Here is a 57,671-nt window from a genome sequence, read left to right on the forward strand (position 1 = left end):
CAGGCGCGCTCCATCGTGCACAGCAGCGGATGTTGATTCATCCGCGAGAACTCGTTGACCTGGGCCACCTTGGTCTCGGCCACCTCGCGGGAATACACGCCGCAGACGCCGCGGCCGCGGGTATGGACGTGCAACATCACCTGGGTGGCCTGGTCCAGGTCCATCGAGAAGAAGCTCTGCAGCACGGTCACCACGAAATCCATCGGGGTGTAGTCGTCGTTGAGCAGCATTACCTGGTACTGCGGCGGCGGCGCGACTTCGGGCTTGCTGGGAGCGACCAGCAGGCCGTGATCGTTCTCGTGTTGGGTCTTATGGGGCATCGGGCAATTATAACGGCTCCGTGCCGATGGGCTTGCCGCCATTGGACGTCAGACCCCCTGGCCCCGCACAATTTGCAGGTAAACCAAACCAATAGATGGGGATTGCATGAAGAAGTTCGCAGCAGGGATCGTCGCGGCCAGCCTGATGGGCGTAGTGATGGGGAGCGCCGTGGCCGCTGAACCGGACCGGGCTACCGGCCGCCTGCTTGATACGCTGGAATACAAGTACGAGATCGACGAGGACGGTGATTACCGCCTGGTTTTCGATATGGATAACGAGCGCACCCAGCTGGTGTTCGTACGCTCCAATGTGGAGACCTACGGCAGCAATCATGTGCGTGAGATCTGGTCGCCGGGCTACAAGTCCGCCAGCCCGCAGTTCCCGGCGCAGGTTGCCAACCGCCTGCTGGAAGATTCCAACGACGCCAAGCTCGGCAGCTGGGTCAAGCAGGGCGACCTGGCCATGTTCGTGGTCAAGATCGATGCCGATGCCAGCGCCGATGTGCTGTCCGACGCCATCGATGCGGCCGCCAAGAGCGCCGATGAGATCGAACTGGAACTGACGTCCAAGGACGAGTACTGAGCGTGAACACCCCGCAGACCCAGCGCTGGGCGCCACACGTCACCGTGGCCACCGTGGTGTCCCGCGCCGGGCAACTGCTGTTGGTGGAAGAAGACAAGGAAGGCCGGCGGGTGCTGAACCAGCCGGCCGGCCATCTGGAGCCGGGCGAAAGCCTGCTTGAAGCGGCCGTGCGCGAGACCCGTGAGGAAACCGGTTGGGACGTGCGCCTGACCGGTTTCATCGGTACATACCAGTGGAGCGCGCCCGATGGCTCGCCGTTCCTGCGCTTCGCCTTTGCCGCCGAACCGGTCAACCACCATCCGCAGCAGCCGCTGGATGAGGGCATCGTGCAGGCGTTGTGGCTGTCACCGACCGCGCTGCAGGCCGATATGGCGCGGCTGCGCAGCCCGCTGGTCTGGCAGACCGTTTCCGACTGGCTTGCCGGCCAGCGTTTTCCGTTGTCGATGGTGAGGCAGGTGCAGTGAGCAAGCCCGGAGTTGTCGTTGGTGTTTCCGGTGGCGTGGATTCTTCCGTTGCCGCCCTCACCCTGGTGCAGCAGGGCCATGACGTGGCCGGGCTGTTCATGCAGAACTGGGCCGACGACGGCAGCGGCCATTGCCGTGCCGAGGATGACCGCCGCGATGCGGTGGCCGTCTGCGGGCGGCTGGGCATCCCCTTCCATTTCCGTGATTTCTCCAACGAGTACTGGCAGGGCGTTTTCGAACATTTCCTGGCCGAATACGCGGCCGGCCGCACGCCCAACCCGGACGTGTTGTGCAACCGCGAGGTCAAGTTCAAGCACTTCCTCGACGCGGCCCGCGAACTGGGCGCCGAGCGCATCGCCACTGGCCACTACGCCCAGGTGGTTGAGTCCAGTGGCCGTTGGCGCCTGCTGCGCGGTGCCGACCGCGGCAAGGACCAGAGTTACTTCCTGCACCAGTTGGGCCAGGCCCAACTGGCGGCCACTTTGTTCCCGATCGGGCACATGGAAAAGAGCGACCTGAGGCGCATCGCCCGCGAGGCCGCCCTGCCCACTCACGCCAAGAAGGATTCCACCGGCATCTGCTTCATTGGCGAGCGGGATTTCCGTGAATTCCTCGGCCAGTACCTGCCGGCCCGCGAGGGCGAGATCCACGACCCGGACGGCCAGGTCATTGCCCGGCACCCCGGCGTTTTCTATTTCACACTGGGCCAACGCGAAGGCCTGAACATCGGTGGTGTGCGTGGCCGCCCTGCCGCGCCGTGGTTCGTGGTCGGCAAGGACGTGGCACGCAACATCCTGTACGTTGACCAGGGCCATGACAGCCCCTGGCTGCAATCGAACTGGCTGCGCAGCGAGGCCATGCACTGGATTGCCGGGGCGCCGCCAGCCGCACGTTTCGATTGCACCGCACAGACCCGCTACCGCCAGCCCGATGAACCCTGCACCGTGCAGGTACGCGAGGATGGCACGCTGGATGTGCATTTTGCCCGGCCGCAACGGGCGGTAACCCCCGGCCAGTCGCTGGTTCTGTACGACGGCCCCGAATGCCTGGGTGGCGCGGTGATCGCCGCCACCGACGCCCCCTTGGAGCGCCGGCTTGGCGCCCCCGTTTCCCCTTGAGAGGTAACCATGAGTTTTTCCATCGATGACCGCGTACTTGCCCTTGCCGGCATTGCCCAGGCGCTGCAGCAGGTGCGTCGTATCGCCGAAACCGGCCATTCGGAGAACGCCATCGTGCGGACCGCAATGGACAGCGTGATGCGCATCGACGCGGCCTCCCCGGCCGCCGTGTACGGCAGCACCACGCAGCTGGAACCGGGCCTGCGGCTGGTGCGCGACTACTTCCGCAACCAGGGCAAGGACGACCTGCTGCCGCGCCTGACCCTGTCGGTGATGCAGCTCGAGCGCCGCTTCGTGCGTGAAGACGCCACCGTGGACAAGGTGACGGCCGGCGTCGCACGAGCCGCCCGCCAGGCACAGGAGCTGGGCGACAGCAGCCACCCGGATGTACTGGCGGCAATGGGCAGCCTGTACGCGGACACCATCAGCCAGCTCAAGCCGCGCATCATGGTGCAGGGCAACCCGCATTATCTGGGCCAGGCGGCGGTGGTATCTGAGATCCGCGCACTGTTGCTCGCCGCGGTCCGTTCGGCTGTGTTGTGGCGGCAGCTGGGCGGCACCTACTGGGACTTCCTGTTCTCGCGCAAGACCATGGTCGAAGCCATCGAGCGCCAGCTGCGCTGAGTTCAGCCGACCTGGAAGCGCCGCCGCAGGGTCTGCAACTGCGGGCTGGTTGACGGCGGCGGCCACGGATCTTCTTCAGACGTGAGCGTTCCCGGGGAGGCGACGCTCACCCGGGGAATGAATGGTCGAACCGGCATACCTGCAATTGCAGGCATTTTCCTGACAGGAACCTTTATCGGCCTCGCAACTCGCATCGTTCCCGCACGGCCTGACCAACATCCGGCCCTTGCCGGAATTGGCAACCGGACCAGTCACCGGGACGAACATAGGACAGTGCCCAGCCAAGGCTAAAGACAACTTGGCTGCGGCCGATACTGCAATCGTGACTCTCCCGAGAACGTCCATGTATTCACGTATTGCTATCCGCCTGGCTGCACCGCTGGCCCTGACCTTCCTGCTGCCACTGGCAGCTGCCCTGTCCTGGCCCTCCGCCGCGGTGTGGGCAATCCTGACCACGCTGGTGTTGAGCTGGCTCGTGTTTGCCTGGTGGAGCGTCAATTCGCAGGCACAACGCTCGCCCGAACACGCCAAGGTACTCAAGGAGCAGGACCAGTTGCTCAACGAGCTGCGCAGCTTCGTCGGCAATGAAATCGATGGTTCGCGCAGCGAGATCGAACGCGCCCGTGAACTGATCCGCCAGGCCGTGGCCGGCCTGGGCGGCAGCTTCGACGCGATGAACCGCAAGTCGCGCCAGCAAAGCCAGGCTCTGGCCCGCATCATCGACCGCGCCGGCGAAGACGGCAGTTCGGGATTGGACGTGGCCCGTTTTGCCCAACACGCCAGCCACCAGATGGAACAGCTGGTCGAAGCGCTGGAACAGGTCAGCGGCCAGAGCAACACCACGGTGCAGCACATCGACCAGATGGCGCAGCACCTGGACGGCATCTTCGCCCTGCTCGAAGACGTCAAATCCATCGCTGACCAGACCAACCTGCTGGCGCTCAACGCGGCCATCGAAGCAGCTCGCGCAGGCGAAGCCGGCCGTGGCTTTGCGGTGGTCGCCGACGAAGTGCGCAACCTCTCCGAGCGTTCGACCACGTTCAACGAACAGATCCGCAAGCTGGCGCACAGCTCCAAGGACGCCATTGCCAAGGTGCGCGAGACCGTATCGCACATGGCCTCGCGCGACATGGACCGCTCCCGCGACGCGCGCCAGGAAGCAGCGGCGATGCTGGAGAACGTTGCGGCAATCAACAATTCGCTCGGCGATGGCATGCGCGAGATTTCCGAATGCGGCCGTTCCATCGATGGCAGCGTTGCCGAAGCCGTGCGCGCCCTGCAGTTCGAGGACATCGCCACCCAGGCACTGGGCGGCGTGCATACCCACCTGGATCGACTCGGCGCGATCAACCGCGAAGCGGTTGCGCTGCAGGAACTGCTGCATCGCAATGGCGGCGTGTTCGACGGCGAGCTGGTCACCGCACTGCAACGCACCGGCAGCCGTCTGCGCGAGATGCGCAACGAGTGGGAACGTCCGCCGCACAAGCCGGTCACCCAGCAGAGCATGGGTGCCGGCACGGTGGAGCTGTTCTGAGCTTCGTCGTGATCGAAGGCCTTCAAGCCCCGGCCCATGGCCGGGGCTTTTCCGTGCCCGGACCTGTCGAATGAGCACCACGTCCAAACCCGTTGCGGCATCACAACACAGCAGCATGGCCATCAGCCCACGCATGCAACAGCTGTCGTTGCTTGAACTCAGCGCACAACAGGAACTGGCGAAGCTGCGCGTGATCGATGACGCCCCGGCACCTGAGAGCAACTGGCTTGAAGCCTGCATCGACTGGGATCTATTGAAGTAGCGCCGCGGCGAGAACGCGCATGCGATGCAGACGCGATGGCTGATGTGTGGGCCGGAAACACATCACGACCCACGCGAGCGTCCGTATTTTGTCGCAATCACAGGAGCGGCTTCAGCCGCGAAGCTGGCGGTGTTGGAGGCCTTCGTGGAAAGCAGCTTTGGCGGTGCCCGGTGGTGAACGTGCTTCGGAGAGCTCACCGATTTCGCGGCTGACGCCGCTCCTACAACGACGCCAGCGATGTGTCAGGATCCCTGAAGACTTGGCGCCCTGACTGGTGACACTGCGGTTGCATCCCAACCTACGACGCGCCTTCATGGTGCCGCTGTTGTAGGAGCGGCGTCAGCCGCGAAGCTGGCGGTGTTGGAGGCCTTCGTGGAAAGCAGCTTCGGCGATGCACAGTGGTGAACGTGCTTCGGAGAGCTCATCGGTTTCGCGGCTGACGCCGCTCCTACAACGGCGCCGGCGATGTGTCAGGATCCCTGAAGGCCTGGCGCCCTGGCTGGTGACACTTCGGCTTCATCCCGACCTACGACGCACCTTCATCGTGCCGCTGTTGTAGGAGCGGCTTTAGCCGCGAAGCTGGCGGTGTTGGAGACCTTCGTGGAAAGCAGCTTTGGCGGGGCACGGTGGTGAACGTGCTTCGGAGAGCTCATCGGTTTCGCGACTGACACCGCTCCTACAACGACGCCAGCGATGTGTCAGGATCCCTGAAGACTTGGCGCCCTGGCTGGTGACACTGCGGTTGCATCCCGACCTACGACGCACCTTCATCGTGCCGCTGTTGTAGGAGCGGCGTCAGCCGCGAAGCTGGCGGTGTTGGAGGCCTTCGTGGCGAACAGCTTCGATGAAGCACGGTGGTGAACGTGCGCCGGAAAGCTCACCGGTTTCGCGGCTGAAGCCGCTCCTACGAGGAGCAGGAATCTCGGGATGCGGCTTTCAGGTCGATCAACCCGAAAGCGGCGGCGCGCTGCTCGGACGAAACGATCAGAGCGCGGCGCTGATCTGAGTGGGGATGACCATGGACGGGATGCTGGGAGCTTCCATCAGCCGGTGACGCAGCCACTGCACCATCTCGCGCGGGCGCAGTGGCTGTGAGAACAGGTAGCCCTGCAGCTCGTCACAACCCTGCCGTTGCAGCATCGCAGCCTCTGCAGCGGTTTCCACGCCTTCGGCAACCACACGCATGCCCAGGGCGTGACCCAGCTGCACGATCGCCTGGGTGACTTCGGCAGTTCCGGCGTCATGCAACATGCCCTGGACGAAACTGCGATCGATCTTCAAGCGCTGCACCGGAAACCGGTTGAGGTAGTGAAGGTTGGAGAAGCCGGTACCGAAGTCGTCCACCGCCAACGGCACGCCATGCCGTTCGAACACGTCGAAGCACTGCCGCAGCGCATCGGTGTCACGGATCAATGCCGACTCGGTCAGTTCAAGCTCAAGTCGTGACGGCGACCAACCATATCGATTGCAGATGGCGACAACGCGCTCGGCAAAACCCCGCTCCCGGAGTTGCAGTGCCGAAACATTCACCGCGATGCGGTCGAACTGCAATCCGCCCTGCTGCCATGCAACCGCCTGCCGGCACGCCTCCTCCAGCACCCAGTCACCAATGCGGATGATCTCCCCGCACTTTTCAGCGACCGGGATGAATTCGCCCGGGCTGCAAGGACCGAGCCTGTCGCTGTTCCAGCGCAGCAGCGCTTCGATCGAAGGCAATTGCCCGCCATGCGCGTGCACCAGTGGCTGGTAGACCAAGCTGAACTCGTCGCGCTCCACGGCACCGCCCAGCGCATGTTCGATCTCCAGCCGCCGTTGCGTGCGCGCCAGCGCATCCTGGCTGTAGTACTGGTACGTGTTGCGCCCGGCCTCCTTGGCCGCATGCATCGCCGCATCGGCGGCGCGCAACAGGCTGTCAAATTCGGTGTGGGTGTCATCCAGCAACGCGATACCCACGCTGGCGCCCACCTTGAGGGTGACGTCTTCGCGGTACAGCGGCTCGGCCAGCGAGGCGATCAACTTGCGTGCCACGTGCCCTGCGTCTTCGGCCTCGGCCAGGTTGCGCAGGATGACCACGAACTCATCGCCGTTGAAACGTCCGAACAGGTCGGCGTTGCGCAGGTTCTGGTGCAGCCGCGAGGCGGCCGACTTCAGCAGGATGTCGCCGCAGGCGTGACCAAAGGTGTCATTGATGGCCTTGAAACCATCCAGGTCGATGAACAGCATTGCGAGGATTGCGCCACGCTCGCGCGCCTCGATGATCGCTTCCGACGCCTGCTCGCGCAGCAGCATGCGGTTGGGCAAGCCGGTGAGCAGGTCGTAATGGGCAAGCAGTTCAAGCCGTTCGTCGGCCTCACGCTCGCGGGTGATGTCACGAAACAGCACCACATGGCGTTCCGGAAGCCCTTCGCGGGTGTCCAGTTCAATCAACACCTGCACCCATACGCGCTGCCCGGAAGGGCGATAGAAGCACAGGTCCAGCTGTTCGGGCAGCCCGCCATCGGCGATGCGCGCCAATGCCGCCTCGAAGCTGTCACGCGAGTCCGGCGTGTACAGTGCCAGCGCCTGGTCCAGCGTGAGCGGCGCCTTGCGCAGGCCATGGATGCGATAGCACTCCTCGGTCCACTGCATCAGCCGGGTATCGACTTCGATTTCGCAACCACCGATGCGGCCCAACGCGGAAACCCGATTGAGTAGTTCCGTGCGCCAACGAATCAGGGCATCGGTCCGACGCTGGCCACTGATGTCCTGCGCCTGGCCGATCACCCGCCGCAACCTGCCGGCGCTGTCGCATTCGGGCTCAAGCCATATCTGCAATTGTTGCTGAAGGGCGCCCTGCCCCCAGCTCAGCTCGAAGGCAGCCGGTTGCGGATCGTCAAGCAGGCGTCGCCAGATGCTCAGCAGCTGACGACGTGCGTCGCCGGCCAGCAGTCGCAACCAGCGCCAGTCCGTTGGCAAGGCGCTGCCGTCCCAACCGATCGCCGCCGCGAACTCGGCCGACCAATGCATGCGCCGCTGCGTGCAATCCCAGGCCCAGTCGCCCATGCCGGCAACCTGTTGCGCGCGGCGCAACAGCGCCTGTTGTGAATGCAGCTCCTGTTCCAGCGACTTCAACCACTGCATGTCGGTACTGGTTCCCACCAGACGCAGTGGCTGGCCGTCAGCGCTGCGGCTGACCACGCAGCCCCGATCCAGCACCCACCGCCAATGGCCCAGCGCATCACGCAGCCGGAACTGGCAGCAGTATGGCGTCTTCGGCTCGCGCAGGTGGGTGGCGATGGCCTGCCGCAGCCGGGATTGATCGTCCGGGTGAACCTGGTCCAGCAGGCCCTGGCTGCCTGTCGCCGACGAAGTCGTATCAAGCCGATTCCGGGTCAGGATGTCGGCCACCACATCCCATTCCCAGGTGTCATGGCCAGCGGCCTGCGATGCCTCTACAACGAGCGCGTCCCGGTCCCGGGCAAGGCTGGCAATGGTGAAAAGATAACCAAGCACGTCGCCCGACGGCTGCTGGATCGCACTGAGCCAACCGTCCAGGCGCTGGCCTTGGCCGGGCAAGGGGCAGTTCACCGGACCCTGCTGCTGGGCCAGGCGGCACATGCCCTCCAGTTGTGCGTGATAACGCGACAGGCGACCCGGCAACCCCAGTTCCCGGGCCGTCGCGTTGACTGCCAAAGGCAGGCCCGCCGTATCCAGCAGCACAACGGCTGCGTTCAACGGGTGGCGGAGCAGGCTTGCAATTACGCCGCGGTCCACGCGCTCTATCTCCATGCCCGGCAATCCGGGGACCTAACCGATAACGGCAACATCCCGGCAGAATTGAGCATTACGTCGTGCGGGCCGGCTGCGAGCCGTTAAGATGGCGCGTCGTTGCCTCGAAACTCCTTTGCCTTCATGGATGCCGGCCCGGCCTCACCCGCTCCCGCCCCCGTTTCCGCCTTGTCCCAGCGCAGGCTGCGGCGCCAAGCCGTGGCGTTGATCATTGCCGGGCTGGTATTGGCTGGCGCTGCCGGGATGTCACTGTTCAATGCGGGAAACGGTACCGAATGGGTGTCGTGGAGTGTGATGTTCGTCGCACTGTTTGCCACCTTCCCCCTGCTTCTGGGCCTTCGTTCGTCCACGCCGGCAGTAACCATCGTTCAACCGAAGGCTGACGGGGACGGCAAGGACGCCTTGCTGCACCAGCTGGGAACGGCCCTGCACGACGGCGTGGTGATCATCTGCGACGAGCACGTGCGTTACACCAACCCGGCCGCGACTGCCCTGCTCGGCCTCCAGCCCGGCCAGTGCGCCAGTGACGGTTTGCTGCAAGCCCTGCCCGTCGCCGAGACCAACCCCGGCGACGTATCAACCACCCAGAGCCTGCTGCTGCGTGCTGACGGCCAGTCGTTCCGTGCCGAACTCGCCCTCCAGCGTGTCCAGTATCAAGGCGCGGTCTGTCGCCTGGTGGTGGTCCGCGACCTGAGCGAGCTGGAAAGCGGACGCACCGCCCTGGCCACCAGCAATGCCGAACTGCAGGCCATGGCCGGGCGCCTGTTCTCGGTGCAGGAAGACGAGCGACGCTCGATTTCGCGTGACCTGCACGATGACATCGGCCAGGCCATCACCGCGATGAAGCTGGCCGCCTGCGCCGCCCGCGATGAGGAGGACACCCCGCGCCGTCAGGAGGATATCGACCAGATCATCGAACTGGCCGACAGCACCGTCACCAAGCTGCGCAACCTGTCGATGCTGCTGCGCCCACCCCAACTCGATGCCCTGGGCCTGGAAGCTGCACTGCGTTGGCAGGCCGGCATGCTGTTCCGCGCCACCCCGGTGGAACTGCTGCTGCACGTGGACACCTTGTCGCACCGGCCCAGCAATGAGGTGGAGCAGGCCTGCTTCCGCATCGCCCAGGAAAGCCTGACCAATGCGCTGCGCCACGCCCGCGCCAGCCAGGTCTCGCTGCTGCTGCGCGACGGCGGCGACGGCGAGCTGCACCTGCAGGTGATCGATGACGGCGAAGGTTTCGACCTGGCTGCGCCGCGTGGCCTGGGCATGATCGTAATGCGCGAGCGTGCGCAGAGTGCCGGCGGCAGCCTGCACATTGAAACCGCACCGGGTGAAGGCACCTGCATCAATCTGCGCCTGCCCTGCTCATCTGCCGCCTGCTGACCCGCCGTATCAGGACACAGTTCATATGTGGAATTACAACCCGCCCTCCAGTGTTGATCGCAATGACGCGCGGGCCGCCCGCCTGGGAGCGGGCAACCCCGAACTGACCGCGCTGGTCGAAGCGGCAAACCGCAACGGCCCGCCATTGATCCTGCTGCACCTGGACATCGACCACTTCGCCTCGGTCAACGAGAACATGAGCGCTGAAGTGGGCGACCAGGCGCTGGTGCTGATCGCCGAACGGCTGCGCGCCTTCCTGGACGGGCGCGGACGCCTGTGGCGGCATGGCAGTGACGAGTTCCTGCTGGCGGTGGAGCGCACCAGTGACGTGCCCGCGCCGGAAGAGTTTGCCGAGCAGATCCGCCAGCAGATGGAACTGCCGCTCTCCGTACTGCCCTACACGCTGTTCCTGACCGGCAAGATCGGCGTGAGCCTGTGCCCGGAACACGCCCGCAACGCCAACGCACTGCTCGACCTGGCCGAAGATGCCCTGCACCAGGCCAGCCGCGAAGGCGGCAATGCGGTGCATGTGCATGTGCTGCACAAGCCCAGCAGCGCGCATAGCGAAAGCATCATTTCAAGACAACTGATCGACGCCATCGAAAACGGCGAGCTGCGGCTGCGCTACCAGCCACTGGTCAGCGCACGCGACGGCCACGTGATCGGCATGGAGGCCCTGCTGCGCTGGCAGTCGCCCACCTTGGGCATGCTGGTGCCGGAGCGCTTCATGCGCACCGCGGAGCGGCTGGGCATCATCGTGCAGATCGGCAGCTGGGTCCTGGAAACGACCCTGCGCCAGGCACGCACCTGGCGTGACCAAGGCTTCGAAGACTTCAACGTGGCGGTCAACGTTTCCACGCTGCAGCTGTTGCGGCCCAGCTTCTTCACCGAAGTGATGGCACTGCTGCAGTCCATCGGCGTACCGCCACGCATGCTGACCCTTGAGATCAACGAAAGCGCGTTGACCAACAACGTCAATTTCGTCCACGAAACCCTGGCCAACCTGCGCAATGAAGGCATCAGCCTGAGCCTGGACAACTTCGGCACCGGCGACTCGAGCCTGAGCGCGCTGGTTCGTTACCCGGTGGACAAGCTCAAGATCGACCGCAGCTTCATCAAGAGTGCGCCAGCAGCCAACCGCGAGGCGGCGATCAGCCGCGCCATCATCGCCATGGGCCACCAGCTGGGCATGACGGTGATTGCCAACGGCGTGGAGACCCAGGCGCAGCTCGGCTTCATGCGTCGCAACGACTGCGATGTGTTCCAGGGCTATCTGTTCGGCGAACCGATGTCGGCCGACGCCGCTGGCATGACCTTGCGTCGTCGTTACCTGCGACCGGAAGCCTTCGCCGAAACCCGGCCGGACCGCACCCTGCTGCTGCTCGACGACGAGGAGAACGTGCTGCGCTCGCTGGTGCGCCTGTTCCGTCGAGACGGCTACCGCATCCTGGCCGCCGGCAATGTGCGCGATGCCTTCGACCTGTTGGCGATCAACGATGTGCAGGTGATCCTTTCCGACCAGCGCATGAGCGACATGAGTGGTACCGAATTCCTGGGCCGGGTGAAGATGCTGTACCCGGACACCATCCGCCTGGTCCTCTCCGGCTACACCGATCTCAACACGGTGACCGACGCGATCAACCGTGGCGCGATCTATCGGTTCCTGACCAAACCGTGGAACGACGACGAACTGCGCGAACATATCCGCCAGGCGTTCCGCACGCATGATGAAAGGCGCGGCGGGGTTCCGGCGTAAGCTCGCGCAGGTGCTGCTGCAGGAGCGCCGTAAGCAACCAAACCGGGGCAACTGGCGACAGCAGCGCCTGCGACTGCGTGCCGCTTCTGCAACGGCCGCAACATTGGCTTCGCGGCTTACGCCGCTCCTGCAGTGATTTTCCGGCGCTGTTACTTCGGCTGGCGAACCGGCAGTACCACACGGAAGCGCGAGCCCTCACCGACCGTGCTTTGCAGGTCAATGCGGCCATGGTGCTTGTTGATGATGCCGTAGGAGATCGACAGGCCCAAACCGGTGCCGCTGCCAACAGGTTTGGTGGTGAAGAACGGGTCGAAGATGCGCTGGTGCAGCTCCGGTGAAATACCCGCTCCATCGTCCTGGAACTCCACCCACACCTCATCGCCTTCCACGCCGGTACTGACGGCGATGTTGCCGCGATCGGCAATGGCATGGCCGGCATTGAGCAGCAGGTTCATGTAGACCTGGTTCAACTCCGAGGGCAGGCATTCGATCATCGGCAGCTCGCCGTAACGGCGCTCCAGCGTGACCTTGTACTTGAGCTCGTTCCAGATGATGTTGATGGTCGATTCCAGGCCGGCATGCAGATCCACCAGCTTCCACGACTCGTCACGCCCGGAGTACGAAAAATCCTTCAGGTCGCGCACGATGCGCGTCACCCGCTCGATGCCTTCGCGGGATTCGGCCATCAGCTGCGGGAGGTCGCGGCTGATGAAGTCGATGTCCAGACGGTCGCGGATGTCATCGATCTCGGCGATCAGCGCCTTGGGATCCGGCGCGCGCAGGGCGCGCTCGTAGGATTCGATCACCGTGAACAGACTGCGCAGGTACTCCTGCAGACTGCCCAGGTTGGAATGCACGTAGCCGATGGGGTTGTTGATCTCATGCGCGACGCCGGCGGCCAGCTGGCCGATGGAAGCCATCTTCTCCGACTGCAGCAGCTTTTCCTGCGCGCCATTGAGCCGCAAATAGGCTTGACGCAGCTCGGCATGACGCTGTTGCAGCTCACGCTCGTAGTCTTCCGGACCTTCGATGTGCTGGAACAACGCCAGGAAGGCTTCGCCGTTGGCATCGGCGTGGTGGTGCAGGTGCACGGTGATCACCCGCTCGCCGATGGGCAAACTGCCCACCCAGGTACCGCTCTCGCGCGATTGCGCCAATGCGAACGGCGGCAGCAGGGCTTCCAGCGCACGCGCCAGGCCGGCGCTGCCGCTTGCGTCCACACCGAACAGTTCCCGCGCCAGCTGGTTGGCGATGCTCACTTCCAGCCTGCCATTGAATACCAGCATGCCGTGCCGGACACGCTCGCCCAATGCGCGCAACGCGTTGATGGACGGCATCGGGGCAAGGGAGGAACTGTCGATCTGGATCACGGGCGGACACAGCAGCTTGGGACGGGGCCGCCACTATAGCCGGATGCGACATGCGCATCGCTGCCGGTCGCATACACGGCAGCGCCGAGCTGCGCCCGGCAGGGTGTTACCGGACGGGGGCACGGTAGCGGCGGGCCATGCGAGGCTGGAGCGCCACCGGGAGGCCCGGCCGAGCGTGGCTCGGCTCTACCGGTGAGGTCAGGCCACCGCGAGGGGGCGCCGGGCGTGCAGCGTCTGGGCCTGGCCCTTGGCGTCATAGGCCGGCGCGTCTTCACTACGGCCCAGTTGGCGCAATGCCCAGTTCACTTCGCGGCGGCGGCGGGCCAGCAGCGCACCATTGGCCTGGTTGCGATCAGCCAGCTCTTTCAGCCGTTCGGCCTGCTCCAGCGGCGGTTGCCGCTCGAGCTCACGCAGCGCATCCAGCTTGGTGCCGGTGGCGGCGACCAGGGCGGCGACGTCGTGTTCGACCAGCGCCTTCTGCTCCCGGTCCAGCGCCTCGCTCAGCCGTTGCAGCGGATCACCCATGGACAGGTTCATCCCTGAAGCTGCTGGTCCAGGTCCAGCATGCGTGAAGCAATGGCGTCGGCGTTGATCCGGTAGCTGCCGTTCTCCAGCGCCTCGCGTACGGCCTGCACGCGGGCCGGATCAATGGCCGGGGCCACGCTCAGTTCACGCTGTACGGCCTGCAGCTGGGTGGCTTCGCCGGTAAGGCGCACGCTGTCGGCAGCCTGCACCGCCTCGGTCTTGGATTCGCCGGCCGGGGCCACCTTGGTATTGATCGCAACGCTGCGCAGCTGGGCTGCGGCTGCGATTCCACCGTCGATTTTCTGGCTCATGTGATGGAAATCCTGAATTCGGTTCGAAAAGGTTAACGGCACGGAGACGCGGTTCTTTAGGGCTCTATCGGCTGACCAGCACATCGCCACCGGGCAGGGCCACACCCTGCATCACCCGGCGTGAAGACAGGTTCTCCACCGAGACCCGTTCGCCCTGCCCGGCCTCGCCCAATGCGCGCCCGGCCATGCGCACTTCCACACCGCCACGACGGGACAGCAGTGCCACATTGTCGCCGCGCCGTACGATGCGCGGTGCCACCAGATCGGTGGCCGACAGCAGACTGCCTGCAGCCAGCGAACGGCGCGCGACCTGACCGACGGCAGCCTCCGGGGTGGTCAGTACCGCCCCGGAGAGCCGCGCGGTATCACGCCGCACCTTGCCGATATCGGCAGCGCCAAGCATTTCTCCAGCGGCAACCCCACGCGTGAGCACCAGCACCTGCTGCTCGCGGCGGACTTTCACCGGCACGAACAGGCGCCAGCCGCCGGACTGCGGGCAACCCACTTCCACCGTGGTGTTGGCGGTGGCCTTGGCCTGCAGCGGCACCGGACAGGCAGGCAGACGCAGGCCCGCGTCCACACCCGCCTCGCCCTGCTCACCCGGCGCCAGCGTGCCGAGCGCGGCGACACGGATCGATTCGACCGACTGGAATGCGCCCGCCTGGGCAACAGCGGGCAGCAACAGACATAAACAAAGCAGCAGGCGCATGCGGATGGCACTCCAACAATTCACAACCCGGCTACAGGCAAGTGCCGTGCCAAAACGTGCCTCGCCGACCCGGCTCAAGTTGCCGCGCCTCTGCGCCGATACCGGGGCATGTCACAAGACCTGCTCAACCGGATCGACCAGCGCACCCGCCTGGCCGGCCACAACCGCCTCGCTCTACTGCTGTTCCGTCTTGGCGGCCGTCAGCTTTTTGGCGTGAACGTGTTCAAGGTGCAGGAGGTGCTGCGCCGCCCGGCCCTGTTCCATGTACCCGGGCTACCACCGCAGTTTGCCGGCGTGGCTGACGTGCGTGGCCGTTCGGTACCTGTGCTGGACCTGGGCCTGGCCATCGGCCACCCGGAACGCGAGCCCGAGGCCGACACCGCGCCGGGCTACCTGGTGGTGACCGAGTTCAACCGTTCGGTGCAGGGCTTCCTGGTCAGCGGGGTGGAGCGCATCGTCAACATCGCGGTGGAAGACATCCATCCGCCGCCGGAGCTGGGCGCCGAGTCCACCTATCTGACGGCGGTGACGCGCTTCCAGGGCGAGCTGATCCAGGTGATCGACGTGGAAAGCGTGCTGGCCGACATCGCCCAGCTGCGCGGCGAAGCCATCCTCGACCCCTCGATGGCCCTGCCGGCCGATGCGCCGCCGATGCAGGTACTGGTCGTGGACGACTCGCGCGTGGCACGCCAGCAGATCCGCAGCGTGCTCGACCAGCTCGGTGTCACCGCCACCCTGCTCTCCGACGGCAAGCAGGCGCTGGAGCACCTGCTGCAGATCCAGGCCGCCGGCGAGGACCCGGCGCAGCGTTACGCCATGGTGATCTCCGACATCGAGATGCCGGCGATGGACGGTTACACCCTGACGACGGAAATCCGCCGCCATGCCGGCCTGGCCGGCTTGTATGTGCTGCTGCACACCTCCCTGTCGGGCGTGTTCAACAACGCCATGGTCGAACGTGTGGGCGCCAATGCCTTTGTCGCCAAGTACAGCCCGCATGAGTTGGCCGACTTTGTGCTGGCACGGCTGCGGGTGGTGGCTCAGCAGCAGGCGTGAGGCTTCAGCAGGACAAAGAGCTGGAGCAGGAACGCCCTCATCCGCCCTTCGGGCACCTTCTCCCGTAGACGGGAGAAGGGATGTGATTGCCTGTTCCCAAGGCGCGCTTCGAGTTCGGCGTTAATACGCCCTGGCGATACCTGAACAAGACAGGGAAGCTCCAGGCCAGGCAAAACCGGAACGGCCCTCCCTTCTCCCGTATACGGGAGAAGGTGCCCGTAGGGCGGATGAGGGGAAGCTTCTGCTTCTGCTTTTTTTTGTCTTGTATCTGTCGCCACATCCCGCAGCCTCCGGCTGCCTCGCCACCGCCCTTCTGGCACAAGCCTTGCAGCTTCCCCGGCAACGTTCCGTGGGAGGCGCATCATGCCCAACCTGATTTCCGACTACCTGGGCATCCATGCCCAGGCCATGCCGCTGCGCGAGCAGCGCATGAAGCTGATCGCCGGCAACCTCAGCAACGCCGATACCCCCGGCTACAAAGCCCGTGATCTCGACTTTGACGCCGCCCTGCGCCATGCCCAGGGCGCCAGCAGCAACGCGCTGATGACCACCACCGCCGAGCGGCATTACGCCATCGGCGGCGATGGACTCAACCCGTTCCAGATCACCCGCGAGGCGGCGCAGCCTAGCCTGGACGGCAACACCGTCGATCCCGACGTCGAGCGTGCCGCTTACGGCCGCGCCGCGCTGGAATACCGCGCGTCACTGAGCTTCGTCGAATCCAAGGTGCGCTCCATGCTCACCGCGATCACCGGCCAGTAAGGGCTACCGCCATGAGCAATCTACCGATCTTCGATATCGCCGGCTCCGCGTTGCAGGCGCAGTCCGTGCGCATGAGCACCATTGCCTCCAACCTGTCCAACGCCGACTCGGTCGCCGGTTCGCCCGAAGCGGTGTACAAGCCGCTGGAGCCGGTGTTCCAGGCTGTCACCAGCCGCCATGACCCGAACCTCACCGGCGTGCAGGTCAAGGAAATCGCGCAAAGCGATGCACCACCGATCAAGCGCTACGAGCCCAACCACCCGCTGGCAGATGGCGAAGGCTATGTCTATTCGCCGGACGTCGACCCGGTGGCGCAGATGGTCAATCTGATCTCCACCTCACGCAATTACCAGGCCGGTGTGGAAATGCTCAGCACTGCCAAGGAGCTTGCCCTGGCCACGTTGACCATGGGCCGCTGAGGCACCTCTTTCCGGAATCAACAGACATGACCAGCGTCAACACCGACCTTTACGGTTCACTCGGCCTTACCGGCCAGACCACCGCCAACACCAAGAAGAAGGACAGCCTCGACCAGGCCGACTTCCTGAAACTGATGACCACCCAGTTGCAGCATCAGGACCCCACCAAGCCGATGGACAACAGCCAGATGGTTGCGCAGATGGCGCAGCTGTCCACCGTGCAGGGCATCACCGATCTCAACAACACGGTCAAGGGCTTCCAGAGCGCGATGTCCAGCGACCAGATCCTGCGTGGTGCGGCACTGGTCGGCCATGAAGTGCTGGTCCCTTCGACCAAGCTCTCGCTGGGCGAGGAAGGCAATGCCAGCGGCACCGTAGCCGCCCCGAGCCCCGGCACCGTCACCATCGACATCACCGATGCCAATGGCGTGAAGGTGGACCAGCTCAGCGTCACCGCCGACGCCGCCGGTGAAGTGGCTTTCGACTGGGACGGCACCGACGCCGACGGCAAGCGCATGCCCGCCGGCAGCTACACGCTGACTGCTACCCACACCGACTCCAGTGGCGCGCAAAGCAAGCTCAGCACCTACGTTCAGGCCGAAGTCGAGAGCGTGACCGTCGGCTCGGACGGCCTGTACCTGAATCTCAAGGATCTGGGCACCGCCCCGCTCGACTACGTGCTCCGCATCAGCTGAGCCAACCCACGCATTCGCCAGGAGTAACCATCATGGGTTTCAACGTATCGCTGTCCGGCATCAATGCCGCCAACGCTGACCTGAACGTCACCGCCAACAACATCGCCAACGTCAACACCACCGGCTTCAAGGAATCGCGCGCCGAATTCGCCGACATGTTCAACTCGACCAGCTATGGCCTGTCGAGCAATGCCATCGGCTCGGGCGTGCGCCTGACCAACGTTGCCCAGCAGTTCTCGCAGGGCAACATCGACCAGACCGGCCGCAGCCTGGACTTGGCGGTGGAAGGCGAAGGCTTCTTCACCATGAGCATGAACGGCAGCCGCGTGTACTCGCGCGCCGGCAACTTCCAGACCGACAACAACGGTTACGTGGTCAATCCGCAGGGTGCACGCCTGCAGGTGTTCGCCCCCAGCGCAGACGGCACGCGCTTCGATGGCCAGCTCACCGACCTGCAACTGCTGACCACCGACAGCCCGCCCAAGCAGAGCAGCCTGGTCAACATGGCCTTCACCCTGCCCGGCAACGCCGCCGAGCCGACGGTGGGCACCTTCGACCCGACCGACTCCAACAGCTACAACCATTCCACCGGCGGCGTGACCGTGTATGACTCGCTGGGCGTGAGCCACATGCAGACGTCCTACTTCGTGAAGACCGCCAACGCCAACGAATGGGAAGTGCACAACTACGTCGACGGCCAGCCGGCCGGCACACCGACCCTCCTGCAGTTCTCCGACAGCGGCACGCTGACCAACCCGGCCAACGGCCGCGTCACACTGGATCCGTTCACCCCCAGCACCGGCGCCGGCGTGGTCAACCTGACCCTGGATCTTTCCGGCTCGACCCAGTACGGCGAGAAGTTCGCCATGCGCGATACCCGCCAGGACGGCTACGCGGCGGGCAAGCTCAACGAGATCAGCATCTCCGAGGAAGGCGTCGTCTACGCGCGTTACTCCAACGGCGATGACAAGCCGCTGGGCCAGGTGGCGCTGACCACGTTCAACAATCCGCAGGGCCTGCAGAACCAGGGCAACAACCTGTGGGTTGAGACCTTCTCCTCCGGCAGCCCGCGTACCGGTGCACCGGACAGCTCGGACCTGGGCCAGATCCAGGCCGGCTCACTGGAAGCCTCGACCGTGGACCTGACCGAGCAGCTGGTGAACATGATCGTGGCCCAGCGCAACTTCCAGGCCAACGCGCAGATGGTTTCCACGCAGGACCAGATCACCCAGACGATCATCAACATCCGTTGATGACGCAGGGATTGAGGAACCCGGGAGCGGGAGATGGCGAAAGCCTCACCCGCCCCTGATTCACCAATCCCCAACCCCGACTCCCTCATACCGGCCCCCAGATGGACAAAGCCCTTTACGTCGCCATGACCGGTGCCCGCGCCTCGCTTCAGGCGCAATCCACCGTCTCGCACAACCTGGCCAATGCCAACACCCCCGGCTTCAAGGAAGCGCTGGCAAACACCGAGGCATTCCGCATCCAGGGGCCGGGCTTTGCTTCGCGCGTGGATGCACTGCACGTGGATGCAGGTTTCAACCGCCGCGTCGGTGCGCAGCAGATCACCGGCAATGCATTGGATCTGTCGTTGCAGCCGGGCAACTGGCTGGCCGTGCAATCGGTCGATGGCAGCGAGGCCTATACACGCGGCGGCGCGCTGTCGTTGACCCCCAATGGGCAGCTTGTCACCGCCGAAGGCAATGCCGTGCTCGATGAGAACGGCAACCCGGTTGCGGTGCCGCCGCACCAAGCGATCGAGATCGGTCATGACGGCACCTTGTCGATCATCCCGCTGGGCGAAGGCCCGCAGACCATGGCCATGATAGGCCGCCTGCGCGTGGTGGATGCGGACAACGAACAGCTGACCCGCGGCCTCGATGGCCTGATGCGCAACACCACCCCGCAACAGCCATTCGCCCAGGCGCAGGGCAAATCACTGGACAGCGGCGTGCTGGAATCCAGCAATGTGGATGCCGCCGGCGCACTGGTGCAGATGATCCAGCTACAGCGTCAGTTCGAGATGCAGGTGAAGGTCATCAAGCACGGTGACGAGAATGCGCGCAGTGCCAACACCCTGCTGCGACTGAACGGCTGACGCGAATTGTAGGAGCGGCGTAAGCCGCGAAGCTGATGATGCCGGAACAACAGCAACATCCGCGATCCTGGCGTCGCCATTTTCAAGGCGCTTCTTTCTGCTACGAGCTTCGCGGCTCACGCCGCTCCTACAAGAAGTGAGGAGCGCTCGCCGCCGTAGGAGCGGCCTTGGCCGCGAGGCTGGCAATGCGGGAACAACAGCACCAATCGCCATCCCTGGATCAGCGATGACATGGCGCGCTCCGTGCTGCGTGCTTCGCGGCTGACGCCGCTCCTACAAGTAGCAGGGGACACGCGCCCTCGCAGGAGTGGCGTAAGCCGCGAAACCGGCGCCACCGCAACAACAGCGCGAATCGCGATTCCCCAAATCGCCATCGGCACGACGCTTCCGACGCCACGCGCTTCGCGGCCAAGGCCGCTCCTACGACAGCGCTGCATCCGGCGCCAACATCCCGCCGCCATTTCTGGCACGGCCCATGCATTGACTACGGCAAGGGCCGCCGTGGCCGGCATCAGCAGCAGAGGAACCGCACCATGAATCAGGCATTGTGGGTCGCAAAGACCGGCCTGGACGCGCAACAGACGCGCATGTCCGTTGTCTCCAACAACCTGGCCAACACCAACACCACCGGATTCAAGCGTGACCGCGCCAGCTTTGAAGACCTGCTCTATCAGCAGGTGCGACAGCCCGGTGGTTCCTCCTCGGCGCAGACGCAGTTGCCGACTGGCCTGCAGCTGGGTACCGGTGTGCGCGTGGTCGCCACGTCCAAGCACTTCGAACAGGGCAGCCAGCAGCAGACCGGGCGCGCGATGGATGTGATGGTCAATGGGCGCGGCTTCTTCGAAGTGATGATGCCCGACGGCACTTCCGCCTACACGCGCGACGGCAGCTTCCAGATCAACGCCCAGGGCGAGATGGTCACCAACAGTGGTTATCCGGTGCAGCCGGGCATCCAGATCCCCGAAGGGGCGCAGTCGATGACCATCGGCACCGACGGCACCATCAGCGTGAAGATGGCCGGCGAAGCGGCCTCGGTGGAAATCGGCTCCTTGACGCTCACCGATTTCATCAACCCGGCGGGCCTGCAATCCAAGGGCGAAAACCTGTACCTGGAAACCACCGCCTCCGGCCCCGCCCAGAACGGAACACCCGGCCTCAACGGCCTGGGCAGTGTCGTGCAGGGTGCGCTGGAAGGCAGCAACGTCAATGTGGTCGAAGAACTGGTGTCGATGATCGAAACCCAGCGCGCCTATGAAATGAATGCGAAGGCCATCTCCACCACCGACTCGATGCTCGGCTACCTCAACAACAACGTCTGAGCTGCCCAGGAGTCCCGTCATGAACCGCACCACGTTGCTGCGCCATCTTTCCGTCGCCGTATCCGTCGCCCTGCTGGGTGGCTGCACGCTGGCCGGAGATGTCCGCCCCTACCCGATGATGGCGCCGATCCAGCCCATCGTCGCGCCCGCGGCCACGCCCAGCGCCGGCGCCATCTACGCCGCAGGGCCTGGCCTGAATCTTTACGGCGACCGGCGTGCGCGTGATGTTGGTGACCTGCTGACCATCACCCTGGTCGAGAACACCACCGCCACCACCACCGCAAGTACCGCCATCAGCAAGGACTCGAACATCGAGATCGGGTCGCCAACGCTGTTCGGCGCACCGGTCACGCTGGGCGGCAAGGACATCCTCAGCGCATCGGCCGGCGGCGAACGCGATTTCACCGGCAAGGGCAACAGCGCGCAGAGCAACCGCCTGCAAGGCAATGTGACCGTCACGGTGATCCAGCGCCTGCCCAACGGCAATCTGGTAGTGCAGGGGCAGAAGAACCTGCGCCTGAACCAGGGCGATGAACTGGTGCAGATCCAGGGCGTGGTACGCGCAGCCGACATCAGCACCGAGAACACCATTCCCTCCAGCCGCGTTGCTGATGCGCGCATCGTCTACGGTGGCCGTGGCGCGGTTGCCCAGTCCAACGCGATGGGTTGGCTGGGCCGCTTCTTCAACTCAGCGTTCGCGCTGTTCTGAGCATGACCATGCGTACTTTCCCTTTTCTCCGTAGCGCGTTGCTGGTGCTGGCCGTGGCCTGCGCCCTGCCCGCCCATGCCGAGCGCATCAAGGACCTTGCCCAGGTCGGCGGCGTGCGCGGCAATGCGCTGGTGGGTTACGGCCTGGTGGTTGGCCTGGATGGCAGCGGTGACCGCACCAGCCAGGCACCGTTCACCGTGCAGAGCCTGAAGAACCTGCTGGGCGAACTCGGCGTCAACGTGCCGTCCAACGTCAACCCACAGTTGAAGAACGTTGCCGCCGTCGCGATCCACGCCGAGTTGCCGCCATTCGCCAAGCCAGGCCAGGCCATCGACATCACCGTGTCCTCGGTCGGCAACGCGGTATCGCTGCGCGGTGGTTCGCTGTTGATGGCGCCGCTGAAAGGCGCCGACGGCCAGGTCTACGCCATCGCCCAGGGCAACCTGGTGGTCGGTGGTTTCGGTGCGCAGGGCAAGGACGGCTCGCGCATGTCGGTCAACATTCCCAGCGTCGGCCGCATCCCCAACGGTGCCACCGTCGAGCGCGCCCTGCCCGACGTGTTTGCCGGCGCCAGCGAAATCACCCTGAACCTGCACCAGAACGATTTCACCACCGTCTCGCGGATGGTCAGCGCGTTGAACTCAACCTTCGGCGATGGTGCCGCGCGTGCGGTTGATGGCGTCACCGTCGCCGTGCAGGCGCCAACCGACCCCGGCGCGCGCATCGGCATGCTGGCGCGTATCGAAAACGTGGAGCTCTCGCCAGGCACTGCGCCGGCGCGGGTGGTGGTCAACTCACGCACCGGCACCGTGGTGATCGGCGCGCAGGTGCGGGTCAGCCCGGCCGCGATCGCCCACGGCTCCTTGACGGTGACCGTCAGCGAATCGGCGCAGATCAGCCAGCCAAACGCCTTTGCCGGCGGCCAGACCGTGGCCGTGCCGCAATCGACCATCACCGCCAGCAATGAAGGCAGCCGCATGTTCCGCTTCGATGGCGGCGCGACGCTGGATGAAATCGTGCGCGCGGTCAATGAGGTCGGCGCCGCACCGGGTGACCTGATCGCCATCCTGGAAGCACTCAAGCAGGCCGGTGCGTTGAGCGCCGAGCTTGAGGTGATCTGACATGCGCATCGCCGCCTCGCCACTGGAACTGAATCCTGCCCTTGCCAACGACCCGGCCAAGATCGACAAGGTCGCCCGTCAGCTTGAAGGCCAGTTCGCGCAGATGCTGATCAAGAGCATGCGCGCGGCGAGCTTTGGCGATTCGCTGTTCCCCGGCGAGAACCAGATGTTTCGCGAGATGTACGACCAGCGCATCGCCGAACAGATGACGCGCGGTCGCGGGCTGGGATTGTCCTCGGTGATTGCCCGGCAGCTGGGCGCGGCCGATGCCGCCGGCAATACGCCGGTCGATCCCGCACTGAAACCCAGCGACGCCGCCCGCGCCTATCAGCTCAACGCACCGCCCGCAGCGGCGCTGCCCCTGCATGGCAGTACGCCAGCGCTGGATGATCCATTGGCGCAGCTTGGCGCCAGCGAACGTGCTGCCTACATGACGCCGCAGGCGCAGGCGCTTGACCTGATTGCCGGCCGCGACACCAGCAGCCTGCATGCCGCGCTGGGCAGCAACAATCCCTACGAATCCCCGGGGTTGGCCGATGCACCGGACTGGGCAGTGGGCAACGACCGTTGGAACAATGTCACGGCCAGCGAGCGCAGCCAGAGCGTGGACAATGCCCAGGCCAATCTTGCCGCCGACCAGCTTGGCAAGCACACCCCCGAAGGCTTCGTGGCCAGCATCTGGCCACATGCCGAACGCGCCGCGCGCGAACTCGGTGTCAACCCTCGCGCACTGGTCGCACAGGCAGCGCTGGAAACCGGCTGGGGCAAGCGCCACATCAAGCGCGACAACGGCGACAGCAGTCACAACCTGTTCGGCATCAAGGCCAACGGCTGGAGCGGTGAGCGCGCCACCACCGGCACCCACGAGTACGTCAACGGCCAGCGCCGCAATGAAACCGCCAGCTTCCGCGCCTACGGCTCGGTGGCCGAAAGCTTCGGCGACTACGTTCGCATGCTGAAGAACAGCCCGCGCTACCAGGCCGCACTCAAGGCCGGCAGCGATGTGCGTGGCTTCGCCCAGGGCCTGCAACGCGCCGGCTACGCAACCGATCCGTCCTACGCCGCAAAGATTGCCGCCATCGCCGCCGGACCCACCATCGAACGCGCGGTTGCCGCCATCGATGATGCCGGCACGCGATTCGGCCAGACCTTTGCCAGCACCACCGGTTTGACCGGCACCACCCGTCGTTGAGATAGACGCCCATGTCCAATGTTCTTTCCACCGGTACCAGTGCGCTCATCGCGTTCCAGCGCGCACTGGCGACCGTCAGCCACAACGTGGCCAACATCAAGACCGACGGCTACAGCCGCCAGAGGGTGGACTTCGCCACGCGCAATCCCACCGATGTGGGCTACGGCGACGTGGGCAACGGCACCAGGATCACCGACATCCGTCGCGTCGCCGACCAGTTGGCCATCTCGCGCCTGCTCGACAGCAACGGCGAGTTGGCCCGGTTGAAGCAGTTGTCCGGCATGGCTGACCGCGTCGATGCGTTGTTCTCGGATACCGCCACTGGCGTCAATGGCGTGTGGTCCAACTTCTTCGATTCGATCAACGGCCTTTCCTCCAACGCATCGGCCACGGCAGACCGCCGCAGCATGCTCGACAGCGCCACCACCCTGGTCAATCGCTTCAAGCAGCTCAACAGCAACCTTGATTCGCTGAACAGCGAAGTCAACAACGGATTGATCTCCGCCGCCACCGAGGTCAACCGGCTGGCAGCGGAGATCGCCCAGATCAATGGTGTGATCGGAAGCAACGCTGCCGCCGCGGCACCGGACCTGCTGGATCACCGCGATCAGCTCATCACCCAACTGGTTGGTTACACCGGCGGCACCGCGGTTATCCAGGACGGCGGCGTCATGAACGTCTACTCCGCCGGCGGTCATGCGCTGGTGGTGGGCACCACCGCCTCGGAGATCACCACCGCCACGGACCCCTACCGTCCCGAGCGGTTGCAGCTGGCGATCAAGACCCAGGGCATGACCGTCACCCTGGACAGCAAGGCGATGGGTGGCCAGATCGGCGGTTTCATGGAGTTCCGCGACACCGTGCTGACACCGGCACAGGCCGAACTGGGGCGTATTGCCGTGGGCTTGGCGCTGTCGTTCAACGATGCCCACCGCGAAGGCATGGACCTGTACGGGGACATGGGCGTCGACTTCTTCAACCTTGCACCTCCAAAGGTATCGGCACACAGCGGCAACACCGGCGGCGCCACGCTGACCGCCAGCTTTGGTGATACCACCGCGCTCGATGGCCAGAACCTGCTGTTGAAGTTCAACGGCACCAGCTGGGAAGCCACCCGCGCCGACACCGGCGCCAGCGTAGCGATGACCGGCAGCGGCACTGCGGCCGACCCGTTCGTGGTCAACGGCGTGGAATTCGTGGTCGGCGGCACCCCAGCGGCCAACGACCGCTTCCTGCTGCAGCCGACCGCCTCGGCAACCGATGGCCTGTCGGTTGCGATCACCGATCCTTCGCGCATCGCCGCAGCCAACCCGATCAACGGCGCGGCCAACGTGGGCAACACCGGCACCGGTGTGCTCGGCAAGATCGACGTGATCGACGTCAACAACCCGGCGCTGCTCAACCCGGCCAGCATCAGCTTCGTCGATGCCGACCATTACATGATCGATGGCACCGGCCCGTTCCCGTATACGCCGGGCCAGACCATCAGCGCCAATGGCTGGAGCATGGTGCTCGACGGCAAACCAGCCGCCGGCGACAGCTTCACCGTGGGCCGCACCGCCGCCGGCTCCAGCGACAACGGCAATGCGTCTCGCCTGGCAGCGGTGGAAGACGCCAAAGCCTTCAACAACGGCACGGTGACACTCAACGGCGCACTGGGCGGACTGACCACGCAGGTGGGCTCGGCCGCACGCGCAGCCGAGTACTCGCTGCAGGCGCAGCAGACCATCAACGACAACGCCAAGGCGTCGCGCGACTCGATCTCCGGCGTCAACCTCGACGAGGAGGCAGCGGACATGCTGCGGCTGCAACAGGCTTACCAGGCCGCGTCGCAGCTGATCTCCACCGCCGACAACATGTTCCAGACGATTCTCAAGGCGGTGGGCTGATGAACAACCGTATCTCCAGCAACATGATGTACGACCAGTCGGTGTCGCTGATGCTGGCCAAACAGAGCAAGCTCTCGCATCTGGAGCAGCAGCTGGCCACCGGCAAGAAGATCGTCACCGCCAAGGACGATCCGGTCGCAGCCGGTACAGCCGTCGGCATGGACCGCGTGCTGGCCGAACTGGAACAGTTGGGCAAGAACGCCGATACCGCGCAGAACCGCCTGGGGCTGCAGGAGAACGTGCTTGCGCAGGCCGGCGAGCTGCTGCAACGCGTGTCCGACCTCACCGTCCAGGCAAACAACCCGGCACTGTCGCCCGAAGACCGCAAGACCGTGGCCAGCGAGCTGAAGTCGATCAAGGATTCGCTGCTGGCCCTTGCCAACACCACCGACGGTACCGGCCGCTATCTGTTCGGCGGCGCAGCCGATGCCAGCCCGCCGTTCTCGCTGACCAATGGCGTGGTCACCTACAACGGCGACCAGACCCAGCGCCAGGTGGAAGTCGCTCCGGGCACCTTCGTCAAGGATGCGTTGCCGGGCAGCGAGATCTTCATGCGCATCCGCACCGGTGACGGCACCGTCGATGGCCGCGCCGCCAGCACCAATACCGGCCAGGCGGTACTCAACGATGTCAGCCGCGACGGCTCCGGCAGCTGGGATGGCTCCAGCTACACCCTGCGCTTCACCGCGCCGGATACCTACGAGGTGGTCGACGCGAGCAACAACGTGGTCGGCACCGGCACCTACACCAGCGGTGAGGATGTCGTGTTCCAGGGGCTGCGCATGCGTATTGATGGCGCCCCCGCAGCGGGCGATGAATTCAGCGCAGGCACCGCCGGTGCCCGCGATGTGTTCGGCACCATCGACCAGCTGGTGCAGACCCTGCAGATGGATACCTCCACCCCGGCGGCACGCGCGGCACAGCAGAACGCGCTGCAGGCCAGCATCCGCGACGTCCGCCAGGCGTCCAACGCCATGATCGACACGCGCGCGGCAGGTGGCGCACAGCTGCTGGCCATCGACAACGCCGCCGAGCAACGCGAAGCCAACACCGTCACCCTGAAGAGCACGCTCTCGCAGATGCGTGACCTCAACTACGCCGAGGCCATCGGGCAGTACCAGCTCGAAGGCGCGGCCCTGCAGGCGGCACAGACCATCTTCACCCAGATGCAGTCGATGTCGCTGTTCAACATGATCCGCTGATCCAAATCCAAGGCAGCCACGCTGCCCTTCCACACCGCAAGGCACCGAGCACAACGGAGACGTACCCATGGCACAGATCATCAACACCAACATCATGTCGCTGAACGCTCAGCGCAACTTGAACACCAGCGGTTCCAGCCTGGCTACCTCGATCCAGCGCCTGTCCTCGGGCCTGCGTATCAACAGCGCCAAGGACGACGCCGCCGGCCTGGCGATCTCGGAACGCTTCACCACCCAGATCCGCGGCATGGACCAGGCCGCACGCAACGCCAACGACGGCATCTCGCTGTCGCAGACCGCCGAGGGCGCACTGGGCGAGATCAGCAACAACCTGCAGCGCATCCGCGAGCTGGCCGTGCAGTCGCGCAATGCCACCAACTCGCCGTCGGACCGCACCGCACTGGACGCTGAAGTGCAGCTGTTGAAGGCCGAGATCCAGCGCGTCGCCGAACAGACCAACTTCAACGGCACCCCGTTGCTGGACGGCAGCTTCCAGAACCAGGCCTTCCAGGTCGGCGCCGACCAGGGCCAGGTGATCAACATCGCCCAGATCGCCAACGCCAACATCAAGGAGCTGGGCAACTGGAACCGCGTGGATACGCCGGCCACGCTTGCCGGCGTTGCCGCTACCGGTGGCGCCAATGCCGGCACCCCCAATGCAACCGCTGGCACCATCGATGCCACCAACTTCGGCGCTCCGACCGGCACCGCCCCGGCGCTGACCTACCAGGGCTTTGACCTCACCATCAACGGCACCACCGTGTCGGTGGCGGGCGTCAACAACGGCACCGATGCGAACGACGCACGTGCCAAGCTGCTCAACAACATCGCCACCGCGATCAATGGCAATGCCACCGTGGGCGGTGCCACCGGCCTGCAGGTCAATACCACCACTGGTGTGATCACCAACGGCGGCAACGCCGTGACGATCACGGCGACCGGTGCCAACGCTGCCGAGTTTGGCGGCGCCATCACCGTTGCATCGGCCACCGGCATCGTCCCGGCCAGCTTCACCGCCGGCAACTTCACCCTGACCGGTCCGAAGGGCGAAGCCACCATCAACTTCGCTGCTGCCGGCGGTGGCGCACAACGCGCCAGCGACCTGGTCAAGGCCGTCAACAACCAGAGCTACAACACCGGCGTTACCGCCTCGCTGGATCCCAACGGCAACCTGATGCTGGCCTCCACGTCCGGCCAGTTCACCGTTGCCGGTGATGCATCGCTGACCGAACAAACCGGCCTGACCGGCGCCACCACCACCAACTGGGTGGCAGGCACGGCCGAAACCGGTTTCGAGGACCTGGACGTGCTGTCGGCCACCGGCGCGGACAACGCACTCAATGCCATCGATTCGGCATTGCAGTCGATCAACTCGGCGCGTGCGGACCTGGGTGCGATCCAGAATCGCTTCACCTCGACCATCGCCAACCTCAACACGTCTTCGGAGAACCTCTCGGCCGCGCGCAGCCGCATCCGCGATACCGACTACGCCAAGGAAACGGCGGAGCTGACCCGCACGCAGATCCTGCAGCAGGCCGGCACCGCCATGCTGGCCCAGGCCAACCAGTCGCCGCAGAACGTGCTCAGCCTGCTCAAGTAATCCGCAGCAGTGCTTGCAACGACAAAGCCCCGGCAATGCCGGGGCTTTGTCGTTCCTTGGCGTTGAACGCTTCCGCGTAGGCAATGCGCTAAAGCTGCCCGGGAAGCTGCCGTTATTGGTATCAGCAGCGGTGCTTCGGCTCCTACACCCCGCCCCACTGCACCCAGTACCGGCCAGGTGATGTGCCGGACCAAACGCCAAACAGGAAGCTCGAATCATGGCACAAGTCATCAATACCAACATCATGTCGCTCAATGCCCAGCGCAACCTGGGTACCAGCGGCTCCAGCCTGGCCACCTCGATCCAGCGCCTGTCCTCGGGCCTGCGCATCAACAGCGCCAAGGACGACGCCGCCGGCTTGGCGATCTCCGAACGCTTCAGCACCCAGATCCGCGGCATGGACCAGGCTGCCCGCAACGCCAACGACGGCATCTCGCTGGCGCAGACCGCCGAAGGCGCTCTGACCGAAATCGGCAACAACCTGCAGCGTATCCGCGAGCTGTCGGTGCAGGCCCGCAACGCCACCAACTCGCCGTCCGACCGTGAAGCGCTGAACGCTGAAGTCCAGCTGCTGAAGGCCGAAATCCAGCGCGTTGCCGAAGACACCAACTTCAACGGCACCAAGCTGCTGGACGGTGGCTTCCAGAGCCAGTCGTTCCAGATCGGCGCCGACCAGGGCCAGACGATCGATATCGCCCAGATCGCCAACGCCAACATCAAGGACCTGGGCAACTGGAACAAGGTTGCCACCTCGGCTGCCGCTTCGGCCGCAAAGCCGACCGGCACCGTCACTGCCGGCGGCACCGGTGAGCTCGACCTGACCTCGCTGGCCGTCGACACCACCAACGGCGCTGCTGCATTCGAAATCGAGGTCAATGGCGCCAAGGTCGCAATTACCGCTACCGCATACACCACTGACGCCGCCACGACCCAGCAGGCCGTTGCCGCCAAGGTCGCCACCGCCGTCAACACCGCCGCGGGCTCCACGGTTGCCACCGCCACCGCTGGCAAGGTCGCTCTGGACAACAGCGCTGCCGGCTCCAAGGCACTGACCGTCAATGCCGCCGGCGGCCAGTTCGCCAGTGCGTCCGTCGCAGGTGAAAAGACCTCCTTCGATGCCGGCAGCTTCACGCTGAAGGGCGCGAAGGGTGACGTGACGATCAGCTTCGGCGCGGCCGGCTCTGCTGCACAGCGTGCCACCGACCTGGTCAAGGCGATCAACAACCAGAGCTACAACACCGGCGTGTCCGCCTCGCTGGACAAGGATGGCCAGTTGGCCCTGTCCTCATCGCAGGGCGACTTCGAAATCTCGGGCACCGCAGCCGACGTGCTGAAGCACACCGGCCTGACCACCGGCAAGACCGCCGATGGCACCGGCGGCACCGCATGGGTGGGTGGCGAGTCCGCTACCGGCTTCGCCGACCTGGACATCTCCACCACCGCAGGTGCCGACAACGCACTGAACGCGATGGACGCAGCTCTGAACACCATCAACTCGGCCCGCGCCGACCTGGGTGCTGTGCAGAACCGCTTCACCTCGGTGGTTGCCAACCTGAACACCTCGTCGGAAAACATGTCCTCGGCCCGTAGCCGTATTCGTGACACCGACTACGCCAAGGAAACGGCAGAACTGACCCGCACGCAGATCCTGCAGCAGGCCGGTACCGCCATGCTGGCCCAGGCCAACCAGACCAGCCAGAACGTGCTGAGCCTGCTGCGCTGATCCAGCAAGCCCCACCCCGACAGTGGCGCGGACGCGCCACTGTCGCCACAAGCCCCGCCCGCAACGGCGGGGCTTGTGCGTTGTGGAACATCGGTAGGAGCAGCTTCCGCCGCGGAGCGGGTAATACGACCGTTGCCAATTGGTCGGCGATTGCAGCCAACGCTTCGATCAGGCGGCTTCCAAGCTTCGCGACTGAAGCCGCTCCCACGGCGCGCCGCACAGCGTCCTGCACCTGATTCCCCCGCCCCACTGGCACACGTCTTGCACTTCACTGCGCAACCACGCGGCTAAAGCTCAGCCTCCGCGTGCCGATACCCGGGATGCCTGCTGCAACGCCATCCCCTTGCCGCAAGAGGAAACCACATGGCCACGTCTTCCCTGTCCACGATCGGCTCCGGCCTGGACATTCCCACCATCGTTGCGCAGTTGGTCGCCGCTGAACGCGCGCCTACCGCCAACCGCATCAACAACCAAGGAACCACGGCCACCGCCAAGCTCTCGGCGCTGGGCAGCATCAAGAGCTCGCTCAGCACCCTGCAATCGGCGATGGAAGCCATGGGCAAGGCAGCCGACGTGCGCGCCTACAAAACGTCCGTGCCTGAAAAGAGCGGTTTCGGCGCCACCATCGTCACCGACCCCTCCACCGGCAAGACGCTGGCGGCTGCGGGCAGCTACAACATTGAAGTCATCAGTCTGGCGCAATCGCAGAAACTCAGCTCAGGCGCCTTCGATGCTGCCAGCATCGTCGGCGACGGCCAGCTGACGATTGCCTGGGGCGAGGAGGACTCGCTCTCGGTCGACATCGCCCCCGGCAGCAACCTGACCAGCATCGCGGCGGCCATCAACAGCGCTGCGGGCGGCAAAGGCGTCAATGCCACCGTCATCACCGCCAATGACGGCCAGCACCTGGTCCTCAATGCGGTCAACGCAGGCACCGAAGGTGCGTTGACCGTCACGGCCAGCGGCGGCAACGGCGGCCTGTCGGCTCTGACCTGGGACGGCACCAGCGGCGGCATGAGCCAGATCAAGGCGCCGACAAACGCGCACGTGCGCGTGGATGGCTTCGACCGGGAATCCAGCAGCAACAGCGTCAGCGACATCATCGCCGGCGTGACCCTGGACCTGACCAAGGCCGAGCCCGGCACCATCACCGCGCTGACCATCACCCAGGACAACGAACCACTGAAGACGGCGGTGCAGGCGTTTGTCACTGCGTACAACGCTTCGGTCAACCTGCTCAAGTCCTCCAGCGCCTACGACGCAACCACGGACAAAGCCTCGGTACTGACCGGTGATTCGATGGTGCGCGGCCTGCAGCAGCAGCTGCGCGGCCAGCTCAGCGCCAACATCATCGACCTCAAGGAACTGGGCCTGACCGTGACCAAGGACGGCACCCTGTCACTGGACGCGAGCACGTTCGACAAGGCCATGGCCAAGAACCCGGCCGCCGCCGAGGCATTGGTTGGCAAAAGCGGTGCGCTCTATGAAGGCATGAACAGCATCCTCAAGAGCAACCTGGACAGCGGCACCGGCACGCTGGTTCAGCGCACCGACACGCTCAACAAGGAAATCAAGAAGCTGGAAAAGCAGCTCGACGAGCTCGATGCCCGCATGGAAAAGGTTTCGGCCCGCTATACCGCACAGTTCACGGCGATGGACAAACTGGTATCGCAGATGCAGAGCACCAGCAGCTACCTCACCCAGCAGCTGTCGGCGATGTCCAGCTGACAACCGCAGGCCGGCTCAAGCTGGCGGCCCTGATGGCCGATAGCTAAGGGAGCCACACACACGATGTATCGGCAGTCGCTGCCTTCACTGCACGAACACCAGGAGATTGAGTACATGTACGGCCCAAGCCGCCATTTCGCCGAACAATACCGCCAGATCGGCGTCTCCACCCGGGTGGTGGATGCGGATCCGCACAAACTGGTCTCACTGTTGCTGGAAGGCGCCAACGAGCGCATGCGTCGTGCTGAAGCCTTCCTGGCCCAGGGCGACCAGGCACTCAAGGGCAAGGCCATCGGTGAAGCCTGTGCCATCGTCGGCCACCTCAATGGCTCGCTCGATCACGCTGCAGGTGGTGAAGTTGCCGGCAACCTGTCCGCCCTTTATGACTACATCGTGCAGCGCCTGACCGAAGCCAACCTCAACAACGACGTGACCGCCCTGCAGGAATCATTGTCCCTGCTGGGCGAGATCGAATCGGCATGGAATGCGATCCCGGTCGAGCAACGCCGCCATCCGGTCGCCAATGGAGCCTGAGATGTCCAATGACAACATCGCCATGCTGCAGGCCCTGCATGCGGACCTGGAATCGTTGAAGAACGCCATCGAAGGTGAAGACCATGACCTGGCCGAACGCATCGTCAGCGGGCACGACCAGCGCTTGCGCGACTACATCCGCGATCACGGCGTTCAGGCCGAAGCCACTGCATTGCAGGGGCTGCTGGAACAGCAGCAGGCGCTGACCGGCCGCATGCGTGAGCTGCGCGACGAAGCGGCCGAGCATCTGCGCCACGAGCGGCAGTCGGCGCGTGCGGCCAATGCCTATCAGCAGGCTGGCGCACGACCATGACCACCGGAGGCATCGTGCACCCCGCCGAGACCGAGCTGTTCGATGACACGCTCAGCTGTGAGGTGACACTGCCAGTGCTGTTCGAAGCCGGCGCCAGCGTGTTGCGGCCCGGTGCATCTGAGATGCTGTTGCGCAGCGTCGCCCTGGTGGAGGATTCGCGCAGCAATGACGAGGGCGAGGAGAGAACTGACAGCAGCGCCCAGCTGCAACGTCTGGAAGCCCGCCTGGACCTGACCCTGGTGCTGCTTGGCCGTTTGCTGCAGCAGACCACCCAGACCCTCCCACTCCGCCCGTTGCGCTGGTCGCGACACGGGCTTCGCATCGACCTACCGCACGCGCTCGATGCGCAGCCAGGCAGCACAGGCGTGGTCAAGCTGCTGCCCGTGGAATGGCTACCGGACCATATCGAGCTGCCGGTAGTGGTGCTCGCGCAGGAGGGTACAGCTGCCGGCAGCCGCCTTTGGCTGCGCCTGCAGGAAACCAGCGAGGCATTCGCCTCGGCACTGGAACGCCACCTGTTTCGCCTGCATCGCCGCCAGATTGCCGATAGCCGGCGCAACCGGTGAGCATAAGCACGACTTTCGGCCTGTTGGCGCCGATGGCCGGGCTCCGTTAAGGTGCAGCCTTCCGCTAAGGTACCGTTTCCGTGCGCGTTCTAATTGTCGACGACCATACCCTGGTCCGTGCCGGACTCAGTCGGCTGCTGCAGACTTTCGGCGACATCGATGTCGTTGCCGAAGCCAGCACTGCCGAGCAGGCACTGGAAATGGCGCTGTTCCACCGGCCCGACCTGATCCTGATGGACCTGTCGCTGCCCGGCCGCAGCGGCCTGGAGGCACTCAGTGACGTCCGCGCGCATCTGCCGCATGTCCACACCGTGATGATGTCCATGCATGACGACACCAGCCACGTTCGCGATGCGCTGGATCGCGGTGCGGTCGGCTTCGTGGTCAAGGACGCCGCACCTGCCGAACTTGAGCTTGCGTTGCGCGCAGCGGTGGCCGGACAGGTGTTCCTGAGCCCGCAGATCTCGGCCAAGATGCTGGCGCCGCTGATCGCCCGCGAGCGCCCTACCGGCATCGCAGCCTTGTCACCGCGCCAGAAGCAGATCCTGCGTCGCCTGGGCAGTGGTCAGAGCACCAAGGAAATCGCCGCGGAGCTGGGTATCAGCATCAAGACCGTGGAAACCCACCGTGCACGGATGATGGAAACGCTTGGCTGTCGGCGCGCCACTGACCTGTTGTTGCTGGCTGTACGCCATGAAAAGGACTTGATCTGACGTCGGAATGTCGCCCGATTCCGCACTGCGTCACAAAAACGGATTTCCGGCGCCACACTGTATGGAAGCGAGCGGAATCAAATAGTTACTTAGAAACAGCCTTCGCCACGCGTCGGAAATTTGGCGAAATGTAGGTGATTCCCCGACAAATCGTCAGGGGCGCCACGACAGGCATCAGGGCGGCACCTATTACGGCCCTGACAGCTGCCACGCAAGATGCGTTCCACAACGCGCCGGCCATTGGCGCGGTATGGGGAAACGCATGAAAGCCGTACTGTCCACACAGCTGGGTCAACAGCTCCATCTCACACCTGCCTTGCTGCAATCCATCCGTCTGCTGCAGCTCAACGGCATGCAGCTGGAACTGGAAGTGCGCCAGGCGATGGAGAACAACCCGCTGCTGGAACTCCACGAAGAGCGCGAACTCGCCGGCGACGATGCGGGCGCAGACGCAGCGCAGACCGACGCAGCCGCTTTCGACGAACTTCCCGAGCCATCGATGTGGGACACCCCAGGCGCCAGCTGGAGCGCGGGGGATGAAGACCGCATGGCGCGCATCGCCGCTGGTGAATCCACCGACCCGCAGCTGCGCGTACTGAACGCGCTGGCGTTGGACCTGCCCGCAGCCGACCTTGCCGTTGCCGCCTTCTGGCTGGAGCAGTGCGATGACGCCGGCTATCTGCAGGCACCTCTGGCACAACTGACGCAGCTGGCCAGCGCCCGCCTGGATCGCACCGCCACCGACCTGGAGGCCGTCCGTCAGAAGTTGCTGCACGGCGAACCGGCTGGCATGGCCGCCGTGGACCTGCGCGAATGTCTGCAGGCCCAGTTAACCGCCCTGTCCGGCAATGTCGCCGCCCGCCACCTGGCCCGGCGGCTGCTTGATGCGGACCTGCAATTGCTGGCCCAGCACGATTTCGAGGCCCTGGCCCGCGCACTGGATGCCGAGTCGGAAGACGTGCAGGAAGCCTTCCGCCTGGTGCTGTCGCTGCAACCACGCCCCGGCGAAGCCCTGCTGCCGCACTCCGAACTGGCGGTCGTGCCGGACGTGGTGGCCTGGCACGCCGACGGCCAATGGCGCGTGGCCTTGAACCCTGCCACCACCCCGCGGCTGAACATCAACCCCAGCTACGAACGGGTCGTGGCCGAGAGCAGCGGCGAGGCATCGCAGCCATTGCGCGAAATGCTGCATGAAGCCCGCTGGCTCACCCGTGGCCTGTCGATGCGCTATGAAACCCTGCTGCGCACCGCGCGCGTGATCGTCGAGCGCCAGGCTGCGTTTCTGGTCGATGGCGAGGAAGCCATGGCCCCGCTGACCCTGAAAGAAGTGGCCGACACCATCGGCATGCACGAGTCCACCGTTTCGCGCATCACCTCCGGCAAGTATCTGCAGACCCCGCGCGGCACCTTCGAACTCAAGCACTTCTTCGCCGTGCGGCTGGAAGGCGCGGCGGTGTCGGGATTGGCGGTCAAGGCCATGGTCAAGCGCCTGATCGATGCCGAACCGGCGGGCCGCCCGCTGGCCGATGAAGCCATTGCCGGGCTGTTGGCACGCCAGGGAGTGAACATCGCGCGCCGGACCGTCGCAAAATACCGCGAACAACTCGATATCGCCCCGGCCCGCGAGCGCCGTCGCCACGGCACCCTGCCGCAGCTGGCGCGCGCCGGCTGAACCCAAGGATTCCCATGAGCAAGCTCACCGTATTGCTGGTCGATGACCACGAAGGTTTCATCAACGCCGCCATGCGCCACTTCCGCAAGGTCGACTGGCTGCAGGTGGTCGGTAGCGCCGCCAACGGACTGGAGGCGATCGAACGCTCCGAAACGCTGCGCCCGCGGGTGGTGTTGATGGACCTGGCCATGCCGGAAATGGGTGGCCTGCAGGCCACCCGCCTGATCAAGACCCAGGACGACGCACCGTACGTGGTGATTGCAAGCCACTTCGACGATTCCGAACACCGCGAGCACGCACTGCGTGCCGGCGCTGACAATTTTGTCAGCAAGTTGTCCTACATCCAGGAAGTCATGCCGATCCTGGAGGCGCTCAAGGAGCCCAGCCATGAGTGAGTCACGCATTCTGGTCATCGACGCGGACGCGGTCCGCGCCGAACGCACCATCGCCCTGCTCGAGTTCATGGATTTCACCCCGCGCTGGGTCAGTGACGCGCAGGACATCGACGTGCGCCGCCACCGTGGCAACGACTGGATGGCCATCGTGGTGGGTGCGCTGGAAGATGCCGATCGCGCCGCCGGGTTCTTCACCTGGCTGGCCGGTACCAGCCTGCCGCCGCCGATCCTGCTGGCTGAAAGCGACCCGCTGGCGTTCTCACGCCACTACGGCCTGCATGAAGCCAATGTCTGGCCGCTGGAGCAGCCGATGCGTCACGCGCAGGTGGAAGCCCTGCTGCGCCGTGCCAGCCTCAAGTGCCTGGATGCCGAACACCAGGCCGGTAGCGCCGACGACAATGGTCCGACCGGCAGCAGCCCGGCGGTCACCGAGCTGCGCCAGCTGATCGAGCAGGTCGCCAACTTCGACACCACGGTACTGGTGCTGGGCGAATCGGGCACCGGCAAGGAAGTGGTGTCGCGCTCCATCCACCAGCGCTCGCCGCGTCGTGATGGGCCGTTCGTGGCGATCAACTGCGGCGCCATTCCACCGGACCTGCTGGAAAGCGAACTGTTCGGCCACGAGAAGGGTGCCTTCACCGGCGCACTGAGTGCACGCAAGGGCCGTTTCGAGATGGCCGAAGGCGGCACCCTGCTGCTGGACGAGATCGGCGACATGAGCCTGCCGATGCAGGTCAAGCTGCTGCGCGTGTTGCAGGAGCGCAGTTTCGAGCGCGTCGGCGGCAACCAGACCATCCGCTGCAACGTGCGCGTCATCGCCGCCACCCACCGCGACCTGGAAACGCGCATTGCCGAGGGCAAGTTCCGGGAGGATCTGTTCTACCGGCTCAACGTGTTCCCGATCGACGTGCCGGCGCTGCGCGAGCGCACCGACGACATCCCGGCGCTGGTGGAAACCATCGCCACGCAGCTGTCACGCACCGGTCGCGGCGAAGTGCGCTTCACCAGCGAAGCATTGCAGGCCCTGGCCAGCTACCCGTGGCCGGGCAATGTGCGCGAATTGACCAACCTGGTCGAACGCCTGGCGGTGCTGCACCCGGGCGGCCAGGTCCGCGTGCAGGACCTGCCCAGCCGCTACCGTGGCGACCACGCCGTAACGGCGCAGGCCGAACAGGAGCGCCCCGCCTTGGCACGCATGATTGCCGACAGTGCAGCCCCGGTGGCAGCAGCACAGGCCGCTGGTGCAACGGGCAATGCTTCCACGAACCTGCCCAGCGAAGGTCTGGACCTGCGCGATCACATGGCCGGCATCGAACTGACCCTGATCAACGAAGCGTTGGAGCGCACCCAGGGCGTGGTCGCACATGCGGCGCAACTGCTTGGCCTGCGTCGCACCACGCTGGTGGAAAAGCTGCGCAAGTACGGGATTGAGCGCGAGCAGATTGAAGCGATTGGTTGAAGTGGCCGGCCCGTTGGGTTTCGGGCGGGGCTGAAGCCTCCCTTTCCAACCCTCCCGTTCGCCTACAGCGACAGGGAGGGCGCTGAGAAACGACATCTCAAGCCGGCACCGTTCTGGGGCCGGCTTTCCTGTTTCCGGGCACTGCGGGCACTTCGAGCGGTGCTTTGCCTTTTGGCTTTCCCAAGCGCGAAGGGCGTCAAATGGATCGCTTGCGCGCCACTTGCGTGCGATCCGATGACGCCCGAAACGTATGTCGAAATAACGCATGTTTCCGGCAACAGTCTCCGGCCGTTGCCCGGCGTGCGACTGCATGCATCTGCGCGGACGGAAGGTCCACGCGCTTCGCCGCTGATACCGCTGCCGCGCAAGCGCCACGCATCCCCATGCCACCCAGCAACACCGCCCGGCCCTGCAAGCCCTCCATCCCATCCTCCATCGCCGCGCCACCGCCATAAACCCGGCGCAACGCCGGAATACAGGCAGCCCTGACGCACCAGTGACAGGCAAACGTCTTCACATCTGTGGCACGGCACTTGCACTGCTGACAGACGAAAACGCTCCCTTCGGAATCCCCCTGATGTCGCACTCCATCACCTCCGTGCTTTCCCAGATCCGCAGCCTGCAGAACCAGGTTGGCCAGGCCGCGCCCAACGGCGACCTGCCGCGGAGCAATGCGATCCAGGGATTGACCGAAGGCAACGCCGTCACCGGCCCCAGCTTCAGCCAGACATTGCAGACCGCGCTCAAGGGTGTGAACGAAGCCCAGCAGAAATCCGGCCAGCTGGCCGCCGCCTTCGAGCGCGGTGAAGCCGGTGCCGACCTTGCCAAGGTGATGGTGGCTTCGCAGCAATCGCAGATCGCCTTCCGCGCCACCGTGGAAGTCCGCAACCGTCTCGTCCAGGCTTACCAGGACGTGATGAACATGCCGCTGTAAGGAATACTCCGCATGGCTTTGTCACTGACCAAAGATTCATTGAACACCCAGCAGGCCGGTGCCTGGTTCGACCGCCTGCAGAGCCTGCAGATCACCCGTCGGCTGGGCTTGATGGCGATGATCGCCGTTGCCGTGGCAGCGGGCCTGTTCGTGTTCTTCTGGTCGCAGAAGCCGCAGCTGGTTCCGCTGTATACCGGCCTGGACCAGAAGGCCACCGCCGAGGCCACCGACCTGCTGCGCGCGGCACAGATCCCGTTTGAAATGAACGCCGCCACCGGCGCGATCAGCGTGCCGGAAAAGAACATCCACGATGCCCGCCTCAAACTGGCCGGCTCCGGCCTGACCGACAGCGGCCGGCTCGGCTTCGAAATGATGGAGCGCGACCCCGGCTTCGGCGTCAGCCAGTTCGTCGAAACCGCCCGCTACCAGCACGCACTGGAAACCGAGCTGGTGCGCACCATCACCAGCCTGCGTCCGGTACGCGATGCGCGCGTGCACCTGGCCATTCCCAAGCCCAGCGCTTTCACCCGCCAGCGTGACGTGGCCAGCGCCTCGGTGGTGCTGGAACTGCGTGGCGGCCAGCAGCTGGAACGCAACCAGGTGGACGCCATCGTGCACATGGTCGCCTCCAGCATTCCGGACCTGGCACCGGAGCGCGTGACCGTTGTCGACCAGAGCGGGCGCATGCTCACCATCGCCGACCCGAACAGCGAGGCCGCGCTCAACGCCGCCCAGTTCGACCAGGTCCGCCGCCTCGAAGGCTCGTACAACCAGCGCATCCGCGAACTGCTCGAACCGATGACCGGCGCCGGCCGGGTCAATCCCGAAGTCAGCGTGGACATGGATTTCTCGGTCACCGAAGAAGCGCGCGAGCTGTACAACGCCGAACCGCAGAAGGTGCGCAGCGAGCAGATCAGCGAGAACACCAGCGCCGTCGTCGGCCCGCAGGGCATTCCGGGCGCCACCAGCAACACGCCGCCGGGCGCCGCTGCTGCGCCGGCTCCGACGACCGCTGCAGCCCCCACCGAAACCTCCAAGAACGCCACCCGCAACTACGAACTGGACCGCACGTTGCAGCACACCCGGCAGCCGCCAGGCCGCGTGCAGCGCGTCTCGGTCGCGGTGCTGGTGGATCATGTGCCGCGTGCCGGCAGCAACGGCAAGGTCAGCGACCAGCCGCTCAGTGCCGCCGAGCTGACCCGCGTCGAAGCGCTGGTCAAGCAGGCGGTCGGCTTCAATGCCGAGCGCGGCGACACCGTGTCGGTGATGAATGCCCCGTTCGTGCGCGAAGCGGTGCCGGTGGAAGCTCCCAACTGGTGGGAGAACCCACAGCTGCGCGATGCGCTGCGCCTGGTGCTGGGTGCGGTAGTGGTGCTGGCGCTGCTGTTCGGCGTGCTGCGTCCGGCCCTGCGCCAGATTGCCGGGCCGCCCAAGGCCCTGCCCGACCCCAACAGCGATCCATTGAGCGCCGATGTGCAGGTGCTTGATGACGGCGTAACCATGCCGGCGCTGGCTGCCGATCATCTGCAGCTGGACAAGTCCGCCCAGCTCGCGCTGCCGGTGGATGCCTATGAAGAACGTCTGCGCATGGCGCGCGAGGCGGTCAAAACCGATTCCAAACGCGTCGCCCAGGTGGTGAAGGGTTGGGTGGCAAATGACTGATGCAATGCCGATGACCGGCGTGCAGCGCGCTGCCGTGCTGCTGCTTTCGCTGGGCGAAACCGACGCGGCCGACGTACTGCGCCACATGGAGCCCAAGGAGGTGCAGAAGATCGGCATCGCCATGGCCACGCTCAGCGATGTCACCCGCGAGCAGGTGCAGCAGGTGATGGACGACTTCGGCGCCGAGCTGGGCAACAAGACCTCGCTCAGCGTCGGTTCGGACGACTACATCCGCAACATGCTGGTGCAGGCGCTGGGCAACGAGAAAGCCAGCAACCTGATCGACCGCATCCTGCTCGGCCGCAACACCACCGGCCTGGATGCGCTGAAGTGGATGGACCCGCGTGCGGTGGCCGACCTGGTCCGCAACGAGCATCCGCAGATCATCGCCATCGTCATGGCCCACCTGGAAACCGACCAGGCCGCCGATGCGCTCAAGCTGCTGCCCGAACGCACCCGCGTGGATGTGCTGCTGCGTATCGCCACGCTGGACGGCATTCCGCCCAACGCGCTGAACGAACTCAACGAGATCATGGAGCGGCAGTTCGCCGGCAACCAGAACCTGAAGTCGTCCAACATCGGTGGCGTGCAGTGCGCGGCCAACATCCTCAATTTCATGGACGGCGGCCAGGACCAGGCCATCCTGACCGAGATCGCGCGCATCGACGCGCCGCTGGGCAACCGCATCCAGGACCTGATGTTCGTGTTCGACGACCTGGTGGACCTGGACGATCGCGAAATGCAGCTGGTGCTGCGCGAAGTCAGCGGCGAACGCCTGGGCCTGGCACTGCGTGGCGCCGACATCAAGGTGCGCGACAAGATCACCCGCAACATGTCCCAGCGCGCCGCCGAGATCCTGCTCGAAGACATGGAAGCTCGCGGCCCGGTGCGGCTGTCCGACGTGGAAGCGGCGCAGCGCGAAATCCTGGCCATCGTCAAACGCATGGCAGATGAAGGCACCGTCACCGTCGGTGGCAGCGCCGAGGCGATGCTATGAGCACTGTTGTGCGCTGGCATGCGCCGGACCTGAATGTCCCGCTCGCCCCGCCGACGCCGGCCGAACCTGCGCTGGAACTGATCGAGACCATACGCGCAGCGCCTGCCGAGCCGGCAGCGCCGCCCATCCAGTTGCCGACACTGGAAGAAGTACAGGCCATCCGCGATGCCGCGCAGGAAGAAGGTTTCCAGCAAGGCCACGTCGAAGGCTATGCGCAGGGTCAGAACGAAGTCCGCCGGCTGGTCGCACAGATCGAAGGCATCCTCGACAACTTCAGCCGTCCGCTGGGCCGGCTCGAGAACGAAGTTGTCGGAGCCCTGGGTGATCTGTCGGTGCGCATCGCCGGGGCTCTGATCGGTCGCGCCTACGAGTCCGACCCTGAGCTGCTGGTGGCCCTGGTCCACGACGCACTGGACACTGTCAGCGGCACCAGCCGCGACGTGGAAGTGCGGCTGCACCCGGATGACATCGCCGCCATCAGCACCCTGCTCTCCCTGCCCGAAGGCCAGCGCCTGGTGCCCGACGTCAACCTCAGCCGTGGCGACCTGCGCGTGCATGCCGAGTCGGTACGCATCGATGGCACGCTCGACGCGCGCCTGCGCGCTGCGCTCAGCACCGTGCTGCGCCGCGTGGGAGCCGGCCAATGAGCGCCTCACCGGCTCCGGCCGAATGGGCTGCCGCGCGCGACCTGCGCCTGGCAGCCCGGCTCAATGGCATTTCGCTGGATGCCGCCGCCGGCCATGGCTTGGTCCGTGAAGGCATCCTGCGCCGCGCGGTCGGCCTGACCCTGGAAGCGGTGGGCTGCGACGCGCCGATGGGCGCCACCTGCAAGGTCGAGATCATCGACGGCGGATGGGTGGATGCCGAAGTGGTCGGCTTCTCCGGCGACCGCACCTATCTGATGCCCAGCGCCGAACTGCATGGCCTGCTGCCCAATGCCCGCGTCGTGCCGTCGTACAAGCGCGGTGGCGTGGAAGTGGGCGAAGGCCTGCTTGGCCGCGTCATCGACAGCGACGGCCTGCCGCTGGACGGCAAGGGCCCGATCCGCGCCGAAGGCACGGTCGGCATGGCCGGCGTGGCGATCAATCCCTTGGCCCGCGAGCCCATCATCCAGCCGCTGGACGTGGGCGTGCGCGCGATCAACGCGCTGCTGCCGATCGGCCGTGGCCAGCGTGTCGGCCTGTTCGCCGGCTCCGGTGTCGGTAAATCGACGCTGCTGGGCATGATGACCCGCTACACCGCCGCTGACGTGATCGTGGTCGGGTTGATCGGCGAACGTGGCCGCGAAGTCCGCGACTTCGTCGAAACCACGCTGGGTGAGGAAGGCCTGCGCCGCGCAGTGGTGGTCGCCAGCCCCGCCGACCGGCCGCCGCTGGCGCGCCTGCACGGCGCCTACCGCGCCACCGCCATCGCCGAATGGTTCCGCGACCAGGGCTTGAACGTGCTGTTGCTGATGGATTCGCTGACCCGCTTCGCGCAGGCACAGCGTGAGATCGGCCTTTCCGTGGGCGAACCGCCGACCACCCGCGGTTACCCGCCATCGGTGTTCGCCAAGCTGCCCGCGTTGGTGGAACGTGCTGGCAACGGCGCCAAGGGGCGCGGATCGATCACCGCCTTCTACACCGTATTGACCGAAGGCGACGATCCGCAGGACCCGATCGCCGATGCGGCCCGCGCCATCCTCGACGGCCACATCCTGCTGTCCCGTCGCGTTGCTGACAGCGGCCTGTACCCGGCCATCGATGTGGAATCCTCGGTCAGCCGCGTGGTCCAGGACATTGCCGACGATATCTGGCGCGCGCGCATCCGCAAGCTCAAGCGGCTGGTGTCGGCCTACACGGCAAACCGCGACCTGATCGCCATCGGCGCCTATCAGCGCGGCAACGATCCGGTCACCGACGAAGCCCTGGACCGCTGGCCGGAAATCATGGAATTCCTGGGCCAGGACGTGCACGCCGCCGCCGACCTGGGCCACAGCCTCAACGCATTGCAACAACTGGTAGACAGCGAGAAACCCGCATGAGCCCGTCACGTCGCCTGGACCCATTGCTGCGCCGCGCGCAGGATCGCGAGGACGAAGTCGCCAAGGAACTGGCCGAACGCCAGAAGGCGCTGGATGTGCATCAGTCGCGCCTGGCCGAACTGCGCCAGTACGCCGACGAGTACGCCAGCGCCCAGCTGGCCACCACCAGCACCGCCCAGCTGATGAACCGCCGGGCCTTCCTCGACCGCCTGGACAATGCCGTGCAGGCGCAGAGCAAGACCGTGGACAACAACCGCGAGCGCGTGGATGCCGAACGCGCGCGCCTGCTGCTGGCCAGCCGCGACAAGCAGGTGCTCGAACAGCTGGCAGCCAGCTACCGCGCGCAGGAAAAGCAGGTCGAGAACCGCCGTGACCAGCGCGAGATGGATGACCTTGGCGCGCGCCGCGCACGCCTGTCCAAGCTCGAAGGCGAAGGTGAAGGGGAAGACGCATGAACGTTCTGTCTTCTAATCCCGCTGTCGGCAGCAATGGCGACGTCACGGCATCTCCGCGCAGCGCCAATGCCAACGGTGGCCCCGACAAGGCTGACGGCAGCGGCTTCGAGGCCATGCTGCAAGGCAAGTCGGCGCAAGCCAAACCGAAACCGTCCCCTTCGACGACGGGCAGCCGGGAGTCAGCCTCCACCGATGCACCCTGTCGCGAGGACACCAGCGCCTCCGCCAGCCACGACGCAGACGTTGATACCGAAAACGTCGCGGCCGCCGGGCCTACGGACAAGGCCAAGCCGGAGAGCAGCGAATCCGTCGACGAAGCACCGTGGCCGCCGCCGGGCCTGTCGGCCTTGTTGCCGCCGCCCGCCGAAACCCCGCCAGCGCCCGCCCCTGCCAGCAACGCGAGCACCTCCTCGGGCACGGCCGCCACACCGGCCGCGACGCTGGCTGCCACAACGTCCGGCGTGGCCGGCCTGGCCCAGGCAGCCGCTGCAGGTGAAGCTGCCGAGGAAGTGCTGCCGCCAACGGCAAGCATCGCCACGGACAAAGTGACTTCGGCGCAACTCGATAGCGATGCTCCCGCACCGACATCGTTCAACGCCTTGCTGCACAGCCAGAGCGCCCAGGACCTGCGTGGGCCCGCGCCCACCGCCTCTGCCGATGCGCCGACACCGACGCCCGACCTCAACAGCGGCGACTTTGACGAGGCCATCGGCACCCGCGTCAGCTGGCTGGCCGAGCAGAAGATTGGTCATGCCCACATCCGCATCACCCCGCACGACCTCGGCCAGGTGGAGGTGAAGCTGCAGCTGGACGGCGAGCGCGTGCATGCCAGCTTCACCAGCGCCCACGCCGACGTCCGCCAGGCACTGGAAAACAGCCTGCCGCGACTACGCGAAATGCTGGGCGAACAGGGCCTGCAACTTGCCCACGCCGACGTGGGCCAGCAGCAGAGCCCGCAGCAGCAGGGCGAAGATCGCCCAACGGGCGCAGGCCACGTCGCCGGCTCCTCCGACGACGGCGCAGAACGGGCAGCCACCACCCACCAGACCCTGCGCATGCGCGGCCTCCTGGACGCCTACGCATGAAGTCGGCCCCTGTAGGAGCGGCGTGAGCCGCGAAGCAACTGTTGTCGCAGATCATGTCGAATCCGCAATTGCACAACTCATGTGCCCTTGCCCCATCGTCAGCTTCGCGGCTCACGCCGCTCCTACAGATGGGTTTCTGACAGCCGCCCGAGCCACCGCTGGACATCCCCAAGCTCGGCCCAACGGCCAAGCTGCGGCATGGCGCCTGCGACGAACAATCCGAACAAAGGTCACCAGGCACTGCGGCGGGGGCGGGTATCGCTCGTGGGCCAGGTCTACCTGATCACGTTCAGCACCGAGTGTAGACTTCCAGCCTTTACCGACCCGTTACATGCAGCGGCCGCATGCCGTGCCATCTGTGACCCTCGGCTGTGGCAGAACGCAGGCCTGCTGACATGGGTTTTGATGCCGGATCACTGGCATGGACTGATTCAACTGGGATGCCGAGACGCCCTCGCGGCAACGGTGCGCAACCTGAAATCCAATAGCGCGCGTGTCCTGCCCACAACCGTGACCCGCCCGGTATGGGCACGCGGCTACCACGATCGTGCATTGCGCAGGGAGGACTGTCTCAGAGCCGTTTCGCGCTACATCGTCATGAATCCCGTACGTGCCGGTTTGGCTGCCTCCCCGCGCGACTATCCGTACTGGAACACCATCTGCCTGTGAACCGACCCGCTCCCCTGTAAGAGCGGCGTAAGCCGCGAAGTCGGTACCAAATCCGGCGCCAGTTCAGATGCAACTCCAGAAACGCCACCGTCGGCAGTAGCCCAGGTTTTGGCTTTGCGGCTCATGCCGCTCCTGCAATTACGCGCGTCAACATTCCGGCAGAACCGCCTGCTCGGCTCCGGCACGGTGCTTGCATGTGCGGGGGAAGCGATTTCCAGGAGTTCAACGTGGCTGTTGCCGCTGACAAGAAAAACAAAACCGAGACGGCTGCGGAGGCGACTGGCAAGTCGCGGCGTCCGTTGCTGGTCACCGCTTTGATCGCGCTGTTTGCTGCTGGCGCGGCCGGTGGCGGCGTCTGGTACTTCACCCAGGGCAACACTGCCAAGGCAGCTGCGGCCAAGCCCGCTGCGAAGACCCCTGCCCCGGCCCAGTATTTCGCGCTGGACCCGGCATTCGTGGTCAATCTGAACGGCCCGATCGACGGACCGCGCTACCTGCAGGTGGAAGTCCAGCTGATGACACGCGACCCGCTGGCACTGCAGGCCCTGCAGACCCATGCACCAGCCATCCGCGCCAAGCTGCTGATGCTGTTCTCTCAGGTGGAACCGGCGCAGATCGCCGACCGCGCCGGCAAGGAGAAGCTCCAGGCCAGCGCGCTGGCCGAGGTACAGAAGCTGATGAAGGTCGAAACCGGCAGCAAGAGCGCCGATGAGCTGCTGTTCACCAGTTTCGTCACCCAGTAAGGGCCTGCGATGAGCATCAATGACCTGCTGTCACAGGATGAGATCGATGCCCTGCTGCATGGCGTCGATTCGGGCAGCGTCAACACTGCCGAGCCTGCCCCGGCACCCGGCGAAGCGCGCTCCTATGACTTCGCCAGCCAGGACCGCATCATCCGTGGGCGCATGCCCACGCTGGAAATGGTCAACGAGCGGTTCGCGCGTTTGTGGCGCATCGGCCTGTTCAACCTGATCCGGCGCTCGGCCGAGCTGTCGGTGCGTGGCATCGAGCTGATCAAGTTCGGCGATTACCTGCACTCGCTGTACGTGCCGACCAACCTCAACCTGATCCGCTTCAAGCCGCTGCGCGGCACCGGGTTGATCGTGTTCGAGCCGACGCTGGTATTCGCCATCGTCGACAACTTCTTCGGCGGCGACGGGCGTTACCCCACCCGCATTGAAGGCCGCGAGTTCACCGCCACCGAAATGCGTGTGATCCAGTTGATGCTCAAGCAGACCTTCGCCGACCTGCGCGAGGCGTGGGGCCCGGTGATGAACGTCGATTTCGACTACATCAACTCCGAGATCAACCCGCATTTCGCCAACATCGTCAGCCCGCGCGAGTACGTGGTGGTCAGCCGCTTCCACGTCGAACTGGACGGCGGCGGCGGCGACATCCACATCACCCTGCCGTACTCGATGCTCGAACCGATCCGCGAGCTGCTCGACGCCGGCATCCAGAGCGACCGCAACGACCGCGACGAAAGCTGGGCCATCATGCTGCGCGAACAGCTCAACAGCGCCGAAGTGGAACTGTCCAGCGTGCTGGCCAAGCGCCGCATGAGCCTGCGCGAACTCACCCGGCTCAAGATCGGCGACATCCTGCCCATCGACATGCCCAAGGAAGTGCCTTTGTGCGTGGAGGGCATCCCGGTGTTCACCGGCGAGTTCGGCGTGGCCAACGAGCGCAACGCCATCAAGATCACCGCCACCCAGCCTCCGGGCAAGCGCGTCCACGTTCCCGTAATCCAGGAATCTTCCGATGAATGACACCGAAGCCCCCGAGCTCGCCACCCCAGCCGCCTCCGCCACGCCGGCCCAGTTCAGCAATCTGCAAGCCGATGCCGCCAGCGGCACCGACCTTGACCTGGACGTGATCCTGGATGTGCCGGTGACGCTGTCACTGGAAGTCGGCCGCGCACGTCTGCCGATCCGCAACCTGCTGCAGCTCAACCAGGGCTCGGTGGTGGAGCTGGAACGTGGCGCTGGCGAGTCGCTGGACGTGTTCGTCAACGGCACGCTGATCGCCCATGGCGAAGTGGTGGTCATCAACGACCGCTTCGGCGTGCGCCTGACCGACGTGGTCAGCCCCAGCGAGCGCATCCGGAGACTGCGTTGATCGCACTGCTCGCCCTGGCCGCTCCGTCGGCAAAAGCCGCCACGCCAGTGGGTCAACACGCCGCCAGCATGCCCAGCATGTTCGGTGCGATGTTCACCCTGCTGCTGGTGCTGGGCCTGATCATCGGCCTGGGCTGGCTGCTCAAGCGCCTGCCCGGCGGCGCATTCCGCCCGGTTGAGGGCGTGAAGGTGGTGGCGAGCATCAACGTGGGCGCCAAGGAGCGCGTGGTGGTGGTGGACGTCAACGGCCAGCAGTTGCTGCTGGGAGTGACAGCCGGCGGCATCAGCACGCTGCATGCGCTGCCCGAGCCGCTGCCGCAGACACCCGCGCCGACATTGCCCGACTTCAAGCAACTTCCCAATTTCGCCCAGCTGCTGTCGCAGAAGCTGCGCAAGGGTTCCTGATCATGTGTGGTCCTCGCTTCAACCTGCGCCATTTCTGGGCACTGTTCGCGCTGCTGGTGATGCTGGCGCTGCCGCTGTCCGCATTTGCTGCCACCGGTGCGCCGCAGCTGCCGGCCCTGCCGGACGTGAATGTCGGCAAGATCGGCAGCCAGCCGGTGAGCCTGCCTTTGCAGACGCTGCTGCTGATGACGGCCATCACCCTGCTGCCGTCGATGCTGCTGGTGTTGACCGCCTTCACCCGGATCATCATCGTGCTGGGCCTGCTGCGCCAGGCGCTGGGGACGGGGCAGACGCCTTCCAACCAGATCCTGCTCGGCCTGGCACTGTTCCTGACCGCCATGATCATGATGCCGGTGTGGGACAAGTCATGGTCCACCGGCATGGCGCCGTACCTGGACGGCCAGATTGATTTCCAGACCGCCTGGAAGTTGACCACTGAACCCTTGCGCGCCTTCATGTTGGCGCAGGTGCGTGAAACCGACCTGATGACCTTCGCCGGCCTGGCCGGTCACGGCGCCTACGCCAGCCCGGATGCGATCCCTTTTCCGGTATTGGTGGCTTCGTTCGTGACCAGCGAGTTGAAGACGGCGTTCGAGATTGGCTTCTTGATCTTCATTCCGTTCGTGATCATCGACCTGGTGGTATCCAGCGTGCTGATGTCGATGGGCATGATGATGCTGTCACCGATGCTGGTGTCGGCGCCGTTCAAGATCCTGCTGTTCGTATTGGTGGACGGCTGGGTGTTGGTGGTCGGAACCCTGGCGGCGAGCTTCAACGCGGTGTGAGCCACCGCCCAAGGATTCCTTGCACGAAGCCGCGATCAACTCGCGGCTTTGTTGCTTTTGGCCCCTCCACGCCATCGGCCACTGCCTTGGGTTTGGCCTTGGCCTTGGCCTTGGCTTTGGCCGTTGCCGTGGACTTTGACTTTGACTTACCGGGTTCCCTTCCGTAGCGACGGAGCTGACGGACAAGACCCCGCAGGGGCGACGTGCATGGATGCACGTCGTTTTTCGACGGGACAGGGACGTCCCGTCGAAAAATCCCGGCAGCGGAGTGGACCTGAAGCGCGCAGCGCGGAAGGCGCGCAGGCAGGGTGTGCTTTCTTTGGGCCACGTTTCTTTGCACAAGCAAAGAAAGGTGCGCTCGCGCCCCTTTAGGGGGGCGAAAGCCTTTGCCTTCAGCTTTAGCCGTGCGGCTCAAGGTTCAAAAGCCGAGGCCGAGGCAGGATCAAGGGCTTTCACTCCCCCACGGGGAGCGAGTTACTTTTCTTTGCTCGTGCAAAGAAAAGCTAACCAAAAAGAAGAGCTTTTCAACAGCCGAAGGCTGGTCAAGCACGCCCTGCCTCCGCGCCCACGATGCTGCGCATCGCGGGTCCACTCCGCCGGCAGGATTTTTCGACGAGACTTCCCTGTCTCGTCGAAAAACGCCGCACATCCTTGTGCGGCGCCCCGTTCGGGGTCTTATCTGCCAGCTCCGTCGCTACGGAAGGGAACCCGGTAAGTCAAAGTCCACGGCAACAGCAACAGCAACGGCCCAATGCCAATGCAAGAAGCTCCCCCTCCCCAACCCTCCCCCGCGCTCCGCGCAAGGGAGGGGGCCAAGCCGCGGCCTCTTCTCTTCACCTTTCGCCTTTACCCACGGAGAACAGCAGAGAAAAGCCAACATCCCGGCGCCCGAATGGCACCAAGCTTGCATCCACCCCGGCATGAGTCCCGAACTAGCCCTGACTGAACTGCGTGGCGGCCTCGTCGCCACCCTCTGGGTCGCCGGCCCGCTGCTGCTTACCGTGCTGGTTGTCGGCGTGGTGGTCGGCGTGATCCAGGCTGCCACCCAGCTCAACGAACCCACCATCGCCTTCGTCGCCAAAGCTGCCGCCCTCACCGCCGCGCTGTTCGCACTGGGCAGCCTGCTGCTCGGCCACCTGGTCGAATTCACCACCCTGCTGTTCCAGCGCATTCCCCACCTGATCGGATAGCGCCATGGACTCGGCTACCCAGATGGCGATCGACGGCCAACAGGCCTTCGCCATCATCGGCAATACCCTGTGGGTGATGCTGCGCATCGGCGCGATGCTGATGGCCATGCCGATGATCGGCACCCGCGCCGTGCCGACCCGGGTGCGGGCGCTATTGGCGGTGGCGCTATCGGTCGCCCTGGCGCCAGTGCTCCCTCCGGTGCCGCTGTTCCACGGGCTGGATTCGGTCACGGTGCTGAACATCCTGCGTGAACTCGCCGTCGGCGTGAGCATCGGCTTCCTGCTGCGGCTGATCTTCGAGGCCGGCGCGCTGGCCGGTGAAATGGTCGCCCAGAGCACCGGCCTGGCCTTCGCGCAGATGAGCGACCCGCTGCGCGGCGGCAGCTCCGGCGTTATCGGCCAATGGTTCTATCTGCTGTTCGGCCTGCTGTTCTTCACCAGCAACGGCCATCTGGCGCTGATCTCATTGCTGGTGGACAGCTACCAGGCCCTGCCCATCGGCGCCGCCCTGCCCGATCCGCAAGCCATGGTGTCGATCGCACCGACCCTGGCCCTGCAGATCTTCCGCGGCGCCCTGACCCTGGCGCTGCCGCTGGTGGTGGCGATGCTGGCCATCAACCTGGCGTTCGGCGTGCTGGCCCGCGCCGCGCCAGCGCTGAATCCAATTCAACTTGGCCTGCCAGTGGCACTGCTGGTCGGGCTGTTCCTGCTGATGCTGTTGTCCGGCGAAATGAGCACTCCGGTGCAACGCCTGTTCAACACGACGTTCGATGCGGCGCGACAGGTGACAATGTGATGCATTTCTCACCTTTAACATCCTGTTTCCCTATTGAACAGACAATCTATTGCTGCCTTTGGGGTGCCTGAGAGTAGTCTGGCTGGCAGGGCCGTAAGGGATTGAAGGGCCATGCGCGATGCGGCTGCATGGCGTTTGCGGTACGGACACTAAAGGGGAGAGGGTTTGATGCTCGTCGGCAGCTACAACCCGTTGTTCGTCGTGTTGTCCATCCTGGTCGCCATCCTGGCCTCGTTCACGGCCCTGGACATGGCATCGCGGGTTTCGGCCTCGCAGCCCAGGCGTACTGCCGCACGCTGGCTGCTGGCTGGCGGTGTTGCCATGGGCGCGGGCATCTGGTCGATGCATTTCGTCGGCATGCTGGCCTTCCGCCTTCCGATTCCGCTGGGTTATGACCTGTGGCTGACCCTGCAATCCCTGCTGGTCGCGGTGGCCGCCTCGCTGTTTGCCCTGTGGCTGGTATCGCGGCCCACCCTGCCGCACCTGCGCCTGGCATTGGGTGCACTGTTGATGGGCCTGGGCATCGCCTGGATGCATTACGTCGGCATGGCCGCACTGCGCATGCAGCCATCCATCGACTACGACCGTTTCTGGTTCGCGCTGTCCATCGTCATTGCCGTGTGTGCCTCGTGGAGCGCGCTGTACATCGCCTTCCGCCTGCGGACCGTTGAACATGCGCAGGCACCACGCCTGATCGCGGCGGTGGTGATGGGGCTGGCCATCGTCGGCATGCATTACACCGGCATGGCTGCCGCACGTTTCCCCGCCGACGCGGTGTGCGCCGCGGCAACCAGTGGTGGCGTCCCCACCGAGTGGCTGGCCGCCTGCGTGGTGCTGTTGACCGTCGGCGTGATGGGCATCGTGCTGACCATCTCGTTGCTGGAGCAGCGCATGCAGGCGCGGCTGCTGCACCTGCGCAATTCGATGCTGGCCGCTTCGTTGGATGACGCCCGCAAGGAGCTGTTCCACGCCAGCCAGCACGACTCGCTGACCCGCCTGCCCAACCGCCAGCTTTCACATGAGCGCATCGAGCAGCTGCTGCTCGATGGCCAGGCGCTTGCGGTGATGTCCATCGACCTGGATGGCTTCCACCACATCAATGGCGCCTTCGGCGCACCAATCGGCGATGCGGTGCTGGTGGATATCGCCGAACGCCTGCGCAGCCTGCTGCCGGCCGATGACCTGGTTGGCCGGCTCGGTGGCGACCAGTTCGTCATCGCCACCCCGGTCAAGGATGCCAAGCAGGTGGAGGCCTACGCCGAGCGCATCATCCTTGCCGTGAACTCGGTACGGGTGAACGGGCGCGACATGCGCATCACCGGCAGCCTGGGCATCGCCCTGAGCCCGGAACATGGCGGCAGCGCCCCGCCGCTGGTCGCCTTGGCCGAAACCGCCATGCGCTACGCCAAGCAGGCCGGGCACAACACGCACACGATGTTCGCTGAGTGGATGAGCGAGAACGTCGAGCAGGACCGGCAATTGCTCGAAGACCTGCGCAAGGCGATTGGGACGCCGCAGTTGTCGCTTCACTACCAACCTCGCGTAGATGCCCAGACCGGACGAATCAGCGGTGCCGAGGCGCAGCTGCGCTGGCGCCATCCCGAGCACGGCTATGTTCCAAGCGAACGGATCATCCGTCTGGCCGAGCAGAACGGCCTGATGCAGCAGCTGGGCGACTGGGCACTGAATGAAGCTTGTCGCCAGCTGCGCAGCTGGCAGGATGCCGGCAACCAGGAATGGCGGGTTTCGGTGATGCTGTCCGAGCGTCAGCTCGGCTCGCAGCAACTGCTCGACGAGGTGCGCGCGGCATTGCAACGCCACGAACTGGCACCGTCGCAACTGATTCTTGAAATCAGCGAGAACGCGGTGATGCGCGATACCGACAACGCCATCAGCGTGCTGCGCAACGTGGCCGCGCTGGGCGTGGGTATTTCGATCAACGATTTCGGAACCGGCTCTGCCAGCCTGTTGCACCTCAAGCGCCTGCCCACCACGGAAATCAAGATCAGCCGCGCCTTCGTGCTGGCGCTGGAAGACAGCGACGAGGATGTGGTGATCGTTTCGGCCATGATCGCGCTTGGCCACGCGCTGAGCCTGTCGGTGGTTGCCTCCGGTGTCGAAACAGCCGGCCAACGCGCTTATGTCGAACGGCTGGGCTGCGACCACCTGCAGGGCAACCTGCTGGGCCGTCCGGTCAGTGCCGAAAGCTTCATGCGCCTGCATGGCGGCGATGCCCGCCAGGCGGCATTGGAAGCGCGCCTGGCTTCCTTCCAGAGCAACGCCGAGTAAGCGCTTCTTTTGCGCGGGCGCCTCCAGGCGCGAGGCTGACCGTGTGACAAACCAGGGCTGGTCTGCAACTGCAGGCCCCCTGGCTCCGGTGGTGATGCGAGCTTCGCGCCTGAAGGCGCTCCTACGGCGGCTGTTCGCCTGGAACGCTTCTTGCACCAGCGTGGATGACTCCTTCATCCACGCCGAGCCATGTCCGAGAACGAACAGGCCGGGGAAAAGACCGAACTCCCCACCGAAAAACGCCTGCGTGATGCCCGCGAGCAAGGCAACCTGCCGCGCTCACGGGAACTTGCGACCGCCGCCGTATTCGCCGCCGCCGTGCTGGCCATGTATGCCATGTCCGCCAGCATGGGCGCCGGTGCACTGGCCTGGATGAAGGCCGCGCTCGCCCCCGAGCCGGCCATGCTGAAGAACCACGACGCCCTGTTCGGCCATGCCGGCTGGCTGCTGCTCAAGCTCATGCTGGCCTTCACCCCGCTGCTGCTGGTGTGCCTTGCGGCCGGCTTCATTGCCCCGGTGGTGATGGGCGGCCTGCGTTTTTCCAACAAGGCGCTGATGCCGGACTTCAAGCGGCTCAGTCCAATGAGCGGCCTCAAGCGCCTGTATGGCGCTGAAGCCGTCGCCGAACTGGTCAAGTCGCTGCTGCGCGTGGCGTTTGTAGGCGTCGCCGCCGGCCTGTGCATCTGGCACAGCATGGATGCGCTGCGCGGGCTGTTGCATCAGCCGCTGGAAAGCGCCATCAGCCACGGCCTGGGTTTCACCTTGAAGCTGCTGCTGGCCACTGCCGGGGCGATGACGCTGCTGGCCGCCATCGATGCCCCGTACCAGCGCTGGAACTGGATGCGCAAGCTGAAGATGACCCGCGAGGAACTGCGCCGCGAGTTGAAGGAGAGCGAAGGCAGCCCGGAGGTCAAGGGCCGCATCCGGCAGATGCAGATGCAGTTGTCGCAGCGACGGATGATGGAAGCGGTGCCCAGCGCCGACGTGGTGGTGGTCAACCCCACCCACTACGCCGTGGCCCTGAAGTACGAAGGTGGGCGGATGAACGCCCCCACCGTGGTGGCCCGTGGTGTGGATGAGGTGGCCCTGCGGATCCGCCAGGTAGCCGACGGCAACAAGGTCGCCATCATCTCCGCGCCGCCTTTGGCACGGGCCTTGTATCGGGAAAGCCAACTTGGCAAGGAAATTCCCGTGAGATTGTATTCGGCCGTCGCCCAGGTCCTGTCCTACGTCTATCAGCTGCGCCAGTGGCGGACCGGCCCGATGCCGGCACAACCGGCCTTTGATGTTGACGAATTCGCCAAGGGGGCCAAGCCATGAGTACACAGGCCACGGCGTTCTCGGCACGGCGCGTGCTGGACATGCTGCGCCAGGGGCTTGGCGCGCCATTGATCGTGCTGGCACTGCTGGCGATGGTGGTGGTGCCACTGGCCGCACCGGTGCTCGATGCGCTGTTCACCTTCAACATCGCCATCTCGCTGATGGTGCTGCTGGCCGTGGTGTACGTGAAGCGCCCGCTGGACTTCGCCATCTTCCCGATCGTGCTGCTGATCACCACGATGCTGCGGCTGGCGCTGAACGTGGCCTCCACCCGCGTGATCCTGCTCAACGGCCAGGATGGCCACGAAGCGGCCGGCAAGGTGATTGCCGCTTTCGGCGAGTTCGTGATCGGCGGCAACTACGCGGTGGGCATCGTGGTGTTCGCGATCCTGACCATCATCAATTTCGTGGTCATCACCAAGGGCGCCGGCCGCGTGTCGGAAGTGACCGCGCGCTTCATCCTCGATGCCATGCCCGGCAAGCAGATGGCCATCGACGCCGACCTCAACGCCGGTTTGCTGACGCGTGAGGAAGCCAAGGCCCGGCGCGAGGAGGTCCGCGAGGAAGCCGACTTCTACGGCGCGATGGACGGTGCCAGCAAGTTCATCCGCGGCGACGCCATCGCCGGCATCCTGATTCTTTTCATCAACATGCTCGGCGGCCTGGCCGTGGGCGTGCTGCAACACGACATGGCATTCGGCGACGCTGCTGCCACGTACACCTTGTTGTCCATCGGTGACGGCCTGGTGGCGCAGCTGCCGGCGCTGCTGGTCTCCAGCGCAGTGGCGATGCTGGTCACCCGCGCCTCGCGTTCGCAGGACATGGCGCAGGCAATGACCGGCCAGGTGTTCGGCCAGTACCGCGCACTGGCCATCACCGCAGGCATTCTCGGCCTGGTCGGCCTGGTGCCGGGCATGCCCAACGTCGCTTTCCTGACGCTGGCCGTGATCCTGGGCTTTGTGGCCTGGAAACTCTGGAAACGGGAAGTCATTGCCGCCGCCCAGCCCAAGACCGACCCGGCCGCTGGCGACAACGGCATGGCCGGTCTGGCCGGGCCGCAGCCCTCGCCCACCGCCGAGCTGAGCTGGGACGAGCTGCGTCCGGTCGATCCGCTGGGCCTGGAAGTTGGCTACCGGTTGATCCCGCTGGTCGACAAGACCCAGGGCGGCGAACTGATGGCGCGCATCAAGGGCGTGCGCCGCAAGCTGACCCAGGACCTCGGCTTCCTGATCCCGCCGGTGCATATCCGCGACAACCTGGAACTGCCGGCCAGCGCCTACCGCCTGCTGATCCACGGCGTGCCGGTGGCCACCGCCGACATCCATCCCGACCGCGAACTGGCGCTGGACCCTGGCAGCGCCATGGGCAAGCTGGACGGCATTGCCGGCAAGGACCCGGCGTTCGGGCTGGATGCGACCTGGATCCATCCGCACCAACGGGCGCACGCCGAATCGCTCGGCTACACCGTGGTTGATCCGGCCACCGTGGTCGCCACGCATCTGTCGCACCTGATCCGCGAGCACGCTCCGGAGCTGCTCGGCCACGAGGAAGTGCAGCAGCTGCTTGCGACCCTGGCCAAGAGTGCGCCCAAGCTGGCCGAGGACCTTTCGCCCAAGGCACTGCCGCTGTCGACCGTGGCACGGGTGCTGCAGAACCTGCTGGTCGAGCGCATCCCGATCCGCCAGCTGCGCAAGATCGCCGAATCGCTGGTGGAGACCGCCGCGATCACCCAGGACCCGGCCGCGCTCACCGCTGCCGTGCGCAACGCGCTGGGCCGTTTCATCGTGCAGGAGATCGCCGGGATGTCGCCGGAGCTGCCGGTGTTCACCCTCAACCCGCAACTGGAACGGGTCTTGCAGGAGTCCACGCAAGGCAATGGTGCCGCCCTCGAACCGGGTCTTGCAGAACGCCTCCATCAAAGCCTTGCCGATTGCGTCGGCAAGCAGGAGGCCCGCAACGAACCGGCCGTGGTGCTGGTACCAGCGCCGGTCCGCGCCGCGCTGGCGCGCCTGGTCCGCCACAGCGTTCCCTCGCTGTCGGTCCTGGCCTACAGCGAAGTGCCGGAGGACAAGCGTCTGAAGCTGGTCGGCACGATCAGCTGAGCACGCCCAAACCCGACACGGCGCCGGAAAACAGTCACCTGATCCGACACCGCATCAACCATGTACGCAGGAGCCCGCAACGCCATGCATGACATCGCCAACGCCACTCCTACGTCGCAGCCCCATTCCCGGTACCAGCACATGAAGATCAAACGTTTCCTCGCCGCCGACATGCGCACGGCCATGAACCTGGTCCGCAAGGAGCACGGCCCCGACGCGGTGATCCTGTCCAACCGCCGCATCGAGGAAGGCGTGGAAATCGTCGCCGCCGCCCATTACGACGAGACCGCTGTCCAGCAGGCACTGGAAGCCAGCCGCCCGGCCCCGCCGGCACCGGCCCGCCCACGCAGCGCCGCCGAAGCGATCATGGCCGCGGTCACCCGCCGCAAGGCGCCGGAAGCCGAGCCGGTGGTCGCCACCACCTCGGCTGTGGCCGCATTGGCACGTTCGGCGGTAGGCGCCACCGGCCGCTCGATCGACAGCAGCATTGAACTGGCGCCAGGCAGCCGCTTTGCCTCCCTGCTGAAGCAGCCCTCGGAACAGCCGCAGATTTCATTGCAGCGCTTTGCGACCCTGCCGGCCAGCGCCGACGAACCGCCGGTGGTGCCGGCATTCCGTCCCGCCGGCAGTGCCGCCCCGTCGCCGTCACCGGAAGCGGTCACCGAAGCACCGGCACCGATGGAACGCGCCCGTTTCCTGATCGACCCGCCGCAGGACGATGTGGTCACCCTCAGCGCTCCGCAGGCCGCGCCGCGTATCGAAGCCGAACCCGCCAACGCCGCCCCCGAAGTCGCCCCGACGCCTGTTACGGCAACGACCGTCGCAGCCGCCGCACCGGCACCGGCACCGGCACCGGCACCGAACATCATCGCTGCCCGTGACGACCGTCAGCTGAGCGAGCTGCGCCAGGAAGTGGCCGGCATGCGCCAGCTGATCGAGCGCGA

54 protein-coding genes and 2 pseudogenes (2 of these 56 running past the window's edge) are annotated in these 57,671 nt (G+C 65.3%); 50 read left to right on the forward strand and 6 right to left on the reverse strand.

The window, feature by feature from the left end; all coding sequences use genetic code 11:
* Window positions 1–320 carry the 5' portion of an ATP-dependent Clp protease adapter ClpS gene (gene clpS, locus LR961_RS10125; RefSeq protein WP_232148739.1) on the reverse strand. The gene continues 1 nt to the left of window position 1, outside the view, so 320 of the gene's 321 nt are visible here — the first part of the coding sequence; it begins with the start codon at window positions 318–320; its stop codon straddles the left edge of the window (only 2 of its three bases are visible, at window positions 1–2).
* 145 nt (window positions 321–465) lie between these two features.
* Between clpS and LR961_RS10130 the strand changes: the two genes are divergently transcribed.
* From LR961_RS10130 to LR961_RS10155, 6 genes are all read left to right on the forward strand, one after another.
* Entirely contained in the window at window positions 466–903 is a 438-nt protein-coding gene (locus tag LR961_RS10130) for a hypothetical protein (protein ID WP_232149305.1), read from the forward strand.
* 2 nt (window positions 904–905) lie between these two features.
* Window positions 906–1,367, forward strand: a complete 462-nt coding sequence (locus LR961_RS10135; RefSeq protein WP_232148740.1) for an NUDIX hydrolase — start codon at window positions 906–908, stop codon at window positions 1,365–1,367.
* Window positions 1,364–2,485, forward strand: a complete 1,122-nt coding sequence (gene mnmA, locus LR961_RS10140; protein WP_232148742.1) for a tRNA 2-thiouridine(34) synthase MnmA — start codon at window positions 1,364–1,366, stop codon at window positions 2,483–2,485. Before LR961_RS10135 ends, mnmA begins: the two co-directional genes overlap by 4 nt.
* A gap of 9 nt (window positions 2,486–2,494) precedes the next feature.
* A complete protein-coding gene (gene hflD / locus LR961_RS10145) occupies window positions 2,495–3,109 on the forward strand; it encodes a high frequency lysogenization protein HflD (protein ID WP_232148743.1) in 615 nt (204 codons plus the stop codon).
* Window positions 3,110–3,452: 343 nt separating this feature from the next.
* Window positions 3,453–4,643, forward strand: a complete 1,191-nt coding sequence (locus LR961_RS10150; protein ID WP_232148745.1) for a methyl-accepting chemotaxis protein — start codon at window positions 3,453–3,455, stop codon at window positions 4,641–4,643.
* 70 nt (window positions 4,644–4,713) lie between these two features.
* On the forward strand, window positions 4,714–4,905 hold the full coding sequence (locus LR961_RS10155) for a hypothetical protein (protein ID WP_232148746.1): 192 nt from the start codon (window positions 4,714–4,716) through the stop codon (window positions 4,903–4,905).
* 984 nt (window positions 4,906–5,889) lie between these two features.
* Here the strand turns inward: LR961_RS10155 and LR961_RS10160 are convergent.
* Window positions 5,890–8,658, reverse strand: coding sequence for a GGDEF domain-containing phosphodiesterase (locus LR961_RS10160; protein ID WP_232149306.1), 2,769 nt, complete (start codon window positions 8,656–8,658; stop codon window positions 5,890–5,892).
* Window positions 8,659–9,099: 441 nt separating this feature from the next.
* On the opposite strand from LR961_RS10160, the pseudogene LR961_RS10165 reads away from it, so the two are divergent.
* Window positions 9,100–10,056, forward strand: a pseudogene (locus LR961_RS10165) (sensor histidine kinase); the annotation flags it as partial.
* 25 nt (window positions 10,057–10,081) lie between these two features.
* Window positions 10,082–11,812, forward strand: coding sequence for an EAL domain-containing protein (locus LR961_RS10170; RefSeq protein ID WP_232148749.1), 1,731 nt, complete (start codon window positions 10,082–10,084; stop codon window positions 11,810–11,812).
* A gap of 149 nt (window positions 11,813–11,961) precedes the next feature.
* Here the strand turns inward: LR961_RS10170 and LR961_RS10175 are convergent, their stop codons facing one another.
* From LR961_RS10175 to flgA, 4 genes are all read right to left on the reverse strand, one after another.
* The gene (locus tag LR961_RS10175; RefSeq protein WP_232149307.1) at window positions 11,962–13,149 is read right to left on the reverse strand and encodes an ATP-binding protein; all 1,188 of its coding nucleotides are present in this window, start codon (window positions 13,147–13,149) and stop codon (window positions 11,962–11,964) included.
* Between the two features lie 231 nt (window positions 13,150–13,380).
* Window positions 13,381–13,719, reverse strand: a complete 339-nt coding sequence (locus tag LR961_RS10180) for a flagellar protein FlgN (RefSeq protein WP_232148750.1) — start codon at window positions 13,717–13,719, stop codon at window positions 13,381–13,383.
* Window positions 13,716–14,018, reverse strand: coding sequence for a flagellar biosynthesis anti-sigma factor FlgM (flgM, locus tag LR961_RS10185; protein WP_232148751.1), 303 nt, complete (start codon window positions 14,016–14,018; stop codon window positions 13,716–13,718). Before flgM ends, LR961_RS10180 begins: the two co-directional genes overlap by 4 nt.
* A gap of 64 nt (window positions 14,019–14,082) precedes the next feature.
* Window positions 14,083–14,727, reverse strand: coding sequence for a flagellar basal body P-ring formation chaperone FlgA (gene flgA, locus LR961_RS10190; RefSeq protein WP_232148752.1), 645 nt, complete (start codon window positions 14,725–14,727; stop codon window positions 14,083–14,085).
* Window positions 14,728–14,835: 108 nt separating this feature from the next.
* Here flgA and LR961_RS10195 point away from each other — a divergent pair, with 108 nt between their 5' ends.
* From LR961_RS10195 to flhF, 42 genes and pseudogenes are all read left to right on the forward strand, one after another.
* Window positions 14,836–15,783, forward strand: coding sequence for a chemotaxis protein (locus LR961_RS10195; RefSeq protein ID WP_232148753.1), 948 nt, complete (start codon window positions 14,836–14,838; stop codon window positions 15,781–15,783).
* A gap of 363 nt (window positions 15,784–16,146) precedes the next feature.
* Window positions 16,147–16,545, forward strand: coding sequence for a flagellar basal body rod protein FlgB (flgB, locus tag LR961_RS10200; RefSeq protein ID WP_232148754.1), 399 nt, complete (start codon window positions 16,147–16,149; stop codon window positions 16,543–16,545).
* 11 nt (window positions 16,546–16,556) lie between these two features.
* Window positions 16,557–16,964 (forward strand): flagellar basal body rod protein FlgC, encoded by a 408-nt coding sequence (gene flgC, locus LR961_RS10205; protein WP_232148755.1) that lies wholly within the window; start codon window positions 16,557–16,559, stop codon window positions 16,962–16,964.
* Between the two features lie 26 nt (window positions 16,965–16,990).
* Window positions 16,991–17,659 (forward strand): flagellar hook capping FlgD N-terminal domain-containing protein, encoded by a 669-nt coding sequence (locus tag LR961_RS10210; RefSeq protein ID WP_232148756.1) that lies wholly within the window; start codon window positions 16,991–16,993, stop codon window positions 17,657–17,659.
* Window positions 17,660–17,691: 32 nt separating this feature from the next.
* A complete protein-coding gene (gene flgE, locus LR961_RS10215; protein ID WP_232148758.1) occupies window positions 17,692–18,912 on the forward strand; it encodes a flagellar hook protein FlgE in 1,221 nt (406 codons plus the stop codon).
* Between the two features lie 101 nt (window positions 18,913–19,013).
* Window positions 19,014–19,763 carry a flagellar basal body rod protein FlgF gene (locus LR961_RS10220; protein WP_232148759.1) on the forward strand — a complete coding sequence of 250 codons (750 nt, stop codon included), beginning with the start codon at window positions 19,014–19,016 and terminating at the stop codon, window positions 19,761–19,763.
* A 533-nt stretch (window positions 19,764–20,296) separates the two neighbouring features.
* Window positions 20,297–21,082: a flagellar basal-body rod protein FlgG gene (gene flgG / locus LR961_RS10225; protein ID WP_232148760.1), complete on the forward strand. Its 786-nt coding sequence runs from the start codon at window positions 20,297–20,299 to the stop codon at window positions 21,080–21,082.
* Between the two features lie 19 nt (window positions 21,083–21,101).
* Window positions 21,102–21,791, forward strand: a complete 690-nt coding sequence (gene flgH, locus LR961_RS10230) for a flagellar basal body L-ring protein FlgH (protein WP_232148761.1) — start codon at window positions 21,102–21,104, stop codon at window positions 21,789–21,791.
* 8 nt (window positions 21,792–21,799) lie between these two features.
* Window positions 21,800–22,912 carry a flagellar basal body P-ring protein FlgI gene (locus tag LR961_RS10235; protein ID WP_232148762.1) on the forward strand — a complete coding sequence of 371 codons (1,113 nt, stop codon included), beginning with the start codon at window positions 21,800–21,802 and terminating at the stop codon, window positions 22,910–22,912.
* A gap of 1 nt (window position 22,913) precedes the next feature.
* Window positions 22,914–24,104, forward strand: a complete 1,191-nt coding sequence (gene flgJ / locus LR961_RS10240) for a flagellar assembly peptidoglycan hydrolase FlgJ (RefSeq protein WP_232148763.1) — start codon at window positions 22,914–22,916, stop codon at window positions 24,102–24,104.
* An 11-nt stretch (window positions 24,105–24,115) separates the two neighbouring features.
* Entirely contained in the window at window positions 24,116–25,993 is a 1,878-nt protein-coding gene (gene flgK, locus LR961_RS10245) for a flagellar hook-associated protein FlgK (protein ID WP_232148764.1), read from the forward strand.
* On the forward strand, window positions 25,993–27,195 hold the full coding sequence (gene flgL / locus LR961_RS10250) for a flagellar hook-associated protein FlgL (protein WP_232148765.1): 1,203 nt from the start codon (window positions 25,993–25,995) through the stop codon (window positions 27,193–27,195). The genes flgK and flgL overlap by 1 nt, the downstream gene beginning before the upstream one ends.
* Before the next feature lie 67 nt (window positions 27,196–27,262).
* A pseudogene (locus LR961_RS10255) lies at window positions 27,263–27,775 on the forward strand (flagellin); the annotation flags it as partial.
* Between the two features lie 342 nt (window positions 27,776–28,117).
* Window positions 28,118–28,795 (forward strand): flagellin, encoded by a 678-nt coding sequence (locus LR961_RS19255; RefSeq protein WP_332311032.1) that lies wholly within the window; start codon window positions 28,118–28,120, stop codon window positions 28,793–28,795.
* Window positions 28,796–29,012: 217 nt separating this feature from the next.
* Window positions 29,013–30,518 carry a flagellin gene (locus LR961_RS19260; RefSeq protein WP_269670571.1) on the forward strand — a complete coding sequence of 502 codons (1,506 nt, stop codon included), beginning with the start codon at window positions 29,013–29,015 and terminating at the stop codon, window positions 30,516–30,518.
* Window positions 30,519–30,881: 363 nt separating this feature from the next.
* Window positions 30,882–32,246: a flagellar filament capping protein FliD gene (gene fliD, locus LR961_RS10285; RefSeq protein ID WP_232148766.1), complete on the forward strand. Its 1,365-nt coding sequence runs from the start codon at window positions 30,882–30,884 to the stop codon at window positions 32,244–32,246.
* A 114-nt stretch (window positions 32,247–32,360) separates the two neighbouring features.
* Window positions 32,361–32,780 (forward strand): flagellar export chaperone FliS, encoded by a 420-nt coding sequence (gene fliS / locus LR961_RS10290; protein WP_232149309.1) that lies wholly within the window; start codon window positions 32,361–32,363, stop codon window positions 32,778–32,780.
* 1 nt (window position 32,781) lies between these two features.
* A complete protein-coding gene (locus LR961_RS10295; RefSeq protein WP_232148768.1) occupies window positions 32,782–33,093 on the forward strand; it encodes a hypothetical protein in 312 nt (103 codons plus the stop codon).
* A complete protein-coding gene (locus tag LR961_RS10300; RefSeq protein WP_232148770.1) occupies window positions 33,090–33,659 on the forward strand; it encodes a PilZ domain-containing protein in 570 nt (189 codons plus the stop codon). The genes LR961_RS10295 and LR961_RS10300 overlap by 4 nt, the downstream gene beginning before the upstream one ends.
* Before the next feature lie 80 nt (window positions 33,660–33,739).
* Window positions 33,740–34,372, forward strand: a complete 633-nt coding sequence (locus LR961_RS10305) for a response regulator transcription factor (protein ID WP_232148771.1) — start codon at window positions 33,740–33,742, stop codon at window positions 34,370–34,372.
* A 262-nt stretch (window positions 34,373–34,634) separates the two neighbouring features.
* Window positions 34,635–36,044: an RNA polymerase factor sigma-54 gene (gene rpoN / locus LR961_RS10310; protein WP_232148773.1), complete on the forward strand. Its 1,410-nt coding sequence runs from the start codon at window positions 34,635–34,637 to the stop codon at window positions 36,042–36,044.
* A gap of 14 nt (window positions 36,045–36,058) precedes the next feature.
* Window positions 36,059–36,439, forward strand: coding sequence for a response regulator transcription factor (locus LR961_RS10315; protein WP_232148775.1), 381 nt, complete (start codon window positions 36,059–36,061; stop codon window positions 36,437–36,439).
* Window positions 36,432–37,898, forward strand: coding sequence for a sigma-54 dependent transcriptional regulator (locus tag LR961_RS10320; protein ID WP_232148776.1), 1,467 nt, complete (start codon window positions 36,432–36,434; stop codon window positions 37,896–37,898). Before LR961_RS10315 ends, LR961_RS10320 begins: the two co-directional genes overlap by 8 nt.
* Window positions 37,899–38,475: 577 nt before the next feature.
* Window positions 38,476–38,832 (forward strand): flagellar hook-basal body complex protein FliE, encoded by a 357-nt coding sequence (gene fliE, locus LR961_RS10325; RefSeq protein ID WP_232148777.1) that lies wholly within the window; start codon window positions 38,476–38,478, stop codon window positions 38,830–38,832.
* A gap of 12 nt (window positions 38,833–38,844) precedes the next feature.
* Window positions 38,845–40,494 carry a flagellar basal-body MS-ring/collar protein FliF gene (gene fliF / locus LR961_RS10330; protein WP_232148778.1) on the forward strand — a complete coding sequence of 550 codons (1,650 nt, stop codon included), beginning with the start codon at window positions 38,845–38,847 and terminating at the stop codon, window positions 40,492–40,494.
* A gap of 10 nt (window positions 40,495–40,504) precedes the next feature.
* Window positions 40,505–41,491, forward strand: a complete 987-nt coding sequence (fliG, locus tag LR961_RS10335) for a flagellar motor switch protein FliG (protein ID WP_232149311.1) — start codon at window positions 40,505–40,507, stop codon at window positions 41,489–41,491.
* Window positions 41,488–42,138, forward strand: coding sequence for a FliH/SctL family protein (locus LR961_RS10340; protein ID WP_232148783.1), 651 nt, complete (start codon window positions 41,488–41,490; stop codon window positions 42,136–42,138). The genes fliG and LR961_RS10340 overlap by 4 nt, the downstream gene beginning before the upstream one ends.
* The gene (locus tag LR961_RS10345; RefSeq protein ID WP_232148785.1) at window positions 42,135–43,514 is read left to right on the forward strand and encodes a FliI/YscN family ATPase; all 1,380 of its coding nucleotides are present in this window, start codon (window positions 42,135–42,137) and stop codon (window positions 43,512–43,514) included. Before LR961_RS10340 ends, LR961_RS10345 begins: the two co-directional genes overlap by 4 nt.
* Window positions 43,511–43,969, forward strand: coding sequence for a flagellar export protein FliJ (fliJ, locus tag LR961_RS10350; RefSeq protein ID WP_232148786.1), 459 nt, complete (start codon window positions 43,511–43,513; stop codon window positions 43,967–43,969). The genes LR961_RS10345 and fliJ overlap by 4 nt, the downstream gene beginning before the upstream one ends.
* The gene (locus tag LR961_RS10355) at window positions 43,966–45,054 is read left to right on the forward strand and encodes a flagellar hook-length control protein FliK (protein WP_232148789.1); all 1,089 of its coding nucleotides are present in this window, start codon (window positions 43,966–43,968) and stop codon (window positions 45,052–45,054) included. The genes fliJ and LR961_RS10355 overlap by 4 nt, the downstream gene beginning before the upstream one ends.
* Window positions 45,055–45,318: 264 nt before the next feature.
* Window positions 45,319–45,723, forward strand: a complete 405-nt coding sequence (locus LR961_RS10360) for a transposase (RefSeq protein ID WP_232148790.1) — start codon at window positions 45,319–45,321, stop codon at window positions 45,721–45,723.
* Window positions 45,724–45,950: 227 nt separating this feature from the next.
* Complete coding sequence (locus LR961_RS10365; RefSeq protein WP_232148792.1) at window positions 45,951–46,466, forward strand: flagellar basal body-associated FliL family protein; 516 nt, start codon at window positions 45,951–45,953, stop codon at window positions 46,464–46,466.
* A gap of 9 nt (window positions 46,467–46,475) precedes the next feature.
* Entirely contained in the window at window positions 46,476–47,492 is a 1,017-nt protein-coding gene (gene fliM, locus LR961_RS10370; RefSeq protein ID WP_232148794.1) for a flagellar motor switch protein FliM, read from the forward strand.
* A complete protein-coding gene (fliN, locus tag LR961_RS10375; protein WP_232148796.1) occupies window positions 47,485–47,841 on the forward strand; it encodes a flagellar motor switch protein FliN in 357 nt (118 codons plus the stop codon). Before fliM ends, fliN begins: the two co-directional genes overlap by 8 nt.
* Entirely contained in the window at window positions 47,838–48,245 is a 408-nt protein-coding gene (fliO, locus tag LR961_RS10380) for a flagellar biosynthetic protein FliO (RefSeq protein WP_232148797.1), read from the forward strand. The genes fliN and fliO overlap by 4 nt, the downstream gene beginning before the upstream one ends.
* A gap of 59 nt (window positions 48,246–48,304) precedes the next feature.
* The gene (gene fliP, locus LR961_RS10385) at window positions 48,305–49,030 is read left to right on the forward strand and encodes a flagellar type III secretion system pore protein FliP (RefSeq protein WP_232149317.1); all 726 of its coding nucleotides are present in this window, start codon (window positions 48,305–48,307) and stop codon (window positions 49,028–49,030) included.
* 920 nt (window positions 49,031–49,950) lie between these two features.
* On the forward strand, window positions 49,951–50,220 hold the full coding sequence (locus LR961_RS10390) for a flagellar biosynthetic protein FliQ (RefSeq protein WP_232148798.1): 270 nt from the start codon (window positions 49,951–49,953) through the stop codon (window positions 50,218–50,220).
* 4 nt (window positions 50,221–50,224) lie between these two features.
* Window positions 50,225–51,016, forward strand: a complete 792-nt coding sequence (gene fliR, locus LR961_RS10395; RefSeq protein ID WP_232148799.1) for a flagellar biosynthetic protein FliR — start codon at window positions 50,225–50,227, stop codon at window positions 51,014–51,016.
* 168 nt (window positions 51,017–51,184) lie between these two features.
* Entirely contained in the window at window positions 51,185–53,305 is a 2,121-nt protein-coding gene (locus LR961_RS10400; RefSeq protein WP_232148800.1) for an EAL domain-containing protein, read from the forward strand.
* A gap of 189 nt (window positions 53,306–53,494) precedes the next feature.
* Window positions 53,495–54,625 (forward strand): flagellar biosynthesis protein FlhB, encoded by a 1,131-nt coding sequence (gene flhB, locus LR961_RS10405; protein ID WP_232148801.1) that lies wholly within the window; start codon window positions 53,495–53,497, stop codon window positions 54,623–54,625.
* A complete protein-coding gene (gene flhA, locus LR961_RS10410; protein ID WP_232148802.1) occupies window positions 54,622–56,727 on the forward strand; it encodes a flagellar biosynthesis protein FlhA in 2,106 nt (701 codons plus the stop codon). The genes flhB and flhA overlap by 4 nt, the downstream gene beginning before the upstream one ends.
* Window positions 56,728–56,868: 141 nt before the next feature.
* Window positions 56,869–57,671 carry the start of a flagellar biosynthesis protein FlhF gene (flhF, locus tag LR961_RS10415; protein WP_232148803.1) on the forward strand. Its footprint extends 844 nt past the window's final position, so only the first 803 of its 1,647 coding nucleotides appear in the window; it begins with the start codon at window positions 56,869–56,871; its stop codon lies beyond the right edge, outside the window.

The sequence above is a fragment of the Stenotrophomonas sp. SY1 genome, from assembly GCF_021202945.1.
In the GTDB taxonomy this organism is placed as follows: domain Bacteria; phylum Pseudomonadota; class Gammaproteobacteria; order Xanthomonadales; family Xanthomonadaceae; genus Stenotrophomonas.

Bases quoted from the DNA above. Each gene is read 5' to 3' on its own strand.
- LR961_RS10130 (WP_232149305.1), top strand. From the start codon at position 466: ATGGGCGTAGTGATGGGGAGCGCCGTGGCCGCTGAACCGGACCGGGCT.
- hflD (WP_232148743.1), top strand. From the start codon at position 2,495: ATGAGTTTTTCCATCGATGACCGCGTACTTGCCCTTGCCGGCATTGCC.
- LR961_RS10150 (WP_232148745.1), top strand. From the start codon at position 3,453: ATGTATTCACGTATTGCTATCCGCCTGGCTGCACCGCTGGCCCTGACC.
- LR961_RS10155 (WP_232148746.1), top strand. From the start codon at position 4,714: ATGAGCACCACGTCCAAACCCGTTGCGGCATCACAACACAGCAGCATG.
- LR961_RS10170 (WP_232148749.1), top strand. From the start codon at position 10,082: ATGTGGAATTACAACCCGCCCTCCAGTGTTGATCGCAATGACGCGCGG.
- LR961_RS10175 (WP_232149307.1), bottom strand. From the start codon at position 13,149: ATGCCGTCCATCAACGCGTTGCGCGCATTGGGCGAGCGTGTCCGGCAC.
- LR961_RS10180 (WP_232148750.1), bottom strand. From the start codon at position 13,719: ATGAACCTGTCCATGGGTGATCCGCTGCAACGGCTGAGCGAGGCGCTG.
- flgM (WP_232148751.1), bottom strand. From the start codon at position 14,018: ATGAGCCAGAAAATCGACGGTGGAATCGCAGCCGCAGCCCAGCTGCGC.
- flgA (WP_232148752.1), bottom strand. From the start codon at position 14,727: ATGCGCCTGCTGCTTTGTTTATGTCTGTTGCTGCCCGCTGTTGCCCAG.
- LR961_RS10195 (WP_232148753.1), top strand. From the start codon at position 14,836: ATGTCACAAGACCTGCTCAACCGGATCGACCAGCGCACCCGCCTGGCC.
- flgB (WP_232148754.1), top strand. From the start codon at position 16,147: ATGCCCAACCTGATTTCCGACTACCTGGGCATCCATGCCCAGGCCATG.
- flgC (WP_232148755.1), top strand. From the start codon at position 16,557: ATGAGCAATCTACCGATCTTCGATATCGCCGGCTCCGCGTTGCAGGCG.
- LR961_RS10210 (WP_232148756.1), top strand. From the start codon at position 16,991: ATGACCAGCGTCAACACCGACCTTTACGGTTCACTCGGCCTTACCGGC.
- flgE (WP_232148758.1), top strand. From the start codon at position 17,692: ATGGGTTTCAACGTATCGCTGTCCGGCATCAATGCCGCCAACGCTGAC.
- LR961_RS10220 (WP_232148759.1), top strand. From the start codon at position 19,014: ATGGACAAAGCCCTTTACGTCGCCATGACCGGTGCCCGCGCCTCGCTT.
- flgG (WP_232148760.1), top strand. From the start codon at position 20,297: ATGAATCAGGCATTGTGGGTCGCAAAGACCGGCCTGGACGCGCAACAG.
- flgH (WP_232148761.1), top strand. From the start codon at position 21,102: ATGAACCGCACCACGTTGCTGCGCCATCTTTCCGTCGCCGTATCCGTC.
- LR961_RS10235 (WP_232148762.1), top strand. From the start codon at position 21,800: ATGCGTACTTTCCCTTTTCTCCGTAGCGCGTTGCTGGTGCTGGCCGTG.
- flgJ (WP_232148763.1), top strand. From the start codon at position 22,914: ATGCGCATCGCCGCCTCGCCACTGGAACTGAATCCTGCCCTTGCCAAC.
- flgK (WP_232148764.1), top strand. From the start codon at position 24,116: ATGTCCAATGTTCTTTCCACCGGTACCAGTGCGCTCATCGCGTTCCAG.
- flgL (WP_232148765.1), top strand. From the start codon at position 25,993: ATGAACAACCGTATCTCCAGCAACATGATGTACGACCAGTCGGTGTCG.
- LR961_RS19260 (WP_269670571.1), top strand. From the start codon at position 29,013: ATGGCACAAGTCATCAATACCAACATCATGTCGCTCAATGCCCAGCGC.
- fliD (WP_232148766.1), top strand. From the start codon at position 30,882: ATGGCCACGTCTTCCCTGTCCACGATCGGCTCCGGCCTGGACATTCCC.
- fliS (WP_232149309.1), top strand. From the start codon at position 32,361: ATGTACGGCCCAAGCCGCCATTTCGCCGAACAATACCGCCAGATCGGC.
- LR961_RS10295 (WP_232148768.1), top strand. From the start codon at position 32,782: ATGTCCAATGACAACATCGCCATGCTGCAGGCCCTGCATGCGGACCTG.
- LR961_RS10300 (WP_232148770.1), top strand. From the start codon at position 33,090: ATGACCACCGGAGGCATCGTGCACCCCGCCGAGACCGAGCTGTTCGAT.
- rpoN (WP_232148773.1), top strand. From the start codon at position 34,635: ATGAAAGCCGTACTGTCCACACAGCTGGGTCAACAGCTCCATCTCACA.
- LR961_RS10315 (WP_232148775.1), top strand. From the start codon at position 36,059: ATGAGCAAGCTCACCGTATTGCTGGTCGATGACCACGAAGGTTTCATC.
- LR961_RS10320 (WP_232148776.1), top strand. From the start codon at position 36,432: ATGAGTGAGTCACGCATTCTGGTCATCGACGCGGACGCGGTCCGCGCC.
- fliE (WP_232148777.1), top strand. From the start codon at position 38,476: ATGTCGCACTCCATCACCTCCGTGCTTTCCCAGATCCGCAGCCTGCAG.
- fliF (WP_232148778.1), top strand. From the start codon at position 38,845: ATGGCTTTGTCACTGACCAAAGATTCATTGAACACCCAGCAGGCCGGT.
- fliG (WP_232149311.1), top strand. From the start codon at position 40,505: ATGACCGGCGTGCAGCGCGCTGCCGTGCTGCTGCTTTCGCTGGGCGAA.
- LR961_RS10340 (WP_232148783.1), top strand. From the start codon at position 41,488: ATGAGCACTGTTGTGCGCTGGCATGCGCCGGACCTGAATGTCCCGCTC.
- LR961_RS10345 (WP_232148785.1), top strand. From the start codon at position 42,135: ATGAGCGCCTCACCGGCTCCGGCCGAATGGGCTGCCGCGCGCGACCTG.
- fliJ (WP_232148786.1), top strand. From the start codon at position 43,511: ATGAGCCCGTCACGTCGCCTGGACCCATTGCTGCGCCGCGCGCAGGAT.
- LR961_RS10355 (WP_232148789.1), top strand. From the start codon at position 43,966: ATGAACGTTCTGTCTTCTAATCCCGCTGTCGGCAGCAATGGCGACGTC.
- fliM (WP_232148794.1), top strand. From the start codon at position 46,476: ATGAGCATCAATGACCTGCTGTCACAGGATGAGATCGATGCCCTGCTG.
- fliN (WP_232148796.1), top strand. From the start codon at position 47,485: ATGAATGACACCGAAGCCCCCGAGCTCGCCACCCCAGCCGCCTCCGCC.
- fliP (WP_232149317.1), top strand. From the start codon at position 48,305: ATGCTGGCGCTGCCGCTGTCCGCATTTGCTGCCACCGGTGCGCCGCAG.
- LR961_RS10390 (WP_232148798.1), top strand. From the start codon at position 49,951: ATGAGTCCCGAACTAGCCCTGACTGAACTGCGTGGCGGCCTCGTCGCC.
- fliR (WP_232148799.1), top strand. From the start codon at position 50,225: ATGGACTCGGCTACCCAGATGGCGATCGACGGCCAACAGGCCTTCGCC.
- LR961_RS10400 (WP_232148800.1), top strand. From the start codon at position 51,185: ATGCTCGTCGGCAGCTACAACCCGTTGTTCGTCGTGTTGTCCATCCTG.
- flhB (WP_232148801.1), top strand. From the start codon at position 53,495: ATGTCCGAGAACGAACAGGCCGGGGAAAAGACCGAACTCCCCACCGAA.
- flhA (WP_232148802.1), top strand. From the start codon at position 54,622: ATGAGTACACAGGCCACGGCGTTCTCGGCACGGCGCGTGCTGGACATG.